Raw genomic sequence first — 57,671 nt, 5'->3', positions numbered from 1 at the left:
ATCATTTTCTGGCATTATGCAGGACAGTACAATAAACTTTCGGAGAATCTTGCTGTCAGCAGTGAATTTAATCTTCGTTTCAAGGATGATCTGGATCTTGAAATGTATTATATAGCGATCGGTTCGAAGGAGAGCAGCGAACTGGAGGATGTTCTCGGTCAGGTAGAGGATGCACAGGCGATCATGCAGAAGCTGCGTCAGAATACCTATCACGCGAGTGGAATGAAGTCTCTGAAAAGCCTGGAATCCTATCTTGACAATCTGAAGAAAAGGATGATCCAGCTTACAGAGATCAAAGAATATGATAAACGGATGGAATTTATGGACAGTAACATCCGTATCATTACCAGTCTGATCATGCAGGAAATGCAGAATTATATTTATAATGAATCTATGTACCTGGTAAAGGTAGCAAAGAGTCTGACGCATAGGGTAAAGATCCTGATCACAGGAATGACCGCACTTCTGATCGGAACACTGATGATCCTGATGCGCCGTTCCTTCCGGCTGACCGATGGAATCACGCATCCGGTAACAGAAATGCTTAATAAAGTCAAAAAAGTTGGACGGGGGAATTTTGATCTTCTTCCGGTTGGGGCGGAGATTGAAGAGATTGAGGAACTGGATGAAGGAATCAATAAGATGGCACGAAAGATCAATGCTCTTCTGGAGAATGTCCGTCAGGAAAAGGAAATGCAGCATCTGACAGAACTGCAGCTGATCCAGGCACAGGTGAACCCGCATTTTCTGTACAATACACTGGACACGATTGTCTGGCTGATCGAGGGCGGGATGACAGAGGATGCAGTGGATATGATCTCCAGTCTGTCTGTTTTTTTTCGGACGTCGCTTTCTAAGGGAAATGATATTATCCCTCTTTCAGAGGAAGAGCGTCATACATTGAGTTATCTGGAGATACAGCAGTACCGCTACAGGGATATTCTGGAGTTTGAGATCCATATACCGGAGGAACTCGGGGGAATTCCCGTTCCCAAGCTTTCCATTCAGCCGCTGGCAGAAAATGCCATTTATCATGGGATCAAGAATCGACGAGGCAAAGGTAAGATTCTGATAGAAGGAAGAGAAGAAGGGGATGCCCTGGTTCTTACGGTCAGTGATAACGGACAGGGAATGACGCCGGAACGGCTGCATGAAGTACAGGAGGCGATCCGCACAGGAAAGAGGGCAGGATTTGGGCTTGCGGCGGTCGCAGAACGTATTTCGCTGTATTATGGACCGGGATATGGAATGCAGATTTCATCCGAGGAAGGAAAAGGCACAACAATAGAAATTCGACTTGGAAAAAATATTCAACCAAAATCGTAAAAAAATCAACTTTTTAAGATTGTTATTGCAAAGCAGATAAAAGAGTGTACTTTTTTCCGAAAATAATCTATGGAGTTTTATATTGAAATTGCTATAATAAAACCATCTTAAAAAACACGGACAAATGTAAAGGGAGGATTACAAAATGAAGAAAAAAATGGTGACAGCGCTTTTGGCAGTATCTATGTTAGCAGGACTTTCCGCAGTGAATGTTATGGCAGCCGATGATGGCGCTGATACAATTACAGTAGGTTTCTCTCAGGTAGGAGCAGAATCTGACTGGCGTACTGCAAACACAGAATCCATGAAATCTACTTTCTCTGAGGAGAACGGATATGAACTGATCTTTGATGATGCACAGCAGAAACAGGAAAATCAGCTGACAGCGATCCGTAACTTCATTCAGCAGGAAGTTGACTATATCGTACTTGCACCTGTAACCGAGACCGGATGGGATACCGTTCTTCAGGAAGCAAAGGATGCAGGAATTCCGGTCATCATCGTTGACCGTATGGTAGATGTATCTGATGACAGCCTTTACACAGCATGGGTAGGTTCCAACTTCAAACTTGAAGGTCAGAAAGCAATGGCATGGCTGGATGCATATCTGGAAGCCAAAGGCCGCGGCGATGAAGAAATCAACCTTGTTGATATCCAGGGAACAATCGGAGCATCTGCACAGATCGGACGTACAGAAGGATTTGACGAAGCTGTAGAAGCTCATGACAACTGGACAACACTTGCTCAGCAGTCTGGTGAATTTACACAGGCCAAAGGTCAGGAAGTTATGGAGTCCATCCTGAAACAGAGCGGTGATGATATCGATGTTGTATACTGTGAGAATGATAATGAAGCATTCGGTGCAATTGATGCAATCAAAGCAGCAGGATATGAAGTAGGCGGCGAGGAAGGTCAGATTCTTGTAATGTCCTTCGATACAACAAATGCAGGTCTTACCCAGACACTTTCCGGTGAGATCACCTGTGATACAGAGTGTAATCCGCTTCACGGACCACGTGTAGAAGAGATCATCCAGAAACTGGAAGCAGGAGAAGAAGTTGAGAAACAGGCATATGTAGATGAAGTTGCATTTGCAGCTGACGATACTGTAACAAAAGTAACTGTTGATGGAACAGACTATGAAATCACTCCAATCACTCAGGAAATCATCGACGGACGTGCATACTAATCCTTGAGACATAAAACTGTAAACTGAAAGAGATTGATAAGAAACGAGCCCGGGGCGTGGAATAGGATCCAGATAAGAGGATTTTATGGGCCACGCCCCTTTTGTGCTCAAAAACAGGGAAAATCAAGAAAAATAAGGGAATGGAGGAAAGAAAATGGAACAAAATATTGTTTTGGAAATGCGTGATATAAGCAAAAATTTCACCGGTGTCCGTGCCCTTTCCCATGTGGACTTTACCCTTCGCAAGGGTGAGATCCATGCACTGATGGGAGAAAACGGAGCCGGAAAATCAACACTGATCAAAGTTCTGACCGGTGTACATGAATTCGAAAGCGGTTCCATTCATATGAATGGTGAAAATAAAGACATTATCAACCACTCTCCGCAGGAGGCACAGGCAAATGGAATCAGCACAGTGTATCAGGAAGTAAACCTTTGCCCGAATCTGACAGTTGCGGAAAATCTGTTTATCGGACGTGAGCCACGAAACAAGGTCGGAATGATCAACTGGAAAGAGATGAATGCACGTTCAGCAAAGCTTCTGGAAAGTCTGAATATCAATGTTCCGCCGACACAGATGCTGGATGAATGTTCTGTAGCAATCCAGCAGATGATCGCGATCGCACGAGCTGTAGATATGAAATGTAAGGTTCTCATCCTGGATGAGCCTACTTCTTCTCTGGATGATGAAGAGGTTGAGAAACTGTTTGTCCTGATGCGAAGACTTCGTGAGGAAGGTGTAGGAATCATTTTCGTAACACATTTTCTGGAACAGGTATATGCAGTCTGCGACCGCATTACAGTACTTCGTAACGGAGAACTGGTAGGAGAATATGAGACAAAAGATCTTCCAAGAGTTATGCTGGTTGCAAAGATGATGGGCAAGGATTTTGATGATCTGGCAGACATCAAGGGAAATCATAAGGATAAGAAAATGTTCTCAGAAACTCCGGTCATTGAGGCAAATGGTATCGGGCATAAGGGAACGATCAGACCATTTAATCTCAAGATCAACAAAGGTGAGGTTATCGGACTTACCGGGCTTCTGGGTTCAGGACGTTCGGAACTGGTGCGTGCCATCTATGGTGCTGATAAGGCTGACAGTGGTACGCTGAAAGTAAATGGTAAAGAAGCGAAGATTGGCAGTCCGCTGGATGCCATGAAGCTTGGAATGGCATATCTTCCGGAAGACCGTAAGGCAGAAGGAATCATTGCAGATCTTTCTGTAAGAGAAAATATTATCATTGCACTTCAGGCCAAGAGGGGGATGTTCCATCCACTGAGTCGTAAGGAGATGGAAGAGGCAGCAGATAAATATATTGAAATGCTTCAGATCAAGACGGCAAGCCGGGAAACTCCGATCAAGAGTCTTTCCGGTGGTAATCAGCAGAAGGTTATCCTTGGACGCTGGCTTCTGACAAATCCGGAATATCTGATTCTGGATGAGCCGACACGAGGCATTGATATCGGTACCAAGACAGAAATCCAGAAGATTGTTCTTGATCTGGCTGACCAGGGAATGGCAGTAACCTTTATCTCTTCAGAAGTAGAAGAAATGCTCCGTACCTGTTCCAGAATGGCAGTTCTCCGTGACGGGGAAAAGGTAGGAGAACTGGAAGAGAGCGAGCTTTCACAGAGTAATATCATGAAAGCAATTGCAGGAGGTGACGATAAGAATGAATAAAAGTAAATTCAAAAAGATCACAAGTGCACGGCTTTTTCTTCCTGTCGTGTGTCTGATAGCGGTTCTTCTGATCAATGTGATCAAGACCCCGGACTTCTTCAATATTACGATTCGAAACGGTGTTTTCTATGGATATGTTATTGATGTTATCAACCGTGCATCCGAACTGGTCATTCTTGCAGTCGGCATGACACTTGTAACTGCAGCGTCCGGTGGACAGGATATCAGCGTTGGTGCAGTCATGGCAGTTGCAGCTGCTGTCTGCTGTCAGATTTTATCCGGTGGTGCATCTTCTGTGACGGCATATCAGAATTCTCTGATTCTTGCCGTGATCGCAGCACTTCTTGCGGCAGCACTCTGCGGAGCATTTAATGGATTTCTGGTAGCAAAGCTGAATATTCAGCCGATGGTCGCAACCCTGATCCTCTATACGGCAGGACGTGGTATTGCACAGCTTGTGACAAATGGACAGATTACTTATATCCGTGTACCATCTTTCCAGATGGCAGGTGGATATATCGGTAAATCTCCGGTTCCGACACCAGTGCTTTTTGCAATTGTAACGGTAGTCATCGTTGCACTTATCCTGAAGAAAACAGCTCTTGGACTTTATATTGAGAGCGTTGGTATCAATGGAAAGGCAGCAAGACTTGTAGGATTAAATTCCACAATGATCAAATTCCTGACCTATGTGATCTGCGGTGTTCTTGCAGGAATCGCAGGACTGGTGGCATCCAGCCGTATTTATTCTGCAGATGCCAACAACATTGGTCTGAACCTTGAGATGGATGCCATCCTGGCAGTCGCGCTTGGCGGCAACTTCCTCGGTGGTGGTAAATTCAGTCTTATTGGTTCTGTGATCGGAGCCTATACGATCCAGGCACTGACGACAACTCTGTATGCAATGAATGTAAAAGCCGATCAGCTTCCGGTTTACAAAGCGATCGTCGTTATTATCATTGTTACTCTGCAGAGTGATGTGTTCAAGAAATTTATTGAAAGCCACAGAAGCAAAAAAGTTTCCGTTGCAGCAGAGGGAGGTCAGAAATGATGAAACAGAAAAAGAAAATGACAAGTTCCGGATTTCTGCTGCTGATCACAATTGTCCTGTTCTTTGTAATGTATGCGGCAGGCATGGTGATCTTTGCAGATAAAGGTTTTGCAAAACCACAGATGTTTCTGAATCTTTTTGTATCCAATGCAGGTCTTCTGGTTATCTCCTGTGGACTGACGATTGTTATGATCACCGGAGGGATTGATATTTCCGTTGGTTCTGTGACAGCACTTGTCTGCATGGTCATGGCGGATCTTATGGAAAATAAAGGCGTGAGTGCATATGTTGCAGTACTTGCAGCACTTCTGATCGGTCTTGCCTTTGGTGTTGTACAGGGATTTCTGGTTACATATATGGGTATTCAGCCATTTATCGTAACACTTGCAGGTATGTTCTTCGGACGTGGTATGACAGCCATTATCAGCACTGATATGATATCCATCAAAAATGAACTTTTCCTGAAATGGGCAAACTACCGTTTCTATATGCCATTTGGTTCTACGAATAAAAAGGGGAAATTTATTCCGGCATACATTCCGCCGACAGTTGTGATCGCAATTATTGTAGTTCTGATCATTGCAGTTCTTCTGAAATATTTTAAATTTGGACGGAAACTGTATGCGATCGGCGGAAACAGACAGAGTGCTCTTATGATGGGTCTGGATGTTAAGAAAACCATGTTCCGTGCCTATGTCCTGGATGGATTTCTGGCAGGTCTTGGTGGATTCCTTTTCTGCCTGAACAGCTGTGCAGGATTCGTAGAGCAGGCAAAAGGTCTCGAGATGGATGCAATTTCCTCAGCCGTTATCGGTGGAACTCTTCTTTCAGGTGGTGTTGGTACTCCGATCGGTTCCATGTTTGGTGTACTGATCAAAGGAACGATCTCCAGTCTGATTACTGCACAGGGTACTTTATCAAGCTGGTGGGTACGAATCGTACTCTCCGCACTGCTCTGCTTCTTCATCGTCATCCAGTCAGTACTGGCATCTGCAAAGAAGAAAAAATAATATTAAAAATTACAATATGTTTTTGTACATTAAAATGATAAGATATAAAAAAAAGGAAGGTTTTAAATTATGATCACAGGAAAAAATTATAAGTTCTGGTTTTGCACAGGTTCACAGGATCTTTACGGAGATGAATGCTTAAGAAAAGTAGCAGAACATTCCAGAATCATTGTAGAGGAACTGAACAAATCAGGAGTACTTCCTTTTGAACTGGTATGGAAGCCGACCCTGATCACAAATGAGCTGATCCGTAAGACCTTTAACGATGCCAATGCAGATGATGAATGTGCTGGTGTTATCACATGGATGCATACTTTCTCACCGGCAAAATCATGGATCCTTGGTCTGAAAGAATACAGAAAACCGCTCTGCCATCTGCATACACAGTTTAATCAGGAAATTCCGTATGACACAATTGATATGGATTTTATGAATGAAAATCAGTCTGCTCATGGTGGAAGAGAGTATGGCCATATTGTTACCCGTATGGGAATTGAAAGAAAAGTAATCGTTGGTCACTGGGCTGACAAAGCTGTACAGGAAAGACTGGCATCCTGGATGCGTACCGCAGTCGGAATCATGGAGAGCAGCCATATCCGTGTATGCCGTGTTGCTGATAACATGAGAAACGTCGCTGTTACAGAAGGTGACAAAGTTGAGGCACAGATCAAATTCGGATGGGAAGTGGATGCATATCCGATCAACGAAGTATGCGAATATGTAAAAGATGTCAAAAAAGGTGATGTTGATGTTTTAGTTGAAGAATATTATAATAAATATGATATTCTTCTTGAGGGTAGAGACCCGGAGGAATTCAAACGTCATGTAGCAGTACAGGCAGCGATCGAGATTGGATTTGAGAGATTCCTGGAAGAGAAAAACTACCAGGCAGTGGTTACTCATTTCGGTGATCTTGGCAGCTTACAGCAGCTTCCGGGACTGGCCATGCAGCGTCTGATGGAGAAGGGATATGGATTTGGCGCTGAAGGTGACTGGAAGACAGCAGCAATGGTACGTCTGATGAAGATCATGACTGCAGGTGTGAAGGATGCAAAGGGAACTTCTTTCATGGAGGACTATACATATAATCTTGTTCCTGGCAAAGAAGGCATTCTTCAGTCTCATATGCTGGAGGTATGCCCGACGGTTGCTGATGGAAAGATTGGCATTAAGGTATGCCCGCTCTCCATGGGTGACAGAGAAGATCCGGCAAGACTTGTATTCACGTCCAAGACAGGTCCGGCAATCGCAACCTCTCTGGTAGACCTGGGAGACCGTTTCCGTCTGATCATCAATGATGTAGACTGCAAGAAGGTTGAGAAACCGATGCCGAAGCTCCCGGTAGGAAGTGCATTCTGGACTCCGCAGCCGAATCTGGCAACAGGAGCAGAGGCATGGATCCTCGCAGGCGGTGCTCATCATACTGCATTCTCATATGATCTGACAGCTGAACAGATGGGTGACTGGGCAGCAGCAATGGGAATCGAAGCTGTCTACATTGACAAAGACACAACCATCCGCAACTTCAAAAATGAACTGAGATGGAATGAGATCGCATTCAGAAAATAAAGCGGCGGATGTGGCAATCACAGAAGTTGGGAGGATTTACAATGAGTGTAAATGAAGCAAAGACAGCTATTTTGAACAACAAAACAGCACTTGGAATAGAATTTGGATCTACCAGAATCAAAGCGGTTCTGGTAGATGACAGATATAATCCGATCGCATCCGGAAGCTATGAATGGGAAAACCGCTACGAAAACGGTGTGTGGACCTATTCTCTGGATGATATTCATAAAGGATTACAGGGAAGTTACAGTGATCTGACAAAAGATGTACAGGAAAAATACGGTGTAGAGCTGACAAGTGTCGGTGCACTTGGAATCAGTGCCATGATGCATGGATATATGCCGTTTGACAAAGAGGGTAAACTTCTTGTTCCGTTCCGTACCTGGAGAAATAATATCACAGGTGAGGCATCTGAGAAGCTGATGGAGCTTTTCCAGTACAATATTCCGCAGAGATGGAGTATCGCACATCTGTATCAGGCGATCCTGAACGGAGAAGAGCATGTGAAGGACATCGACTATATGTGTACACTGGAAGCGTATGTGCATCGTATGCTGACAGGAAAGCGTGTTCTTGGTATTGGTGATGCGGCAGGTATGTTCCCTGTTGATTCAAAGACGAAAGATTACAACCAGGAGATGGTTGATAAGTTTGACAGTCTGGTAGAATCTTACGGATTTCCGTGGAAACTTCGCGATATTATGCCGGAAGTTATGGTTGCAGGACAGGATGCCGGTACTCTGACGGAGGAAGGAGCCAGATTCCTTGATCCGACTGGTAAACTGAAGGCCGGAATACCGATGTGCCCTCCGGAGGGCGATGCAGGAACCGGTATGGTGGCAACCAACAGCGTAAAACAGCGTACAGGAAATGTTTCCGCAGGTACTTCCGTATTTGCAATGATCGTTCTTGAGAAGGCACTTTCCAAACCATACAAAGAAATCGATATGGTAACTACACCTGCAGGTGATGCAGTTGCCATGGCGCATTCCAACAACTGTACTTCTGATCTGAATGCATGGGTAAATGTATTTAAAGAGTTTGCAGAAGCAATGGGAATGGAAGTGGATATGAACAAACTTTTTGGAACCCTCTATAATAAAGCTATGGAAGGCGATCCGGACTGTGGTGGACTTCTGTCCTACTGTTATTTCTCCGGAGAGCATATGACAGGCTTTGAAGAAGGCCGTCCGTTATTTGTCCGTTCTCCTGAGAGTAAATTCACACTTGCAAACTTTATGAGAACAAATCTTTACACCTGTCTTGGAGCAATGCGCGTTGGATTAAATATCCTGATCGATCAGGAGCATGTAAAGATTGAAAGACTCTTAGGTCATGGCGGATTGTTCAAGACCAAAGGTGTCGGACAGCAGATTCTTGCAGATGCAGTGAATGCACCGGTTTCCGTTATGTCAACAGCAGGTGAGGGCGGCGCATGGGGTATTGCACTTCTGGCAGCTTATCTGGTGGATAAGAAAGACGGAGAGACTTTGGATGAATTCCTGGATAACCGTGTATTTGCAGGCAATGAAGGAAGTACATTGGATCCGGAACCAGAAGGAGTTCAGGGATTCAATGAGTTTATGGACAGATATCTCAAAGGTCTTCCTGTTGAGAGAGCAGCAGTAGAGTCTGATATCTGGTAGAGTTAAAGGATAAAACATAAGTTACTGTACATAGAAAAGCAGGGACTTGAGTTTTGTATAGAGGAGTAAGACAATGCTTGAAAAATTAAAAGAAGAAGTATATAAAGCCAATATGGATCTTCCGAAATACGGACTGGTTACTTTTACCTGGGGAAATGTCAGTGGTATTGACCGTGAAAAGGGGCTGTTCGTTATCAAACCGAGTGGTGTGGATTATGATAAACTCAGACCGGAAGATATGGTAGTTGTGGATCTTGAGGGAAATAAAGTTGAAGGGGAATACAATCCGTCTTCTGACACTGCAACACATGTCGTTCTTTATAATGCCTTCCCGAATATCGGAGGAATCGTGCATACACATTCTCCGTGGGCAACAAGCTGGGCACAGGCAGGAAGATCTATTCCATGCTATGGAACAACTCATGCAGATTATATTTATGGTGAAGTTCCGTGCGTACGTAATCTGACAAAAGAAGAGATTGATGAAGCTTATGAGAAGAATACAGGTGTTCTGATCGCGGAGTATTTCAAGAACAGTGATTATGAGGCTGTTCCGGCAGTGCTTTGCAAGAATCATGGACCTTTTACCTGGGGCAAGGACGCTCACGAGGCGGTACACAATGCAGTGGTTCTCGAAGAAGTAGCAAAAATGGCATGCCGTTGTGAGACGATCAATCCACAGGTGAAACCGGCACCTCAGGAATTACAGGACAAGCATTACTATCGTAAACATGGTGCAAATGCTTATTATGGACAGATTAAGAAATAAATAAAACAAATGAGCTGGTGTAAATTGATATACCAGCTCATTTGTTTTTGAAGCTTTAAAAAATAATCAATGATCTTTTCCGGTAAATACTGCAACCGTTCGAGGACGAAGGATAAAAGTACTGTCAATACGAGGATCCTGACCATCCGGGTAGCAGTAACGTCCGTTCTCATCTCCATAGGTATTGACGCTTAAGTGCCATGCACCGTGTCCCTGAAGATTTGGCAGGGTGATGGTCACGTCCTCCCAGTAGGTATTGACTGCGATGTAGACAAGATCATCTTTTCCTTTATTCTTGTCATAACCTGTAAAGCTGACACAGAAGGTATGTGCATCTCTTGGAATATCCACTTCTTCTGCATTGAGGTTATAAGTGTGGATAGGATCCATGCCACAGACAGAATCCGGGAGTTTTTTGTGGATAACAGTGTGCTGTTGACGGAAGGCAATCATAAATTTGAAGAATTCAAAGAGATCACGGTTCTTTTCGAGCATGCGCCAGTCGAGCCAGGAGATCTTGCTGTCCTGACAGTAACTGTTGTTGTTTCCGAATTTTGTATTTCCGAATTCATCACCTGAGAGGAACATAGGAGTTCCGCGGCTGCACATCAGGACAGCGCAGGCATTGCGGATCATACGGTAGCGAAGGGAAAGCACCTCAGGATCATCGGTTTCACCCTCAGCACCGCAGTTCCAGCTTCGGTTGTCGTTGGCACCGTCTGCATTGTCCCATCCATTTGCTTCATTGTGTTTGTCGTTGTAGGCGTAAAGGTCATAAAGAGTAAATCCATCGTGACAGGTCAGGAAGTTGACACAGGAATTATATCCTGCATAGTTGTTCTTGTTATTTCCATAAAAACCGCCATAGAGGTCACCGGATCCGGAGATACTCCAGGCAGCGTCCCATGCCTGCCAGCAGTCGCCTTTGAGAAAGCCTCTGAGAGAATCACGGTAGCGTCCATTCCATTCGGCCCAGCGTCCGCTTGCCGGGAAGCTGCCGACCTGATAAAGACCGCCGGCGTCCCATGCCTCTGCGATCAGCTTGACGTTGCTTAAGATCGGATCATCAGCGAGGGTACGCAGAAGAGGAGGGTTGTTCATCGGAGAACCATCCTCGTTTCGTCCGAGAATGCTGGCGAGATCAAAACGGAAACCGTCAACACGGTAACTGATGGTCCAGTAGCGCAGGCATTCCAGGATCAGCTGCTGAACGACAGGATGGTTACAGTTCAGAGTGTTTCCGCAGCCGCTGAAGTTGTAGTAATTTCCGTCCGGAGTCAGCATATAGTAAATGTTGTTGTCGAATCCCTTGAAGCTGAAGGAAGGCCCCTTTTCATTTCCTTCTGCAGTATGGTTAAATACAACATCCAGGATAACTTCGATGCCGTTTGCATGAAGTTCGCGGATCAGAGTCTTGAGCTCTGTTCCCTCACGGTTGTGTTCATTGGCAGAAGAATAGCTGCTGTTCGGTGCGAAGAAACTGACCGTATTATACCCCCAGCATTCCAGAAGCTGTGTTCCGTTTACAGTTCTTGCATTCATGGTTTCATCGAACTCAAAAATAGGCATCAGTTCTACTGCGTTGATCCCGAGTTCTTTGAGGTAGGGGATTTTTTCCATAAGCCCGGCAAAGGTTCCTCTGTGCTGTACACCGGAGGACGGATGGTGAGTAAAATCTCTTACATGAAGTTCATAGATGATCAGGTCACAGAGTTCTTTTTTGGACTGAGGGACATCACCCCAGTCAAAGGTATCCTTTACAACTCGTGCATGGTAGGTGTGATCCCAGCGGATTCCCCAGGTTCGCTGACCGGCAACGGCTCTGGCGTAAGGATCCAGAAGGATGTTGTTCTTGTCAAAGAGGAGTCCCTTTTCTGGACAGTAAGGACCGTCCACGCGATAGGCATACTCGAATTCTTCGATATTAAGTCCGTAGACGATCATGGAATAGACATCTCCGATCTTGTAGGCCTCCGGGAAAGGAAGAACCGCAAAGGGTTCCTCCTGGGCCCGATGGAAGAGAAGAAGCTCACAGGAAGTTCCGCCGCAGGTATGGATGGTAAAGTTTACACCATTCTGCAGAGGGGAAGCTCCATTCAGGTCAAAAATACCCGGACGGACTGGAAAGCCCGCAATTTCAGCCATAGGTGTAGATTCAAGTGGATGGTCGGATATAAATTTCTGGTGATAAGATTTCATAAATGTTTTCTCCGTTTATTATAGTGTATAAAAGACAGACAGTCAGAGCCTCATTCCTGGAAAAGAACCTCACATTTCTGAATGATCTTTTGATTTCTTTTTTCGTAATCGACATGAAGAGGCTGTATTTCACCCGCAGCGTACATTTCCATGCCCTGAAGAATTCCTTCTTCACTGTCAGGCAAAAGTGTACCGCCATATTCTTTGAGGAAGGATCTGGCTCCGTTGACATCGCAGGCTGCAACCGGAAGGCCGAGTACATCTGCCTCTGGAACAACAAGTACCTGTCCTTCATAGAAGGAAGAGAGGATAAAAAAGTCACATCGACTCAGAACCGGCATCGGATTACTCATGGATTTCAGAAGTACGATATGTTTCCCGGAATCCAGACTTCTGGCAAGGCGGCGAAGACTTTCGTACAGATCACCCATTCCGCCGATGATGATCAGCCATGTCTTTGGATGGGTATGCCAGAACTGATCAAAAGCACGAATCAGTCTCTCCTGACCCTTTTCGGGAGCGTATCGTCCGATATTGATGAATTTTGTATCGGAACAGTCCAGAATCTTCTGAAGCTTTCTAAGAGAAGCGTTGGATCTGGTTTCCGGATCAAAAGTCAGAGGAAGCTGTGCACGGGAACGGATATCCTCGATATCCATATAGTTTTCGATCACCTGCAAATTGTCTGTCCGGCCGCCAATACGCTCCACAGCAGGACGGATATCTTCGCCGACAGGAACAACATGGTCGTAGGTGGCATATGCATGCTTCAGAAGAGGCAGGCTTGGATTTCCCTTGGCCTGGATTTCCCGTTCCATATCATTATGAACCCAGATGGTTCTGATACAGGGGGCCTGCTCAAACAGTGCGATCATATAGTTTTCGTAACCGTCGTAGTGAACGACCTGATCGAAGGCGGCTGATCCGAAATGCTTCTGCCATTCCCGGCGGTAGGCTTTCTGAAGACGCTTCTGTACGCCAAAGGAGGTAATTCCCCATTTGAGATACAGAATCTGGGCTATTCCGGTGAGAACATCGAGGTTCATTTCTGTGGCGAGAGGATAGTAGTGGTATCCTTCAGGTATTCCGTTCAGACGCTCCGGATGTTCCTTGAGAGATGGTGAACGGTAGGAAATATAATAATCACAGGCATCTGTATCGAGGTGCCGGAGCATACTGAAATATGCAGTCGTGATTCCGTTGGGCTTGAGGCTTCCGGCATAGAGAAGAACTTTTTTCTTCGTCGTCACCGGCATCCTGTGTTCCTGACACAGATATTTGCCGAGAAGTACATGGCGGCAGATATTTCGGGTTGCCTGCTGTCGATCAAAGCTACAGTACTTATCAAGGAATTCTCTGTCAGCACTGCCGCCCGGATTTCGAAGCTCCGCAAGGAGTGCCTCTGGTGTCCTGACGATCGGGAACGGATAAGAACGGATGTCTTCATACATTCCCCGGTGCCCCATATAGTCTTCCAGATCATAGGCAAAAAGGATGATCTTGCGGCCTGTATTTGCAAAATCGTACATGACACTGGAATAATCTGTGATCAGTACATCACAGGCATTCAGTACATCATAGGTATCAAGCTCTGATGGAAAAGGACGGATATGATGGTAACTGTCAAGGTCGAGCCCCTTCTGAACAAGAGGATGCAGCTTGAGCAGAAGAATCTGGTTATCCTGCATACCCTGATCCAGAACTTCAAGATAACGGCGTACCTGCTCAACATAAGTATCACCCTCCACATCATCAGTATGTCCGCGGAAGGTCGGCATATAAACACTGAGCTGGCAGTCCTGGTATCCGAGAGTTTCCTTAAGTAGTTTTCCATGCTCCTGATCAAAGAAAACAGAGTTTCGCGGATAGCCCTCATGCAGAACAGTTCCCTGATAAAGTTCGGTCAGATTGAACGCTCCTGACATTTTTTCTTCCATATATAGATTAGGAAAAACAAGGTAGTCAGACATCAGAAGATTTCGCATGATATTTCCCATATCATAACGTTCTTCTTCATTGTCCTGCCCCATTCGTTTAAGCGGAGTCCCATGCCAGACATTCAGATAAATCTGTCCCTTTTTCTTAATATAGCGTCCGGGGAAGGTGGTATCGTTGATGAGATATCCGGCTTTTGCCAGATGATAGTAGTAATCCGGCGTACTCATATGGACGATCTTGTCCACAGAAATATGATAGTGAGCGAGCTTCTTTTCAATCTGTTCCCTGGAATTCTTCTGAACAGCCAGGACTTTTTTGAATTTGCGGTATTCCGGACGGGAAAGCTCTGTCAGAATGGCCAGAATATTGCTTTCCAGGGAAATTCCGCTTCTGGACGCAAGAAGAATCTCGCGTCGGTCGATTGGCACTTTTTCATAAAAGGTGTTATAAAAAGGATACCAGGTGCCACTTTTGAGTTTTCGTATCACTTTATTTTTGAATGAATTTGTTGAATTTGTCATAATATCATCCTGTAGAAATTTTTTATAGCTTATATTCTAGCACAAATAAAGAATTCTGAACAGAGAGGGAATATTACCTGTGAACAGTTACTAAATAATAACTATTTTGTTGTAATTGTTTACAGAAACCGTATATAATATCGAAAAATCAGCTCAAAAATAGAAAAATCAGCGAAAAAAAGTATCAAAAAGACTCATAAATAAAGGAAAAGATAATATTTATGCTTAACATACAAAGCATAAATCGCGAAATGTTATTGCTTTTTTCATGGAACTATATTATAATCTTTCTTGTAAAAAGAATTTACCCTTCAAAAATTTTTTTTACATAACCCCTTATTTAATTATTTATACTCCCCTGGAAATCCCTGGCAGCTCCCCTGCCGGGGATTTCCTTTTTTACTTTATAGGAAATTACTCCGTAATGTTCCAATAAAGCAAAAAAACCGCTCCGCTCAATGAAAAAATTATAAATCCTGTATAATTTCTGCCGCAAAGAGAAATAATAGCTGATGTAATAAAAAAACGACTGTCGAATCCGGCAGTCACAAGATTACACCAGGAGGAATATTAAAATGGCAAAAAATTATGAAAATCAGAACAAAACAGGCAACTACAGTACTGACAAAACAACTTCCAGAAATGCGGTAGACAGCCAGAACTGCGGTAAAAACAGCTCTGCAAATTCTTCAAAGAACACATCCCGCAACAAAGCATCCAGTGCATACAACAGAGAACAGGACGAATACTCCGACAAAAAATAATATAAAACAGAATTTCAGGCAACTTTTTTCCCTTCTGAAAGCAGAAGACAGGCTTCGCAAAACTGCGAAGCCTGTTTTCATATAAAACGCAGATGGTTGCAGGAACAGAATTCCTACATATGATAAAGAAAAAGGAAAGTTTGCCATGTCGCCTATCAAAACCATTTCTGCAAAGATGCTCGATCATTTTGTCGGGCAGCCGGATGCGTGGATCATAGATTTAAGAGAACACAGTGTTTATGAGCGAAGTCACATAAAGGGAGCAGTCAATGTACCATATGAGGAACTGGAAGGCGGATATGCATTTCCAAAGGATAAGTTCCTTGTTTTTTACTGCGACAGAGGAGGTGCAAGTATGGCAGCTGCCAGAGAGCTTGCCCGAAGAGGGTATAAAACAAGCTCTGTGACAGGCGGATTTGCAGCATACAGAGGAAGAAATATTGATGTTTCGTAATAATTCAGAATGTAGTATTCCGTAACTATTCCGTAACCCTCTGACTGAATATGAACGGATTCAGTCAGAGGTGACCCGAAAACACGCATTTTTGTGCAATATAAACCAAAATCAATCAATAATTCTGTGAAATAGTTTGATTGACTTTGACTGATTCTGACGTTATACTAAAGCCATAAATGAGAAAGAGGAACGGGAGGGAGCAGAGAATGATCTGTACAGTAACTTTTAATCCGTCTCTGGACTATATCGTATCTGTGGAGGATTTTAAACTGGGTCTGACCAACAGGACAAGTTCAGAACTGATGCTTCCGGGCGGAAAGGGAATCAACGTTTCTACAGTCCTGATGAATCTTGGGATTGGAAATACCGCACTTGGATTTACAGCCGGCTTTGTGGGCGATGAGATTATCCGAAGATTACAGGAAATGGGAGTAAAGTCAGATTTCATTCAGATCGGAGACGGAGTTTCCAGAATCAATGTAAAGCTGAAATCCATTGACGGGACAGAGATCAACGGTGCAGGACCGGTGATCGGGAAAGAAAAAGTAGAACAACTGATGGAGAAGCTGGATACACTGGGAGAGGGCGATGTGCTTTTCCTGGCGGGAAGTATTCCATCCTCCATGCCGGATGATATGTATGAACAGATTATGGCAAGACTGGACGGAAAGGGTGTAATGATTGTAGTAGATGCAACGAAAGATCTTCTGGTCAACGTCCTTAAGTATCATCCGTTTCTGGTAAAGCCCAACAATCATGAGCTGGGCGAGATCTTCGGCGTAGAATTAAAGACAAGAGAAGATGTGATCCCGTACGGAAAGAAGCTTCAGGAAAAGGGTGCAAGAAATGTGCTGATCTCCATGGCAGGAGAAGGTGCCGTCCTGGTTTCTGAAGATGGACAGGTGTTCGAGGAACCGGCTCCAAAGGGAACTCTGATAAATGGAGTGGGTGCAGGAGATTCCATGGTAGCGGGTTTTGTAGCCGGCTGGATGGAGAAAAAGAACTATGAACATGCATTCCATATGGGAATTGCAGCAGGAAGTGCAAGTGCTTTTTCAGAGAATCTTGCGACAAGGAAAGAAATTGAAGAAGTTTACCGCCAGGTAACGCAAAGATAAAAGGAGGAGAAAGGGATGAGGATCACAGATCTGCTTGACAGACGGAGCGTGTCATTGACTGCGGCTCCGAAAGGCAAATCGGAAGCTTTGGATATGGCTGTTGATCTCATGGTAAAGAGTGAGAAGATCAGCGACCGTGAAGCTTACCGCAAACAGGTATACTTACGTGAAGAAGAAAGCACTACAGGAATCGGAGATGGAATTGCCATCCCTCATGGAAAATGTGATGCAGTTAAGAAACCGGGACTTGCCGCAATGGTCATCAAAAATGGTGTGGAATTTGAAGCACTGGATGATGAGCTGGTAACATTACTGTTTCTGATCGCAGCACCAAATACAGAGGATAACATCCATCTGGATGTACTCAGTAAACTTTCGGTGATGCTGATGGATGAAGAATTTACAGAATCCCTCAGAAATGCTTCTTCCGTAGATGAGTTTATGGACATCATTGATAAGGCTGACAGTGAGAAGAAAGATATTGATGAGAGACTTGCAGATACAGGTTCGGCAGAGGGAACACAGGCAAAGATCCTTGCGGTTACTTCCTGTCCGACGGGTATCGCACATACCTATATGGCAGCAGAGGGAATCGAGAAAGCTGCCAAAGCAAAGAACTGTTTTGTCAAGATCGAGACAAGAGGTTCCGGTGGAGCCAAGAATGTACTGACAGACAGTGAGATTGCAGAGGCAGACTGCATTATCGTAGCTGCAGATGCACAGGTGCCGATGGATCGTTTCGACGGAAAGAAAGTCATTGAATGCCAGGTATCTGACGGAATCAGCAAAGCAGATCAGCTGATCGAGAGAGCACTGAATGGTGATGCTCCAATCTACCATGCGTCAGCAGCTTCCTCATCTTCAGCGGCTGCAAAATCCGGCGGCAGTGCAGGACATAAGATTTATACGCAGCTGATGAATGGTGTATCTCATATGCTTCCACTGGTTGTCGGCGGTGGTATTCTGATTGCGATCGCCTTCCTGATCGATGGGCTGAGCATAGATCTTAATTCCCTTCCGGCAGATCAGAGAGCAAACTTTGGTACGATCACACCGGCAGCAGCACTGCTTAAAGGAATCGGCGGCACCGCATTTGGCTTTATGCTTCCAATCCTGGCAGGATTTATTGCCATGGCAATCGGTGACAGACCGGCGCTTGCACTTGGTCTGGTAGGTGGAATGATGGCAGCCAGCGGTAAATCAGGTTTCCTTGGTGCCCTGCTTGCAGGTTTTGCAGCAGGATATCTGATCCTCGCTCTTAGAAAAGTATGCGAAAAGCTTCCGGAAGCACTGGAAAAAATCGCTCCGGTTCTTATTTATCCGGTAGTGGGAATCCTGCTTATGGGCTTACTGATGACCTTCATTGTAGAGCCGATCATGGGCGGTATCAATACGGGGCTTAACAACGCCTTGACAGGTATGGGAAGTTCAAGTAAAGTAGTATTAGGTATTGTATTAGGCGGAATGATGGCAATTGATATGGGCGGCCCGTTCAACAAGGCAGCCTATGTATTTGGTACAGCCGCTATTGCAGCAGGCAACTATGATATTATGGCAGCAGTTATGATCGGCGGTATGACACCTCCGTGTGCGATCGCTCTTGCAACCCTGCTGTTTAAGGATAAGTTCACAAAAGAGGAGAGAGAGGCAGGTCCTACAAACTTTATCATGGGTCTTGCGTTTATCACGGAAGGTGCGATTCCGTTTGCAGCATCAGATCCTCTGCATGTACTTCCTTCCTGTATCATCGGATCAGCAGTGGCCGGTGCGATGTCCATGGCATTCAACTGTACTCTGATGGCACCTCACGGTGGAATCTTTGTATTCCCGGTAGTAGGAAATGCAGTTATGTATCTGGCAGCACTTGTTGTCGGAACCGTAGTTTCAGCAGTTTTACTTGGTATATTAAAGAAAAAAGTAGCATAAATACTCTGTCGGTCATGACAGAAACGATATGATCAAAATAAAAAAATGGAGGATATAGAAATGAAAGAATTTAAGTATGTAGTTACAGACAACGAAGGAATCCATGCTCGTCCGGCAGGAGAACTTGTAAAGCTTGTCAAAGGATTTGAATCTACTGTATCTATCGAAAAAGACGGCAAAAAAGTAGACTGCAGAAAACTCCTTGCACTGATGGGACTTGGAGTTAAGAAAGGCCATGAAATTACCTTTACCTTTGAGGGAGCAGATGAAGAGGCTGCATATGAGGCAGTAAGCAAATTCATGCAGGAAAATCTGTAATTAATGAAAGAACGAAGATCAGACAAAGTTGCTGTGAACGGAGTGAACAGTAACACTTTTGAAACAGGAGATGATGCAGTCATCTCCTGTTTCTGTTATAATAAAAATACAAAAGTAATTGGGGGCAAACTATGCTTACAGAACAAAGATATGAAATTATTCTGAAACTCCTGGAGGAAAAGAGGAGCATCACTGTCACAGAATTAAAAGATATCCTCGATACATCTGAGTCCACCGTGCGGAGAGACATCACAGCTCTTGACAAGGCCGGAAGACTGACAAAAGTATTTGGAGGGGCAGTAGTGCTGGAGCGCAAAGTAACAGCATATGAACCGACCGTAGCCCAGAAATCAGAACTGAACAAAAAGGAAAAAGAGAAAATCGCAGAATATGCGGCCAGCCTGATAAAGGCAGATGATTTTGTTTACCTGGATGCAGGAACGACTACAGGGCTGATTCTGGATTATCTGGAGGGAACCAAGGCTTCCTTTGTGACGAATGCGGTCTCTCATGCACAGAGACTGGCCAAGATGGGGATTCATGTTTTTCTGATCGGAGGAGAACTTAAGAGTTCCACAGAGGCGGTTGTCGGGAGTCAGGCCATCAAAATGCTTTCGATGTATCATTTTACCAAAGGATTTTTTGGAACGAACGGGATCACAAAGAGAGAAGGCTTTACCACACCGGATACAAATGAGGCACTTGTGAAGGAAAAGGCAGTCAGACAGTGCAGGGATGCGTATGTTCTTGCAGACTGCTCCAAGTTTGGACAGGTCAGCTCGGTGACATTCGAAGAATTTGCACATATGCACATTCTGACAGAGAAGATTCCGGAAGAATATCAGGAATGCGGAAATGTTTTGAAAGTGGAATAAAAGAATGATATACTGAAAAAAAATGGATAGGAGAAATTATTATGAAATACATGTTTGCATCAGATGTACATGGTTCAGCATTTTTCTGCCGGAAAATGCTGGAGGCATACAGAGAAGAAAAAGCAGAAAGACTGGTACTGCTGGGAGATCTGCTCTATCATGGACCAAGAAACGATCTTCCGAAGGAATATGCGCCGAAGGAAGTGATCGCAATGCTCAATGAGATGAAGAATGATATTTATGCAGTGCGGGGAAACTGTGAGGCAGAAGTGGACCAGATGGTCTTAAACTTTCCGGTAATGGCAGATTATTGCATTCTGGCAATTGACGGACTGACTTTCTACGCCACACATGGACATGTCTATAATGAAAATAATCTTCCGCCTTTCCGGGAGGGAGATATCCTTATTCACGGACATACACATGTTCTCAAGGCAGAGCAGAGGGATGGATATATTCTTCTGAATCCGGGATCTGTATCGATTCCGAAGGAAGGAAATCCACCGACCTACGCGGTGCTGGAGGACAAAGTATTTACAATTAAAGATTTTGATGGAAATATCATCAAGGAAATGAGGCTTGCATGAAATATATGGAACTGATCGCACCCTGTCATTTTGGAATGGAAGCGGTTCTGAAGCGTGAGATCCTGGATCTTGGTTATGAGATCAGCAAAGTAGAGGATGGAAAGGTTACTTTTCTGGCAGATGCGGATGGGATCGCACAGGCAAATATGTTCCTTCGTACTACGGAGCGTATTCTTCTCAAGACAGGAGAATTCAAGGCGGTAACTTTTGATGAATTGTTTGAAAAGACAAAGGCAATTCCGTGGGAAGACTATATTCCGAAGGATGGAAAATTCTGGGTGGCAAAGGCAAACTCCGTAAAGAGTGCCCTGTTCAGCCCGTCGGATATTCAGTCGATCATGAAGAAAGCAATCGTAGAACGACTCAAAAGTGTTTATGGAATCTCCTGGTTTCCGGAGGACGGAGCAAGTTTCCCGATCCGTGTCGCTTTTATGAAGGATGTGGCAACGATTGGAATTGATACTTCCGGTGTTTCTCTTCATAAGAGGGGATATCGTCAGATGACAGTTAAGGCTCCGATCACAGAGACTCTGGCCTCTGCATTGATCATGCTGACTCCGTGGAACAAAGAGAGAATTCTGGTCGATCCTTTCTGTGGAAGTGGAACCTTCCCGATCGAGGCTGCAATGATGGCTGCGGACATGGCACCGGGAATGAACCGTTCTTTCCTTGCGGAGGACTGGAAGCATCTTGTTCCGCGCAAATGCTGGTACGATGCCCTGGAAGAGGCTCAGGACCGCGTAAATCTTGATATTGAGACAGATATTCAGGGTTATGATATTGACCCGGAGGCACTCAAGGCAGCACGTTCCAATGCAAAGATGACAGGAGTGGACAAGCTGATTCATTTTCAGCAGAGAGCAGTCAAAGATCTGAGCCATCCGAAGCCATATGGATTCATTATCACAAATCCACCGTACGGTGAGCGTCTGGAAGAAAAAGAAGCACTTCCGGCATTGTACCGTGAGATTGGAGAAAGCTTCCGTCGTCTGGATAAATGGTCCATGTATCTGATCACATCTTATGATCATACAGAAAACGATATTGGAAAAAAAGCAGACAAAAACCGCAAGATCTATAATGGTATGCTGAAGACTTATTACTATCAGTTCCTTGGTCCGAAGCCGCCAAAGAGGAGGAAAGACTGATGAAAAAAGTAATTTTTGCTACAGGAAATGAGGGAAAAATGAAAGAGATCCGTGAAATTCTCGGAGATCTTGATATTGAACTTCTTTCTTTAAAGGATGCCGGAATTCATGCTGACATTGTAGAAGATGGAAAGACATTCGAGGAAAATGCACAGATCAAGGCAAAGGCAATCTGTGATCTGACAGGAGAGATCGTTCTTGCAGATGATTCAGGACTTGAGATCGATCATCTGAACAAAGAGCCTGGAATTTACTCTGCCCGCTACATGGGAGAGGATACTTCCTATCATATCAAAAACGCAAAGCTGATCGAACGTCTTGAGGGGGTTCCGGATGAAGAGAGAACGGCAAGATTTGTCTGTGCCATTGCAGCTGCCTTTCCGGATGGAAACATCAGAACTGTGAGAGAAGCGATGGAAGGAAGAATCGGATACGAAGAAAGAGGAGAGAATGGTTTTGGCTATGATCCAATCTTTTATCTTCCGGAATATGGTTGTACTTCGGCAGAACTCTCCATGGAAGAGAAAAATAAGATCAGCCACAGAGGGAAGGCTCTGCGTGCTATTAAGGACGTACTTCGATGAAAATCCTTGTAGTCAGTGACAGCCATGGCAGAGATGAAAATCTGGAACAGGCGGTTATGCAGGAAACACCGTTTGATATGCTGATCCACTGTGGGGATGTAGAGGGCAGAGAGATTTTTATAGAAGCATTTATAGAATGTCCCTGCCATATTGTCTCCGGAAACAATGATTTCTTCTCAGACCTTCCAAGAGAAGAGATCATAGAGGTGGGAAACAACAGGATTTTTGTCACTCATGGTCACTATTATGGTGTCTCCATGGATGTTTCAGGAGTCGTAGATGAGGCCAGGGACCGCGGATGTAATATTGCTCTTTTTGGACATACTCACAAGCCGTTTCTGGAGGATATAGACGGTATTCTGACCCTTAATCCGGGAAGTCTTACCTATCCCAGACAAAGGGGTAGAAGACCAAGCTACGCTGTCCTGGAGATGGATGAGAAGGGTAAAATGACAGCGGAAATCAGATATCTGTGAAAATCAGGTTGACACTACACAATAAAAAAGTTACTCTTAAGTTGAGGAAATAAAAGAGGTGGTGGAAATAATATTCAGAAAGTATGGAAAGGAGAATATATGAAAAAATTGAAAAAATTAATGGCGGTATTACTGGCAGTAATGCTTGTATTAGCTGTACAGGTTCCGGTAAGTGCGTATGCCCCATCCAAACCGCGGGTGACATATTGCGGATATTCCGGCAATGGCAAATTAAGGGTACAGTGGACAACACAGAGTGATGCGGACGGCTATCTGATCAAATATTATGATTTGGTAACCGGAGCTGTCAAGAAAGTATATATTGATGAGAATTATGCAAGCGAGTATTCCGAAGTTTATTATACAATAAACAGAGATGGAAACAAGGTAAACCGTGTACTGGTAAGTGCATATTTTTATGATTATAATGGAAACAGAGTGTTCAGTACAGCAACTCAGAAATATGTATGTTCATCAAGAAATGTATCTGCAGGCAATAGTTCCGGCAGAAATATGACAATCAGATGGAAAAAGCTTTATGGAGCCAATGGATACAGACTGTATAGGTCAAAATCAAAAAATTCAGGATATTCCCTCTACAAGACATTGTCAGGAGGTGCGACATCCTGTAAACTTACAGGATTATCAGGGTATACTTATTTTAAACTGATTCCTTACAGAAATGTAAATGGAGGAAAATGGAATCTTCCGATCAGTGCATTTTATACTCATACATATTATTATTAATGTCTGAAGTCCGGTGCAGCGAATAATAAGTCAGTGTTATAGCTGCTGCACTGGTAATCCACCACTAAAAAATGGTTTGTATAAGTTTGAAGAAGAACTTATACAAACCATTTTCTTTCGTGTGCGGATAACAGGACTTGAACCTGCACGTCACAAAACACCAGAACCTAAATCTGGCGCGTCTGCCAATTCCGCCATATCCGCAGAAGAGTAATAAAAAACACTATCATAAAAGTGATAGTGTTTCAAATGAGACATCGGGGATTCGAACCCCGGACAACTTGATTAAAAGTCAAGTGCTCTACCAACTGAGCTAATATCCCATAGTATTAGACTGGGCTAGCTGGATTCGAACCAGCGAATGCAGCAGTCAAAGTGCTGTGCCTTACCGCTTGGCGATAGCCCAAAGGCGAAAGGGTGGATACAGGGATTCGAACCCTGGGCCTCCAGAGCCACAATCTGGCGCGCTAACCAACTGCGCTATACCCACCACAGCGTGCCTGAAGGGATTCGAACCCCCGACCCACGGCTTAGAAGGCCGTTGCTCTATCCAGCTGAGCTACAGACACATTTCTCTGCTTCGCTTACAGAGAAGCGGGTGATGGGAATCGAACCCACGTATCCAGCTTGGAAGGCTGGTGTTCTACCATTGAACTACACCCGCAATTCGCTGAAACGGTAAAAGTTGTTTACAGCATCGGGGTGACAGGATTCGAACCTGCGGCCTCCTGGTCCCAAACCAGGCGCTCTAGCCAAGCTGAGCCACACCCCGCTAACGGTATTTAGTTGTTTGCGCTTTGCTCTGTCGCTCAACGCAAGACATATTATATATTAGGCATATCCAAATGTCAACAACTTTTTTGAATTTTTTTTAAAAAAATTTTCGAAACGCCGCAAAGCCTTATTTTATGCGGGTTTGCGGGCAAAAAAAATTACTTTGATGTCGCTTCTGGTTGGAAAAAATCCATGAAAATGATACAATAAAAATGATTATGCAATACCACGACAGTTGCAGAACAGGACACTCAAATCAGAGGGAGATACAAAATGAACGTACAGGAATTTCAGAACAAATTAAAAGAGATACAGTCTGTTGCCAGAGAAAACGAGAATTCTCTCACGACTGTTCAGATCAGAGATACTTTTGCGGGACTGGAGCTTGATAAGAGTCAGCTCCTTGGAGTACTCAAATATCTGACTTCACAGGGAATTCAGATTGAGGGAATGGAAGAAACGGCTGCAGAAGAGACAAAAGAACCAAAGTATAAGAAGGTTCCGCTGACTCCGGAAGAAGAAGCATATTTTAAGGATTATCTTTCAGAACTTCCGGAGCTTTCCATAGATACAAAGCAGGCTTTTGCAGGACTTGCAGAGGGAAATCCGGAAGCATTACAGGCTCTTACAACCCATTATATGAAAGAAACTGCAAGGATGGCAGCGGATATGAATGCCGAGGAGATTTTTCTTGCGGATTTGATCCAGGAGGCCAATTTATCCCTGATTCAGGCACTGGGAGAGGCCGGAACGGAATTAAGAGATGAAAAATGGCTCATGGGAGAGGTAAGAAAAGGTCTTATCAGGGTTCTGGAGGAACAGACCCAGAGAAAATTTGCAGATGACAGCCTGGTGGCCAGAGTAGAAAAACTGGAAAATGCTGTTCGGGAACTGAATGATGATGAAGATGATAAAAATGCATTCAGTATAGATGAACTTGCGATCATTCTTGACATGAAAGTAGATGAGATCCGAGATGTCCTGCGCCTGACAGGTGATGATAAATAGGAACTTCCTATCACCGAAGGTGATCTGGAATGCATTTTGACCAAGTTACTGCGAACGGAGTGAACAGTAACAGCAATCTTAATGATAAAAACAGTTATCTGCATAACCGCCATGAGAGTTGAAATATGTCGATTTTTATGATAGGATAGCATAAGTGGGAGGTATTTCTATGCAGATTAGAGAATCAGCGGAGGATTATCTGGAAGCGATTCTGGTTTTATCCAAAAAAGGCGAAGGAGTGCGCTCTGTTGACATTGCATCTATGTTGGGGGTTTCAAAGCCAAGTGTCAGTCATGCAATGAAGTTATTAAGAGAAGATGGCTATATCGCAATGGACCGTTATGGTACAGTTACATTGCTTGAGAAAGGCGCAGAGATTGCACATAGAATTTATGAAAGACATACAGTTCTGACCAGGATGCTTGAGGGACTTGGGGTTACACCTGAGAATGCCAGAGCAGATGCCTGCAAGATGGAGCATGATGTCAGCGATGAAAGCTTTGAAAAGATCAAAGAACATTTGACCGCAAAAGGTGAGAATTTACAGGATATGAAATAAAAGAAGGTCGTCACAATCAGAGAAATCTGAAAGTGATGACCTTCTTTTTATGAAATACAGGTGTTGCAGGCTGCTTTTTTCTGAGGCAGCTGAGCGAGGATGATCGCACTGAACATCAGCACACAGCCCAGGATCTCGCGTCCGCTCAGACTCTGTCCCAGGATCAGCCATCCGGCGATTACAGAGATACAGGATTCGAGACTGAGGATCAGAGAGGCTACGGTAGGATTCATGTTTTTCTGACCGACGATCTGCAGAGTGTAGGCAACACCGCAGGACAGGACTCCGGCATAGAGGAGCGGGATTTTGGCAGCAAGAATGCCACTGAGATCCGGGCTTTCAAAGAGCAATGCCGGAATTCCGGAGAGGATGCCGCAGACAAGGAACTGTATGCAGGACATTTTTACTCCGTCCACCAGAGGTGAGAAATGATCGATGACCAGAATATGAAGAGAAAAAAGTACTGCACAGATCAGGACGAGCAGTTCGCCCCTTCCGATGGCGAAGCCCTCACCTGGTGTCAGGCAGAGAAGATACAGGCCACACAGGGAAAGAATCACCGCGATCCAGATGAAGGAACTGCATTTTTTCTTCAGAAAGATCCCGAGTATGGGAACAATGATGATGTAACAGGCAGTGATAAAACCGGCTTTTCCAACAGTGGTATATTTGATTCCAAACTGCTGAAAATTGCTTGCAAGGCAGAGCAGAATACCACAGCAGATGCCTCCGGTGAGTAAGGTTTTGCGCTCTGCCGGGGAAGCTTCAGCCTTTGCCCCGGTGGATTTTGTCCTGCCGAGTACCCAGATGACAGGTAAAAGAGTGACAGATCCCATAAGATTTCGAATGGCATTAAAAGTAAATCCTCCGATGTAGTCCATGCTGACACTCTGAGCAACAAAAGCTACACCCCAGATAGTTGCTGTCAGTAAAAGAAGAAGAGAATTTCTGACAGAAATGGTTTCTTTTTTCATAACAAATGTCTCCTCGTGGTTATAAAATATTTTATGGGGCACCTGGATGCCCCATAAATGCTCCTGAATTTACAGGAAAATATATTTCAGAATAAATACAACAGCAAGAACATACATCAGTACACTAATCTTCTTTTCTTTTGCTTTTCCTGTGACTACATTGATGATCACGTAGGAGATAACTCCCATGGAGATACCTTCGGAAATGCTGTACATAAACGGCATTGCGATGATTGCGATAAAGCATGGAACAGCTTCTGTCATATCATCAAAGTCGATCTTTGTAACAGAGGTCAGCATCAGATAACCAACAATGATCAGCGCCGGTGCTGTGGCAAAGGAAGGGATTGCCAGAAAAATCGGTGAGAGAAGAAGAGAGAGTGCAAACAGGATACCTGAGGTCAGGGCGGTAAGACCTGTGCGTCCGCCTTCTGCAACACCGGAAGCACTTTCTACAAAGGTTGTAACGGTAGAGGTTCCACACATGGCACCTACGGTTGTTCCGACAGCGTCAGAGAGCAGTGCCCCTCTGATCTGAGGAAGTTTACCATCTTTATCAAGCATGTCGGCTTTGGAAGCTACGCCGATCAGGGTTCCGAGAGTATCAAACATATCTACAAACAGGAATGCAAACATGATGACTACAAAATCCAGTGAAAATACAATCGAAAAGTCCATCTTCATAAAGGTTGGAGCCATGCTTGGAATGGAGATTCCGTTTGAAAAATCAGGAAGCAGGCTATAATATCCAAGGTCAGCATTCGGAACATAAAGATGTGTGAGCTGACAGATGATACCGAGGATCCAGGTGATCAGAATACCCCAGAGGATGCCGCCCTTGACATTCTTGGCGAGAAGAATGGCAGTGACCAGGATTCCAATCAGCGCAAGAAGGACTGTGATACCCTGTGAGGAAAATGTTCCATCGGACATGGAAGTCTTAAAGGAAAAGATGCTTACCAGAGTGGAATCATTTCCAATAACGATCTTGGCATTCTGAAGTCCGATGAATGCGATAAACAATCCGATTCCTACAGACACAGCATGTTTCAGGTTCATCGGGATAGAGTTGAAGATCGCTTCACGTACATTGGTGAGGGAGAGCAGGATGAAGATGATACCTTCAGCAAATACTGCTGAGAGAGCCTGCTGCCAGGTATATCCCATACCAAGGACTACTGTGTAAGTAAAGTATGCGTTCAGACCCATTCCAGGAGCGAGAACGAATGGATAATTGGACAGGAGTGCCATCAGACAGCTTGCGATGAAAGCGGACAGCGCGGTGGCAGTAAAGACTGAGCCGCGGTCCATGCCGGAAGCGGACAGGATGTTGGGATTTACGGCAAGAATATAAGCCATTGTCATGAACGTAGTGATTCCCGCCATGATTTCAGTTTTGACATCCGTGTGGTTTTCCTTCAGGTGAAAAAGTTTGTCGAGATTCATATAAATACCCCCTTCATACAGTACACAGTCTGTGTACTAAAAGATTTTATTTCCGGAAACATATTTTCCGGTGATGCATCTGTCATCCGAAAGATAGATCAGCCGTTCAAGCCGCTCCCTTGCCGTTAATGGCTGGGGATGGCGCAGAATACTGTCATCCAGGATGAGAGCATCAAACTCATAGTTTTCCATAAAAGTTCCGACGTTTCCAAAGAAAGCCCCACCTCCCATGGTAGCCATATAAAAGGCTTCTTCCAGTGAAAGTGGTTTCAGGGAATCATCCACAAGTCTCCATCGAAGCTTGGATACCTGGATCGCATCAGCAATCGCACGAAGCATAGACAGAGAATGCCCGCCTGCGATGTCTGTACCCAGTCCAATGCGAAGTCCCTCGTCAAGATAGCGCCTTGCAGGGGCGATACCGGAAGAAAGATTGGTGTTGGACTGTGGACAGTGTGCGATAAATACTCCACGTTTTTTCATGAGAGAGATCTCGGCATCTGAACTGTAAACGCAGTGTGCCATGATCGTCGGACAGTTGGTACCGCCAAAAAGCCCAAACTGATCATATGCCTCTCCATAGAAAGAAGTATTTGGGCACAGTTCGTGCACCCAGGCAATTTCACTCTGGTTCTCGGAAAGATGGGACTGTACCGGAAGACCATAAGTTCTCTGAAGCTCTGCCAGTGCATGCATAAGCGCATCTGTGCAGGAAGGCGTGAAACGTGGTGTGAGAATCGGTTTTACATTCTCGTATTTTTCAGCAGTGTCATTGATCCAGCGGATTGTATCTTTCGCGGAAACAGCAGCACTTTCTTCCTGAAGTTCAGCAGTTCCGTTGCGATCCATGTTGACCTTGCCGATATAGGTTCTGAGACCTGTGTTTTCCATGAGATCCATCAGAAGTTCAGTGGCTTCCACATGCAGAGTCGCAAATATGCAGGCACGGGTGGTGGAGCTTTTTTGGAGATCTTCGGCAAAGATAGAATAAGCCTTCCTGGCATAGGAAAGATCTCTGTACCGGGCTTCTTCAGGAAAGGTGACCTGATTCAGCCATTCCAGCAGTTCCAGATCCATGTGCATACCGTGAAATGCATACTGTGGAGCATGAAGATGAAGATCGTTTATTCCGGGAATGACAAGCTGTTCACCGACATCTCTGACAGGAATTCCGTCAAACTGTGCCGGAAGCTGTGGAAAAACACCGACGGTGCGTCCGTTCTGACAGATAACAAAAGCATTTTCAAAGCAGGTCAGTTTCTCCGGTGCTGTACTGAAGCAGACGGCACCTCTGATGGCAAATGTGGTTGGTTTCATATGGGCTACCTCCTTTTTGTCGGGGATTTCCAGACAAAAAAAATACCGAATATTTATGCCCGAAAAGTTCCCCGAAAGAAACTTATAGATGCAACTATTACGGTAGTTGGTAGAAACGTCCAACCAATTATGGACCTATATAAGTTTGATGTTGTGTAACTGTAAAGATGCAGAACAGTTACGGTTTTTGTTTATAAAATTATTATAAATTAGGAAATGTTTTCTGTCAAATACAAAATCATCAGTTTTGCGGGTAATAATATACAAAAAAAATCTATAAAATTCTATATGCAGAATAAAGAAAAAAATTCCGACAGTCTGATCATTCAGACTGCCGGAAAATAAGAAAGAAGATTATTTGTTATTTTTATTCTGTTCTACTTCCAGTAATTTCATTGCACGAACCTTGAGCGGAAGACCGAACAGGGTGATGAATCCGTCTGCATCGTGGTGATCATACATATCACCGGTTGTGAAGGATGCAAGAGATTCGTTGTACAGGCTGTATGGAGATGTAGTGCCGGCTTTGATGATGTTTCCTTTGTAAAGTTTGAATTTGACTTCACCGGTCACATATTTCTGAGTAGATTCTACAAATGCCTGGATTGCCTCGCGAAGTGGTGTGAACCATTTTCCTTCATATACAACCTGTGCAAACTGGCTTCCAAGTTTCTTCTTGGCTTCCATTGTATCACGGTCAAGAATCAGTTCTTCAAGCTGCTCGTGAGCTGCCATCAGGATAGTTCCACCAGGAGTTTCATATACACCACGGGATTTCATACCGACAACACGGTTTTCTACGATATCGATGATACCGATGCCGTTTTCGCCGCCGAGACGGTTGAGCTCAGTGATGATCTCGGAAACCTTCATGGCTTTTCCGTTGATTGTTTTCGGAACGCCCTCTTCGAAAGTCATGGTGATTTCTGTTTCTTTGTCAGGTGCTTTCTCAGGAGTCACGCTTAAAACAAGCATGTCGTCATAGTTCGGAGCCTGGGAAGGATCCTCAAGTTCCAGACCTTCATGGCTGATGTGCCATAAGTTACGGTCACGGCTGTAGCTGTGGCTTGCATCAAATGGAAGATTGATTCCATGAGCCTGGCAGAATGCAAGCTCGTCATCACGGGACTGCATGGTCCATACATCTGTCATTCTCCATGGAGCAATGATCTTGATATCAGGAGCAAGTGCCTTGATACCCAGTTCAAAACGGATCTGATCGTTACCTTTACCGGTAGCACCGTGGCAGATGGCAACAGCGTTTTCTTTACGTGCAATTTCGACAAGCTTTTTGGCGATAGCAGGACGTGCCATAGAAGTTCCGAGCAGATATTTGTGTTCATATACAGCACCGGCCTGTACACATGGCATGATATAATTTTCACTGAAATCATCTACGATGTCTTCAATATACAGCTTGGAAGCACCGGAAAGTTTGGCTCTCTCGTCCAGACCATCCAGTTCATTACCCTGTCCGCAGTTTACGCAGCAGCAGATAACTTCGTAATCAAATGTTTCTTTCAGCCATGGGATCAGTGCTGTGGTGTCAAGACCGCCTGAGTATGCAAGTACAACTTTTTCTTTCATAATATATTCCTCCTGAAAAATAACGCTTCGCACTTGGCAGATGCGTAAATATTTGTTATGATAAACGATAAAGAATTCTTTGCTTTAGTGTGACTTAGTGGTAAAGCAAAGAAATGGGTTCTGTCGTGCTTTGACAATAGTTAATATACAACAATTGTTATAAATATGCAATAGCAATATGCAAAAAAAATAAAAAAAATTTTTTTGTGGCAAGATAATATTTAAATAGGAAATACATGATAAAATTGGATAAAATCACAAAAATCAGGCATGAAAACCATGAAAATATGTATTGCATATTATGCAACGAAGATGTATAATCTATACAACTTACACGAGAGGATTGTATAAAAATACAAAGTCTCAGGCAGTTATGGACAGGAGATAACTGCTGATTAGTGATTCAGGAGGAAAGAAAATGATAAAAGCAGGAATCATTGGAGCAACCGGTTATGCAGGAAACGAACTGGCAAGACTGCTCCTTGGACATAAGGAAGTAGAAGTGGCATGGTATGGATCAAGAAGCTATATTGATCAGAAATACGCAGATGTATATCAGAATTTTTTCAGACTGATCGATGCGAAATGTATGGATGATAATATGGCAGCACTGGCTGACGAGGTAGATGTGATCTTTACGGCAACACCGCAGGGACTCTGTGCTTCTCTTGTTAATGAAGAGATCCTTTCTAAAGCTAAGGTTATTGACCTGAGTGCAGACTTTCGTATCAAGGATGTAAAGAAATACGAAAAATGGTACGGCATCGAGCACAAATCTCCTCAGTTTATTGAGGAAGCGGTTTATGGTCTGTGCGAGATCAACCGTGAGGAGATCAGGAAGGCAAGACTGATTGCAAATCCGGGATGCTATCCTACCTGTTCTACCTTATCTGTTTATCCGCTTCTCAAAGAAGGACTGATCGATCCGAATACGATCATCATTGATGCGAAATCCGGTACCTCAGGAGCCGGAAGAGGAGCCAAGGTTGCCAATCTTTACTGCGAAGTAAATGAAAATATCAAAGCATATGGCGTGGCAACTCACCGACATACTCCGGAGATAGAGGATCAGCTTGGATATGCATGCGGACAGGAAGTTCTGATCAACTTTACACCGCATCTGATCCCAATGAACAGAGGTATTCTGATAACTGCATATGCTTCTCTTAAGAAAGAAGTTTCCTATGAGGAAGTGAAGGCAGTCTATGACAAATATTATGAAGATGAGACATTTGTGCGTGTTCTGGATAAAGATGTGTGTCCGCAGACAAAATGTGTAGAAGGAAGCAACTATGTAGATGTTAATTTCAAGATCGATCCGAGAACGAAACGTATCATCATGATGGGAGCAATGGATAATCTTGTAAAGGGTGCTGCAGGACAGGCTGTACAGAATATGAACCTGATGTTTGGTTTTGATGAGGCGGAAGGTCTTCATCAGATTCCGATGCTTCCGTAAATACAAAGAAAGCGGAGCACTTTTCATATAACGAGGAGGAAATATATTATGAAAATTATCACAGGTGGAGTTACCGCAGCGAAAGGCTTTCAGGCGGCATCAACGGCAGCCGGGATCAAATATCAGGGAAGAACGGATATGGCAATGGTTTACAGTGAGAAGCCATGTGTGGCAGCAGGAACCTTCACAACCAACATTGTAAAAGCTGCACCGGTAAAATGGGACCAGGAGATCGTATATAAACATCCGACAGCACAGGTGGTCATCTGCAACAGTGGCATTGCCAACGCGTGCACAGGAGAAGAAGGCTTCAGCTACTGCCGGGCAACTGCCAAAGCAGCAGCAGAGACACTGAAGGTAGATGAAAACAGTGTGCTGGTTGCATCTACGGGTGTGATCGGAATGCAGCTTCCGATCGAAAAACTTTCAGATGGTGTCAAAGCAATGGCACCGAAGCTTCAGGGAACTCTGGAAGCAGGAAATGAAGCGGCAAAAGCGATCATGACTACAGACACCAGAGAAAAGGAAGTTGCTGTGCAGATCGAGATCGGTGGAAAGACGGTTACCATCGGCGGTATGTGCAAGGGATCCGGAATGATCCATCCGAATATGTGTACCATGCTTGGATTTGTCACGACAGATGTATGCATTACCAAACAGCTTCTCCAGGAGGCACTGAGCCAGGATGTTAAGGATACCTACAATATGGTGTCTGTTGACGGAGATACTTCTACAAATGATACGGTGCTTCTTCTGGCAAACGGAATGGCAGAAAATCCTGAGATCAGTGAGAAAAATGAAGATTATCAGAAGTTCTGTGAGGCACTGAATTATATCAATACCACACTTGCGAAGAAAATTGCAGGGGACGGCGAAGGTGCGACTGCCCTGTTCGAGGTAAAAATCATCGGAGCGGAGAGTAAGGAACAGGCTGTGACCCTGAGTAAGTCAGTTGTTACTTCTTCTCTTACGAAAGCGGCAATCTATGGTCATGATGCAAACTGGGGAAGAATCCTCTGTGCAATGGGATATTCGGGAGCACAGTTTGATCCGGAAAAAGTAGATCTCTATTTTGAAAGTAAAGCAGGAAAGATCCAGATCATCGAAAATGGTGTGGCAGTAGACTACAGTGAAGAAGAAGCGACAAAGATTCTTTCCGAAGATGCCGTAACAGCGATCGCAGACATCAAGATGGGCGACTGCAGTGCCACTGCATGGGGATGCGATCTTACCTATGATTATGTCAAGATCAATGCGGATTACAGATCATAGGATATCAGACAGCGGCAGCAGTTATAAATAATGGAATCGAGGAGAAATGAAAAATGGTAAATCAGAAATATCTGGACAAGGCAGAAACACTTATCGAGGCACTTCCTTATATTCAGCGTTTTAACCGTAAGATCGTGGTGGTAAAATACGGCGGAAGTGCAATGGTTGATGAAACTCTCAAGGCAAATGTGATCAAGGATGTTGTTCTTCTGAAACTGATCGGGTTTAAACCGATCATCGTTCACGGCGGCGGCAAGGAAATCAGCCGCTGGGTAAACAAGGTAGGAATGGAGCCGCGTTTCGTCAATGGTCTTCGTGTGACAGACAAGGATACGATGGAGATTGCGGAAATGGTTCTTGCAAAAGTAAATAAAGAACTGGTTGCACTGGTAGAATCTCTTGGCGTACAGGCGGTTGGTATCAGCGGAAAAGACGGCGGTCTTCTTCAGTGCCATAAGAAACTCTCCGGAGGAGAGGATATTGGATTCGTAGGGGATATCGAGAAGGTGAATCCGAAAGTTCTTCATGATCTTCTCGAAAAAGACTTCCTGCCAATTGTATTTCCAATCGGATATGATGCAAATTTTGATTCTTATAACATCAATGCAGATGATGCGGCATGTGCGATCGCAGAAGCAGTTCATGCTGAGAAACTGGTATTCCTTTCTGATATTGAAGGTGTATATAAGGATAAGGATGATCCGGACACTCTGATTTCTGAATTACATGTACATGAAGCTGAGAAACTGATCAGTGAAGGCTATGTGGGCGGCGGAATGATTCCAAAGCTGCAGAATTGTATCGACGCAATCGAAGAGGGCGTAAACAGAGTACATATTCTGGACGGACGTATTCCACACAGTCTCCTTCTGGAGATCTTTACAAACAAAGGTATCGGTACTGCTATTTTAAGAGAAGACGGGGAGAAATATTATAATGAGCATGAATGAACAGATGAACCATGCAGAAGAAAGTATTCTGCATACATACAATCGTTTCCCGGTCATGTTTGATCATGGAGAGGGATGTTACCTCTATGACACAGAGGGAAAGAAATATCTTGATTTCGCAGCAGGAATTGCAGTAAATGCACTGGGTTATCATTATCCGGAATATGATGAGGCACTGAAAGTACAGATTGACAAGCTGACGCATATCTCCAATCTTTACTATAATGAGCCGATGAGTGAGGCGGGAGAGAAACTGATCAAGGTCAGCGGACTTTCCAAAGCTTTCTTTACAAACAGTGGTACAGAGGCGATTGAGGGCGCACTCAAGGCAGCACGTAAATATGCTTATACCAAATATGGCAAAGAAGCACAGAAATATGAAATTATCGCGATGAACCATTCTTTCCATGGAAGAAGCATGGGAGCTCTTTCTGTGACAGGAACAGAGCATTACAGAGAGCCTTTCGAGCCTCTGATCGGTGGTGTGAAATTTGCTGATTTTAATGACCTGGAAAGCGTCAAAGCACAGATCACAGATAAGACCTGCGCGATCATCACAGAGGTTGTGCAGGGTGAAGGCGGAATCTATCCGGCAGAGAAGGAATTCCTGGAGGGACTTCGAGCAGTCTGTGATGAAAAGGATATCATTCTGATCTTTGATGAAATACAGTGTGGTATGGGACGTACAGGCTCTTACTTTGCATGGCAGGCATACGATGTAAAACCAGATATCATGACCTGCGCCAAAGCACTTGGCTGTGGAGTTCCGGTAGGCGCATTTGTTCTGGGTGAAAAGGCTGCCGCGGCATCTCTGGTACCAGGAGATCACGGAACCACTTATGGAGGAAATCCGTTTGTATGTGCAGCTGTCAGCAAGGTATTTGATATTTTTGAACAGGATAAGATTCTTGATCATGTGCAGGAATTGACACCGTATCTGGAGGAAAAACTGAATGCACTTGTGGATAAGTATCCGGTTGTTGCTGCCCGCCGTGGAAAAGGTTTTATGCAGGGACTTGTGATAGAGGGTACATCTGTGGGAAGTGTTGTAACAAAGGCACTGGAGAACGGTCTTCTTGTTATTTCGGCAGGAAGTGATGTGCTGCGTCTTGTTCCTCCGCTTATTATCACAAAAGAACATATCGATGAAATGATCGAGAAATTAGAAAAGAGCCTGGCTTAATGCCGGGCTCTTGCTCTGTCTGACAGAAAATTACTTCGTCTCAGATATGTCTGTTATTTTACGCGGTTAAGATCTATATGTTTCTTGATCGCTTCAAAACTTTCGCTGCTTATCACATGCTCGATCTTGCATGCATCACTTGCAGCAACAGTCGGATCCACTCCCAGTTTTGTAAGCCATTCGGAAAGAAAAAGATGACGCTCGTAGATTTTTTCTGCAATGGCACGTCCTGATTCGGTCAGATAAAGATACCCTTCAGGGGAAACTGTGATCTGCTCCGTCTCGCGAAGCTTCTTCATGGCAACGCTGACGCTGGATTTCTTGAAGCCGAGTTCAACAGCAACATCTACGGAACGTACAACCGGATGTGATTTGCTTAAAATAAGGATTGTTTCCAGATAGTTTTCGGCGGATTCGTTTGTATGCATTCTTACACCCCAATTCTGCTGAAAGAAATTATACAATTATCGTAACTGTAGAGGATGTTACCTTCTGAACAGTTACCAATTATCTAATTTCGTATTGCCTATAATAATTCGTAACTGTTCAGTATCCTCACAGTTACGATAATTCTATAATAGCATATTCTTGCATTTCTCACAATAAAAATACAGATAATTCAGGAAAATAAAAGGAAGAGTGTTATATATTACGAATTTTAGTTAATTGAAACGAATATAAGTTTTATGTAACGAAAAAAAGTACTTGACAGCTTACTTACGTTAGAATATACTAACTTACAGAAAAAGGAAGCAGCCTTAAGCTGTGAATTTTTTTAACGAAAAAAATTATCATCACAGAAAGAAGAGTAGATACCATGATGCCACTTACAATGGCCGGAATCGGCGAACTGAACACGATCCAGAAGATTGGTGGAAACGAAGAAACCAGAAGATTCCTCGCAAACCTCGGATTTGTAACAGGGGCAGAAATTTCAGTAGTGTCTGCGATCAGCGGAAATGTGATCGTCAATGTCAAAGATGCAAGAGTAGCAGTCAACTCAGATATGGCAAGACATATTATGATATGATGCCCTTCAAAGCTGCGGGTACCATATACAGGGGAACCGGCAGGATATGAGATGCTAGTTTGATATGTTATGCGGAAAGGAGACAAAAAATGACTTTAGGTGAGGCAAAAGTCGGAAGCACCGTTACGGTAACTAAGATTGAAGGAGATGGTGCATACAAGCGACGTATTATGGATATGGGAATCACCAAGGGAAGCGAAATTTATATCAGAAAAGTTGCTCCGCTTGGAGATCCTGTTGAGATTACTGTAAGAGGCTATGAGTTATCAGTAAGAAAAAATGATGCTCAGTGCGTACAGGTAAAATAAAGATACAAAGAGGGATTAAGGAGGTAAGAAAGAATGGCAATCAAGATTGCGCTTGCCGGCAACCCGAACTGTGGTAAAACAACAATGTTCAACGCATTAACGGGCGCTAACCAGTATGTAGGAAACTGGCCGGGAGTTACTGTAGAGAAAAAAGAAGGCAGGTTAAAGGGTAAGAGAGGTAAAGGAGAGGACATCATCGTAACGGACCTTCCTGGTATCTATTCCATGTCACCATATACACTGGAAGAGGTAGTCAGCCGTGACTATGTTCTGAAAGAGAATCCGGATGTTATCATCGATCTTGTCGATGCAACAAACATCGAGCGTAACCTGTATCTGACAACACAGCTGATCGAGACTGGTGTTCCGGTCGTCATTGCCCTCAATATGGCAGATCTTCTTGAAAAAAGAGGAATCAAGATTGATGTCAAACGTCTTTCCATGCTTCTTGACTGCCCGATCATTGAGACATCCGCTCTGAAAGGAGAAGGTCTTGATAAACTGATCGATGAGGCAGTCAAAACAGCAAAGAAGAGCAGAGTTGATCTTCCGAAAGAGATTTTTTCAAAGGAGATGGAAGAAGCTGTCAGCGAAGTAAAGAAGGTTCTTCCGGAATCCATCACAGAGGATAAGAAAAGATGGTATGCGGTCAAGTTCCTTGAAAATGACGAGAAAGTAAAGGAAGCCACAAAGCTTTCTGCTTCTGCACAGTCTGTTGTAGACAGCAAACGTCAGGCTCTTGAGAAAAAGCATGACGACGACATGGAAAGTATTGTGACAGATGAGAGATATACTTTCATTCAGAAGATTGTAAATACAACAGTCAAAAAAGGTAAAGATAAACTGACAGTATCTGATAAAATCGACCGTATCGTTACCAACCGTATTCTTGGTATCCCGATCTTTATCGCAATCATGTGGCTTGTATATTATGTATCTGTAACAACAGTAGGTACATTCGTGACAGACTGGACAAATGATGTATTTGTAGTAGCTGTTCAGGATTTCTTCAGCAACATTCTTGGCAGTATCGGTGCCGGAGATATGGTGCAGGGACTTGTTGTTGACGGTATCATTGGTGGTCTTGGTGCAGTACTTGGATTCGTTCCTCAGATGGCGATCCTGTTCCTGTTCCTGTCCATTCTTGAAGACTGTGGTTATATGGTTCGTATCGCGTTTGTTATGGACCGTGTATTCCGTCATTTCGGACTTTCCGGTAAGAGCTTCATCCCGCTGCTGATCTCTTCAGGCTGCGGTATTCCTGGAATCATGGCTTCCAAAACTATCGAGCAGGATAATGACAGACGTCTTACCATTATGACAGCAACCTTTATTCCATGTGGCGCAAAGCTTCCGGTCATCGCACTTATGGGTGGTGTGATCGCAGGTGAGACCGCAGGATATGCAGAGAGCTCCTTTATCGCTCCTCTGATGTACTTCATCGGTATTGTAGCTGTACTTGTAGCTGCGATCATCCTTAAGAAAACAAAACCGTTCTCCGGTAAACCGGCTCCGTTCGTAATGGAGCTTCCGCAGTATCATGTTCCGCAGGTCAAAACAGTTCTTCTTCATGTATGGGAAAGACTGAAAGGCTTTATCATCAAAGCCGGTACAATCCTGTTCCTTGCCTGCGTAGTCATGTGGTTCCTCGGTGGATTTGGATTCACAGATGGCGGATTTGGTATGGTAGAAGACAGTGCGGATAGTCTTATGGCAGCAATCGGTGGTGTGATCGCTCCGATCTTTGCACCGCTTGGATTCGGTGAATGGCAGCCGGTAGCAGCTTCTATCTCCGGATTTACAGCAAAAGAAGCAATCGTATCTACCATGGGTGTCCTGGCAAATGTAGCCGGTGATACAGAAGATGCAGTGAATGTTGCTGCTGGTGTTGCATCCTGGTTCCCGACAGGAATCGCTGCTTTCTCCTTCCTGATGTTCAACCTTCTTGACTCTCCTTGCCTTGCAGCAATTGCAACCATGGCAAAAGAGATGAACAGCAGAAAGTGGTTCTGGTTCGCAATTGTTTTCCAGAATGTTTTTGCTTACCTTGTATGCCTGTGCTTCTATCAGATCGGTTCTTTTGTAACCGGCGGGGCATTTGGCATTGGTACTGTAGCAGGATTTGTAGTTCTGATCGTGATGTTATTCATGCTTTTCAGACCGGATCCGTACAAAGATCAGAAAGTTTACGCAAAACGTTCTGTATCTGCAGCCTGATCAAAAATAAAGATGGTGGGGAGTTCCCTGCTTGGATATGATATAATAAATGCTGGATACGGATCGTGTCCGGCATTTATTTCCATACAGTGATGAGTACTGTGGTAACTGTTCACAGGTAATATCCCGCGAGGTGTTTTGTCATGAATATGGCAAAATCCCGAGACATACAGGGCAAAATGCTATCACCGAAGGTGATTTGGAATGCATTTTGACCAAGTTACTGTGAACGGAGTGAACAGTAACGTACTGTGTGGTTTGTTAAGAGAGGATGAGAAAAATGCTTGCAAATATTATAATTATGGTACTGATCCTTGGATATTGTGCCTTTCTGATCTACAAAAGTATAAAGAACAGCAAAGAAGGTAAGCATATGGGCTGCAGCGGATGCAGTGGAAACTGCGGCAGCTGCTGTGGCTGCAGCGGTGCTGCGTTTAAGGGGAATGTACAGACCACCGGCAAAAAGAAACAGCTGAGATAGGAGGCGTTCTGAATTGGGAAATTCGACAGGTTCTACTATGTATATGTTCGGAACAGTTATAGTTGTTTATATCGTCTGCGTGCTGATCTATCAGGGATATCTCTGGATCAGGAAGAAGAAAGAACAAAAGCGAGATGAAGAGTTCAAAAGAGGTGACAGGTAATGGCAGACATAATTATTGTACTGATCGTGGTTGTCTTACTTGGACTTGCACTGAAAGGCTCTTTGAAACATTTTAAAGGAGAGGGTGCCTGCTGTGGAGGCGGCGGTGGAAGCATCTCCGTAGATATTCCGCAAAAAACGCTGGATCATCCGATCCTTGGCAAAAAGACAGTCAAAATTTCCGGAATGCACTGTGAGCATTGTGTCAAAGCTGTTACAGAAGCAATCAATAAGATTGACGGTGCGGCCGCAAAGGTAGATCTTTCCAGAAATGAGGCAGTGGTTTCCTATGACAGAGAGTTGGATGATGAAATCCTCAGAAGGACAGTCAGAGATGCCGGATACAGAGTAGTAAATATCCACTGATGCATAAAAACAGCAGAAACCGTATATGTTAATAACAAATATTATGAAAAGACTGGAGTATCATAAACCAGTCTTTTTTTATACGGAGGAAATCATATGTGGGGATTTTTTGCGGCACTTATTTCAGGAGCACTGATGAGTATTCAGGGAGTTTTTAATACGGAAGTAACAAGACAGAGCAGCCTGTGGGTATCTACAGGCTGGGTACAGCTTTCGGCCTTTGCAGTCTGTGTTCTGGTGTGGCTTTTTACGGGGAGACAGAGTATTGCGGCATTGTGGCAGATAGAAAATAAATATGTGCTTCTGGGAGGTGTGATTGGTGCTTTTATTACAATTACAGTGATCCAGAGTATGGGAGCACTGGGACCGGCAAAAGCCGCTATGCTCATTGTGATCTCACAGCTGATCGTAGCGTATCTGATTGAACTGCTGGGGATTTTTGGCGTAGCCAAAGAACCTTTTGAATGGAGGAAGATTCTGGGAATGCTGATCGCCATAGTCGGGATCGTGATCTTCAAATGGCAAAAATAGAAGTTTCCTATTGTAAAACATAGGGGAATTCGGTAAAATAAGACATGGTCAGGTATACAACCGGGGAAACTGCTTTAATATAGAAAGGAGTGGACCGGTATTACTGAAAAATTAATACGAAATTATTGTGCAGTGCTTGTATGCATTGTGCTGTTTACAGGAATCTTTTGTGTGGGATGTGGATTCAGAAGGGATGAAATTCTGCTGGATGAACAGGAGGGCAGTTCTGCTGTGGATGAGGCGGATGCTCTGGAGGACTTCCCGGAAGTAAGTGAAGTCCCGGAGGTGACACAGGAACCGCAGGAGATTTTTGTAGATGTCTGTGGTGCTGTAAATCATCCGGGAGTTTATGAGATGTCCTCAGACAGCCGCGTGTTTCAGGCAATAGAGGCCGCAGGAGGAATGAGGGAGGATGCTTCGGGCATTTCAGTGAATCAGGCTCAGCCGCTCTGCGACGGACAGCAGGTCTATGTGCCGACAGTCCAGGAGGCAGAGGAGAGAAATCTGACTCCGGTCGTATCTGAGATACAGGATGGTCAAACCGGAACGGAGATGGATGCAGGAACAGGGCTTGTTAACCTTAATACAGCAGATATCCAGACACTTAAGACATTGTCCGGCATCGGAGATTCCAAGGCACAGGCGATCCTTGCTTACCGGGAAGAACATGGAGGTTTTTCCAGTATTGAGGAGGTTATGCAGGTGCCCGGGATCAAGGAAAGTATTTTTTCTAAGATAAAGGATAAGATTGAAGTAAAATAAGGAGAGTAGAATGAGCAGAAAAGTTTTAGTAGTAGATGACGAAAAGCTGATCGTAAAAGGAATCCGTTTTAATCTGGAGCAGGACGGAATGGAAGTGGATTGTGCTTACGATGGAGAAGAGGCTGTAGAGAAGGCGAAGGAGAATAAATATGATATTATCCTTCTGGATCTGATGCTGCCTAAAATGGACGGACTTGAGGTATGTCAGCAGATCCGTGAATTTTCCAATGTGCCGATCGTTATGCTTACTGCCAAAGGCGAAGATATGGATAAGATCCTCGGACTGGATTATGGTGCGGATGATTATATCACCAAACCATTTAATATTCTGGAAGTCAAGGCACGTATCAAGGCCATTATGCGCCGCGCCCGTTCTGAACACGAAGAAAAAGAAAAAGCCAAGACCATTCAGGCAGGTGATCTGAAGCTGGATTGTGAAAGCCGCCGCGTATTTATCGCAGACAAAGAGATTAATCTCACTGCAAAGGAATTTGATGTGTTGGAACTTCTGGTATTTAATCCAAATAAAGTCTACAGCCGTGAGAATCTTCTGAATATTGTATGGGGATATGAATATCCGGGGGATGTCCGTACGGTTGATGTACATATCCGCCGTCTTCGTGAAAAAATTGAGGCCAATCCCAGTGAGCCCAAATATGTACACACCAAATGGGGTGTGGGATATTATTTCCAGGCATGATCCATGGAAACGAAAAAAAAGACAAAATTCTATAAAAGTCTGCGTTTTCGTATCCTTGTTATCCTTATTATTCTGGGAATCGTGCCGGGAATTATCGTGACACAACTGATGATACATTATTACGAAAATCAGGCAGTGGAAGTAAGTGTAAGTGCAGTACGCACAGAATGCGAGATCCTCTGTGATCAGATCATCAAAGAAAATTATCTTAATGACTCCAGTTCTGAGGCTGTCAACAGCAAGCTGGAGTTATTGTCTAATGTTTATGGAGGAAGAATCCTTCTGATTGACAGAGATTTTAAGATTGTCAGAGATACCTACCATGTGGATGAAGGTAAAACGCTCGTATCGGGCAAAGTAATCCAGTGTTTCAAAAACGGTGCCTCAGATGAATTCAGAAGAATCGGACAGATGATCGAGCTGGTGGTTCCAGTCAAGAGTGCAGATGTAGCTCAGATTCAGGGGGCTATGCTGGTTGATATTTCGGGGGGTGAGATTGCCGCTATCTCCGGAGACCTTGAACAGAAGGGCATTCTGATCATCGGTATCATTATAGTATTATCACTGTTTCTGGCCTATATTCTGTCCACGATTCTTGTCAAACCACTTGCGAGAGTCACCAAGGCAATCGAGGATCTGACAGATGGATATCAGCAGGATGAAATCTGCGTACCGGACTATACAGAGACGGAACTTATCACTGATGCATTTAATAAGATGCTTGCCAGAATGAAGGTGTTGGATGAGTCGAGATCGGAGTTTGTATCGAATGTATCCCACGAACTCAAAACACCTATGACTTCCATGAAGGTTCTTGCAGATTCTCTGGTAGGACAACAGGGTGTTCCAGAAGAACTGTATCAGGAATTCATGCGTGATATCACAGCGGAGATTGACCGCGAAAACAGGATTATCACAGATCTTCTGACGCTGGTTAAGATGGATAAGAAAAATGCGGATCTTCAGATTCAGCATATGTCGATAAATCAGCTTCTGGAGGATATATTAAAGAGACTTCGTCCGATTGCGGATAAACGCAGCATTGATCTGATCCTTGACAGTTTCCGTCCGGTGGAGGCGGACGTGGACGAATTGAAGTTTACATCTGCAATCAGTAATCTGGTTGAGAATGCCATTAAGTACAATGTGGACGATGGCTGGGTAAGGGTATCACTGGATGCAGATCATAAATATTTCTATGTGACAGTTGCCGATTCCGGAATGGGCATCCCGGAAGATTCCTTAAGCAGGATCTTTGAGAGGTTTTATCGAGTGGACAAATCTCATTCCAGAGAGATTGGCGGAACAGGTCTGGGACTTGCAATCACAAGAAGTACGATCGGTATGCACCATGGAGTGATCAAGGTATTCAGCAAAGAAGGGGAAGGAACTACTTTTTCTGTTCGTGTCCCACTTTCGTATATTCCGTAGGAGGTGTCGGATGAAGAAAATATCAGGTGTGCTTCTTCTGGCACTGCTGGTCTGTACTCTGTTTGCAGGATGCAGCATAGAAACTATACAGTCAAAGGAAGAAGAAAGTAAATATAATTCTTATTATCTCAATACAAATGAGACCCGCCTTAAGAGTGAACCTTATGAGCCGGAGGAAGAAAAAAAGGAATACATGGTAAAAGCACTGATCCAGAAATTAGGAAGCAGGGAAATACCGGAGGACGGAATCAGCCTTCTCCCGGAAAAGGTTTCTATAAGCTCTTATGATCTTCAGGATAAGCTTTTGATCATAGATTTCAGTAAAGAATATTCGGAAATGAGCAAGATAAGAGAAGTCCTCACAAGAGACGGAATTGTGCAGACATTTCTTCAGATTCCGGATATTGATAAGGTTCGCTTTACAGTAGCCGGTCAGCCTCTCAAGGATTCCAGAGGTCAGGATATCGGAGATATGACAGAGCATACATTTGTGGAACTGTCAAAGAAGGATGAGGCTAACTATCGGTATGATACGTTTACCTTATATTTTGCAGATAAAAGTGGTAAGCGGCTTCTGAAGGAAATGCGTAATGTCTGTTACAGACGAACACTTTCGAAGGAGCGTGTTGTTCTGGAACAGCTTGCCAAGGGACCGATGGAAGAAGAACATTATGCGACGATTCCGGCGAATACCATGGCAATCAGTGTGATCACATCGGACAGAATCTGTTATATTGATCTGAACAGTGAGTTTCAGGATGCGGCACTGGAGGTGGCAGAAAACATTTCTGTGTATTCTGTAGTAAACTCGATCATTGATTCCTGTGAAGCAGATAAAGTACAGATATCAATAGAAGGAAGCAATGGGGGCAATTTCCGGAAGAAATTACCACTTTATAAATTTTATGAAAAGAACCAGGATCTTGTAGTTCCGGATGCGGAAGAAAAATCCTGAGATATTTCTATACAGAAGGGAAGAGGAATGCATAAAAGACCAGTGTGCTGTGTATGTGTGTTCCTGATGCTTTTTCTTTGCATTCTGGATCTGGCAGGGGTTTCAATTGTAAGAGGAAATCCCCTGCCGCAAAAGGTCCGGCAATGGATCAAAGCACATCCATCCGCTGTCATTTGCGGGGAAGTACAGCGATGTCAGGACACGGAGTATTCTCTTTCTGTCTATCTGAAACAAGTCTATCTGACTGATCAGTCAGAAAAAATTCCCATCAGAAATATAAGAGTTTTTTTAAAAGAAAATATAAAAGAAGATTTGAAGACAGGCATGATTATCCAGGTCAAAGGAGAGCTGGAGCGGATTTCTGCGCCCGGAAATCCAGGAGAATTTGATCAGCAGCAGTATTATGCCTGTCAGAAGATCTATTATTTTATGAAGAATGCAGTGGTGCAGAAAAAAAGCAGAAGCTATTCCAGATATGGACAGGCATTGACAGAGCTTAGAGAAAAAATTGCAGAGACGCTGCAAAAAGCGGCAGGGGACAAGGCAGGAATCTATCAGGCCATGCTTCTGGGAGAAAAGAGTGGTCTGGATGAAGATGTGAAAATGAGATACCAGATGGCAGGGATGATACATATTCTTGCTATTTCCGGATTACACATCAGTGTGCTCGGAATGGGACTGTTCTCACTTCTGAAGAAGCTTTCACTGGGAAATGTACCGGCGGGGCTTATTTCACTTTGCGTGATCCTGCAGTATGGAATGCTGACAGGCAGCAGTGTATCTGCCATGAGGGCGGTGAGTATGTTTGTGCTTGCCGTCGGAGCGAGGATCCTGGGAAGAAGCTATGATCTTCTGACAGCACTGGCTGTATCTGCAATCTTACTTCTGCTGGATACACCGGCATATCTGTACAGCAGCAGTTTCCTGCTTTCGTTTGGGGCAGTGGCAGGTCTGGGGAGTATGGCCCCTGCTCTGAATCGCCTCATCGAGAGTGAGAATCCGTGGGTCAAAACCCTGATATCGTCTCTTGCAGTACAGCTTATGACTCTGCCGGTGGTTCTTAGAATTTATGGAGAAGTATCGATTCTGGGAATTGCCCTGAATCTCATCGTACTGCCAACGGTCAGTGTAGTGCTGGTCTGTGGGCTGTGCTGTAGCCTTGTCGGCGTTTTCAGTATTTTTGCGGCAGGACTCGTTCTGTTTCCGGGTAACCTTTTGCTTGTGATCTATGAGAAACTCTGCATACTGGCTGGAGAGTTTCCGTTTTGCACATGGATCGGAGGTGCACCTGAGATATGGAAGTGCGGGGTGTATTATGTTGTTTTGGCAGGAGGAATCCGGGGGATTCTGATTCTGCATGGCAAATGGGAGAATGACGGGATGAAAATCCGGCAGAAAGGAATGCTCTTGTCGGTTGTTCTTATAAGTGTTCTGTTTCTTGGCTTCCGACAGCGAAATTACCTTTCGGTCACCTGCCTGGATATTGGTCAGGGAGATGCCATTGTGATACAGATCCCAGGAGGAAAGAATATCATGGTAGATGGAGGGAGCAGCAGTAAGAAGAATACGGCGGCCGGTCAGCTGCTTCCTTATCTCAAGAATCAGGGGATTTCCGTGGTTGATGCCATCCTGCTTTCCCATACGGATATTGACCATATCAGTGGCGTGCAGGAACTGATGGACCTGAAAGAAAAACATCTCACAACACTTCGCATAAAATATCTTCTGCTTCCGGACTGGAAAAACCCGGAGCCGGTCTATGATGAACTGGAAGCAAAGGCAAAGCGGTGCGGAATTTCTGTACTGAAGCTGCATCAGGGGCAGAAGCTTCAGTTTGGGGATGCGACTATGAAAATTCTGTCACCCGAACCGGGTGCCGAAGGAACCGATCCAAATGAAGAGGGACTTGTGATGGAGCTTTGCTATGGGAAGTTTCGTGGCCTTTTCACAGGAGATATCGGCGAAGAAACCGAGAAAAAGCTTCTGCCCCGGCTGGATGATGTGGATTTTCTCAAGGTAGGACATCATGGATCGAGGTATTCAAGCTGTCAGGAGTTCCTGGACAGAATACAGCCGGAGGCGGCAGTAATTTCCTGTTCGGAGTCCAACACTTACGGGCATCCGTCACCGGAAACCATAAAGCGGCTGGAGCAGAATGGAATCAAAACGATGTATACAATGAAAAGTGGGGCGGTTACTGTTTCTACAGATGGCGGGCATATGTGGCTGGAAACTTTCTGCGATGGAAAAACAGCATAGAATATGAAGCGATTTTGTAGTATGATAAACAGGAAAATACATCAGAAAAGAGAAAAAACATGAAGAACGTGCAAAAAATAATCCTGTATCTAACCTCTGTACTGCTGCTGGGATGTCTGGGCTGGATTTTTATTCATGCAGTATGTGCCGTCCCACAGGCAAAAAACATATTCAAAGACAAAAACATGCTTCCAGTGATCGTGGCAGGGACGCTGTTTTTGCTGCTGTTGTTCCAGAAGCTTTCCGCTGTCAGCTGTTCGTGGCAAAAGCACACGCTTCTTACAGGAACTGCGGTTGTTTTTCTGATGATTCTGATACTGCAGTTTCTGTATCTGTATTATGTGAGATACTGGGTGGGATATGATAACCTGCTGGTTCTGGATGAAGCATGGCACATGCAGAAAACCGGACATATTTCGCCGGATTTTTATGATTCCTATTTTCAGCGTTATCCACACAATCATCCAATTGTAATCGTATTATACTGGGTGCTTTGGGCAGCAGGAAAGCTGGGAATCGCGGATCTGTACTGGACTCCGCATCTTCTGGGGCTTGTGTGCATGGATACGGCACTGGTGTTTATGTGGAAACTGACATGTGAGACAGCGGATGTTCACAGAGGTTTTTTGCTGGCCGTGCTGAGTCTTTTGAATCCTGTCATCTATATCTGGATGCCGTGGCATTATACAACGGTAAGTCTGCTTCCGTTTCTGAGTGCGGGCATTTACTTTGGATGGAAAGCATGGAAGGCAGAAAAGCTGTCCTGTAAGACAGAATATGCGGCAGTCACAGGTGTTCTGACTGTGCTGGGAATGAGAATCCGGGTGACGGAGGCGATTCTTCTGATTGCTTTTCTGATCATGGCAGTCTGCAAGGGAGGCTGGAAAAAGCAGCTGCTGTTCTGCGTGCTTCCGTTTCTTCTGATGTGCGGAATGACCTGGACGCTGACCGGAGTGGTCAGAAACCATTATGCGGATTTTGACAGTTCGGATAAAGAGTTCCCTCCGGCACATTTCGTGATGATGGGCGTTGGAGGAGATGGAACTTATAAGAAACAGGATGTAGAGTTTACAGGAGCAATTTCCGGGGAAAAAGAGAAGACAAGAGCAGATATTCAGGAGACGGAGAAACGTATCAGGGATCTGGGAGGTGCAGGATTGCTCTCGCTTGCCGGCAGAAAAATGCGGATCACCTGGCAGGATGGATCCTGTGGTTTCCAGTCAGAATGGCTGTATCCACTGAAGGATTCCAGAATATTTCAATATATCTGCGGGGAGAGGAATGACCCGTTTCTCTGCTGGGCACAGATATTTTATGTGCTGGTGCTGTTCTTGACCATATGGGGAACGATATCGGATATGAGGAATGGAAGAACAGGAGTCGGACTTCTTATGAGGCTGCTGCTACTTGGAAATATTCTTTTTTATTTGGGCTGGGAGGCACAAAACCGCTACAGTATCGGGATGAACGGAGTGCTGCTGTTTCTGGCTGCAGAGGCTCTGGATGGACTCTGCACAGAAAAAGCAAAGACCGCAGGACGATCTCTGCAGAAACTTGCAGAGAAAAAGAATGTGTGGAGAATTATGACAGGAACCATGGCTGTGATCCTGATGATTTTGCTGTACAGACCCTTATTTACGGAAGAAACGTCGTGGAGAGAGTTTTCGGTGCGAAATATTTACAGGGCAGGAAAGAATCTTGAAAATATTGTCTCGGGTGAAAGGGTTACCCAGACATTTACTGCTTCTTCCGCCTTTGACTGTATTCTGGTACAGGGATATCTGAAGAACGGTGAGGTATCTGATGGCGGATGTCAGGTGGAGATACAGGATGAAACCGGCAAAACCCTGGTCAGTACATTTCTCACAGCACAGCAGATCGCAGAAAACCAGCTAGATCTTAGTTTTGAACCCGTTGTGCCGGAGAAAGAAACAGTTTATACGATTGTGATCGAACCTCGGGGAATCAGGAAAGATCATGCACTTCAGCTGTATCGGTTTAACAGTTCGATGGATCTGTATCCAAACGGAAAACTGAGCCGCAATGGAAAAGAAGAGAATGGAAATCTGATCTTCTCCGTTTATCAGATAAAAACGGGGATGATTTTCAGGAGGAATTTTGTAAAGTGAAAAATTTACAGGAAGATATTAAGACGGGAAATTTCAAGAAGGTGTATCTTTTGTATGGAGATGAGGCATATCTGAAGATCCAGTACAAGGATAAGCTGCTCAAAGCCCTGAATCCGGACGATGACACGATGAATTTCAGCAGGTATGAGGGAAAAGGAATCGAGGTCAATGCGATGATCGATCTCTGCGAGACGATGCCGTTTTTTGCAGATCACAGAGTAGTCCTTGTGGAAAACTCCGGGTTTTTTAAGAATAAATGTGAAGAACTTGCAGATTATATAAAAACTCTTCCGGACTATATAAGGATGGTCTTCGTAGAGGAAGAGGTGGATAAGCGAAACCGGATGTACAAAGCGGTCAAATCAGAGGGCCGGATCGTGGAGTTTGCAAAACAGGATGAAAAGACACTGATGCGCTGGGCGGCAGGGATTCTTGGCCGCGAAGGACGCAAGATCACCATGCGAGATATGGAGCTGCTTCTGACCAAAACCGGTACAGATATGGGAAATATCCGGAATGAACTGGAGAAACTGATTACCTTTACGATGGGACGTGATGTGGTCACAGCAGAGGATATTGAAGAAATCTGCACGACGAGAACGGAGAATAAGATTTTTGAGATGGTCCGTGCGGTTACAGAGAAAAATCAGAGAAAGGCACTGGATCTTTATAATGACCTTCTGACACTCCGGGAGCCGCCGATGAGGATTCTTTTTCTTTTGTCAAAGCAGTTCCGGCAGATGGTGCTGGCGAAGAAAATGGCAGGAGAAGGTGCGGCACAGAGTGAAATCGCATCGAAACTGGGAGTGCAGTCGTTTGTGGCAAGAAACCTGCTGTCCTGTGCACGGGCATACAGTACTGAGGAACTTGAGCAGGCAGAGGTGGATTTCGCAGAAGCGGAGGAAGCAGTGAAGACAGGCAGGCTTCAGGATGTGCTGAGTGTGGAACTGCTGATCGTGAAGTACAGCAGTTCCGGAAGGTGATTTGGAATGCATTTTGACTCGTAACTGTGAGGGTACTGAATAATTACAAAATGAGAAAATATTGAGGGCGGGCAACTGTTCACAGGTAATATCCCGCGAGGTGTTTTGCCATGAATATGGCAAAATCCCGAGACATACGGGCAAAATGCCATCACCGAAGGTGATTTGGAATGCATTTTGCCCTCGTTACTGTGAACGGAGTGAACAGTAATGAGGGCGGGCAGGCCCTCAAAACAATATACACAGGTGTCTTGACACCCAACATGTCTGGTAGTATAATGGCGGAAATGAAAAAAAGAAAGTCCGGCGTAAACCGGTAAGAGGATAAAAAAATGAATGAATATTATGACGCCATAATAGTAGGAACAGGAGCTGCAGGTCTTTACTGTGCCCTGAATCTGCCTTCCAGAATGAAGATTCTGATGATAACAAAACAGCAGGCTGACCAGTCAGACTCCTTTCTTGCACAGGGCGGCATCTGTATGCTTCGCGGTGAGGGGGATTATAAGAACTACTTCGAGGATACCATGCGTGCAGGTCACTACGAAAACAATGAAAAAGCTGTGGAACTCATGATCCGGAGCTCCAACAGCATTATCCGCGATCTTATCCGCCATAACGTCACCTTCCAGCGCGATGAGAACGGTGAGCTTGCATTCACCAGAGAAGGTGCACATTCCCAGCCAAGAATCCTCTTTTATGAAGATGTGACAGGAAAGCAGATCACCCAGACACTTCTTGGAGAGGCACTGACCAGAGAGAATATCGAAATCTGTGAATATATGACCATGGTGGATCTGATCTCCAGAGACAATATCTGCGGCGGCGTCATCGTAATGGATGAACAGAATAATGTATATCCGATCCGTTCTCCGCATATAGTGCTTGCCTGCGGTGGTCTGGGAGGACTTTATAAGAACTCTACAAACTTCCCTCATATTGCCGGAGACGGACTTGGAATTGCGATGAAGCACCAGGTAGAACTGGAGCATCTGGATTACATACAGATCCATCCGACTACCTTATATTCCCGCAAACCGGGCAGACGTTTCCTGATCTCAGAATCTGTAAGAGGGGAAGGCGCACTTCTGTATGATAAGAACGGACAGAGATTTACAGAAGAACTTCAGCCGAGAGATCTTTTGAGCCAGGCTATTTTTGCACAGATGGAAAAGGATGATACAGAATTTGTATGGGAAGATATGCGTCCACTTGGTGAAAATACCATTCTGAAACACTTCCCGAATATTTTCAAAAGATGTATGGAAGAAGGATTTGACCCGCGCAAAGAGCCGATCCCGGTAGTTCCGGCGCAGCATTACTTTATGGGAGGAATCAAGGTGGACTTAGGAAGCCGCACTTCCATGAAAGGTCTGTATGCCTGCGGTGAGACAAGCTGCAATGGTGTTCACGGCAAGAACCGCCTGGCAAGCAATTCCCTTCTGGAATCTCTGGTCTTTGCAAGAAGAGCCGCAGATGATATAGTATTTGGTGACAAGCCGGAGAAATGCCCGGTAAATACAATTGATACAAATATCTATGAAGACCGTAACGTGATCCTTGATGGTTATCACAAAATGGTATGGAATGAAATCGAAAGGATGAAAAGAGCATGAATGAAATTACAATGAAAATGCAGGCAGATCAGCTGATCCGTATGGCATTACAGGAAGATATCACAAGTGAGGACGTTTCCACAAACGCAGTTATGCCAACTGCAACCAGAGGAACGGTTGACCTGATTGCAAAGGAAGACGGAGTTATTGCAGGTCTTGACATTTACGCAAGAGTATTTACGATCCTTGATGAGAAAACAGAGATCAGTTTTTTCTGTAAGGACGGTGACGAAGTCAAAAAAGGCGAACTGATGGCAACTGTAACAGGCGATATCCGTGTTCTTCTTTCCGGAGAGCGTGTGGCACTCAATTATCTTCAGAGAATGAGTGGTATTGCAACTTACACCAGACAGGTTTCCAAACTTCTGGAGGGAAGCAAGGTTACTCTTCTCGATACCCGTAAGACTACACCGAACTGCCGTGTGTTTGAGAAATACGCAGTAAGAGTCGGCGGCGGATGCAACCACAGATATAATCTTTCCGATGGAGTTCTTCTTAAAGATAACCATATCGGAGCAGCAGGAAGTGTTACAAAGGCAGTGCAGATGGCAAAAGCATATGCTCCGTTTGTACGTAAAATCGAGATCGAGGTAGAAACTCTTGAGCAGGTCAGAGAGGCCGTGGAAGCGGGAGCGGATATCATCATGCTTGACAATATGACTCCGGAAGTGATGAGACAGGCGGTTGAACTGATCGATGGAAGAGCACAGACAGAGTGTTCCGGAAATATTACAAAAGAAAACATCCAGAAGATCCGTGAGATTGGAGTAGACTTTGTTTCCAGCGGTGCACTGACACATTCCGCACCAATCCTTGATATTTCAATGAAAAATCTTCATGCAGTGTGAGAGGGAGGAAGATCATGAATACTGCGGAAAGACGCGGAGAAATTTTAAAGATCCTTCATGATGCGGATACTCCGATAGCCGCAAGAGAACTGGCAGGCAGATTTGGTGTCAGTCGTCAGGTGATCGTACAGGATCTGGCGGTGATCCGGGCCTCTACGCCAGGAATATTATCTACAACCAAAGGTTATGTGATCCAGCAGGACAGCAGTTTTACAAGAGAATTCAAGGTTCGTCACAGTCAGGAGAAAGCAGCGGCTGAGCTGAATCTGATCGTGGACTGCGGCGGCCATGTCAAAAATATCAGCATCAGTCATCGCGTTTACGGACGGGTGACTGCAGAGATGGATATCCGGTCCAGACAGGATGTGAATGAGTTTGTCCAGGCACTTCAGAACAGTCATTCCACAGTGCTTTCAAATGCGACTTCAGGTTATCATTATCATCTTGTTGAGGCATCCAGCGAAGAACGGCTCGATCTGATCGGGAAACAGCTGGGAGAAGCGGGCTTTCTTGCACCGCTTCAGCCATGGGAAGAGACTACAGGAAAGGGAAAGATAAAGTTATGACGATCAAAGAAATTCAGCAGGAGATTCTGCGAATGAAGAAAGAACAGGATGTCTGCATTCTTGCACATGCTTATCAGGGACAGGAGATCCTGGAAGTTGCAGATTATATGGGAGATTCCTACGGACTCAGTGTACAGGCATCCAAGAGTGACTGCAGCGGCGTGATCATGTGCGGTGTACGTTTTATGGCAGAAACCTGCAAGATCCTGAGCCCGGACAAAAAGGTATGGCTTGCGAATCCGGTTGCAGGATGTCCGATGGCAGAGCAGCTTGACCTTGAGGGGCTTCGTAAACTCAAAGCCGAGTATCCGGATTATTCCGTTGTTGCCTATATCAACACGACTTCTGAACTGAAAACAGAATGTGATGTGTGCGTGACATCTTCTTCAGCGGTTCAGATCTGCAGCAAAATTGACAACGACAAGATCCTTTTTATTCCGGATCCGAATCTTGGTCACTTTGTAGCTGAGAAGCTTCCGGAAAAAACTTTCGCATTCTACAAAGGAGGATGTCCAAGACATATCGTAGTCAGTGCAAAAGATGTCGAGAAAGCAAAACAGGCACATCCTGATGCACTTCTTCTGGTACATCCGGAATGTCGTGAGGAAGTTGTGGAGAAAGCAGACTATGTTGGTTCTACAACAGGAATCATGGATTTTGCAAAGAAATCTCCGAACAAAGAATTTATCATCGGAACAGAGAACAGCATTGTGGAGCATTTACAGTTTGAATGTCCGGATAAGAACTTTTATCCGCTGTCTGTCATGCTGACCTGCATGAATATGAAGATCACAACACTGATGGATATTTACAACTGTCTCAAAGGAACAGGCGGAGAAGTGATCGAACTTCCGGAGAATGTAATGGAAGGAGCCGGTCGCTGCATTAATCGTATGGTAGAACTCGGAGGCTGATAAAAAATTAAAACTGCCGTTCGCGGATACTATAGTCGGTATCATGGTGCGGGCGGCAGTTTTTTATATGGAAATAAAAAAAGACAGTCACTGACGGTTTGTGACTGTCCTTTTAATTATAAGCTTATAATTAAAAAATGCAATTTCCTAAATTAGCCAATGCTGTTGACAGCTTTAGACAGACGGGAAATCTTTCTTGCACAGTTGTTTTTGTGATAAACACCCTTGGATGTTGCTTTGCTGATTGTAGAGATAGCCTCTGTAAGAGCAGCCTGTGCAGCAGCTTTATCGTTTTTCTGAACTGCAGTTTCTACTTTTTTGATGGAAGTTTTAACAGCAGAACGGATAGATTTGTTTCTAGCAGCTTTAGTTCTGTTTACTAAAATTCTTTTCTTTGCAGATTTGATGTTAGCCAATTGGTACACCTCCATTTCAGATTTATAATAATGTGTCGTTGTCACAGAAACAGACACGGGCGTTCCTGTAAACATGCTTATATATATTATTATATTTCTCCATGATTGTCAATAGGAAAATCCATAAATGTCAAAAAAAGGACGAAATGCGGTACATAATTCTCCCGGGAATTACAAAAAGTAATAGTAATGGTTCAGTACTTTCAAAGTTACGCGAGAGATTTCCTGCTGAACAGGTATGGGAAACACAACAAATCACAGCATCAGGAGGGTACGATATGACTGGCGGCAGAAGAATTCGAACAGACCTTGCACTGGAAACGACGGAGCGGTTTGCACAGGAAAATACGGAGATCCGTGGCGTGGAAATCCAGGAAGACTACGATGAGGAAAAAGATATCCGGACAACGGTCGTGAAGATTGTTACAGAAAACGGAGCGAAGTCCATGGGGCGGCCGCAGGGAACCTACATTACCATAGAAGCTCCGGATCTTTCAAACGCGGATGAGGATTATCACAGGGAAATTTCCCAGGAGATTTCACGACATCTGCGGGAACTGATCAATCTTGAAAAAGAAAAATCAATCTTGGTTGTGGGTCTTGGAAATGCGGCGATCACAGCAGATGCACTGGGACCGCATGTGATTGAGAATCTTCATATGACGCGGCATCTTATAAGAGAGTATGGACTTCGAGGGATCGGGCAGGAAAAAATGCACTGCGTCAGCGGGATCATTCCGGGTGTTATGGCACAGACAGGGATGGAGACTGCGGAGATCGTGCAGGGCGTTGTTTCAGAGACAAAACCGGATGTGGTGGTTGCGATTGATGCACTCGCAGCACGGAGTGTACGGCGGCTGAATCGGACGATCCAGATCACAGATACGGGAATCCATCCGGGATCCGGCGTGGGAAACCACAGAAATGGGCTTACGGAAGATAATCTTCAGGTAAAAGTGATCGGGATCGGCGTGCCGACAGTTGTGGATGCGGCGACGATCGTGCATGACTCGATGGAGCATCTTCTGGATGCACTGGAGGAAACAGAGCAGAAGGAATTTCTGGAGGAGATGATCGCACCGAATCTTTACAGTATGTTTGTGACACCGAAGGATGTGGATGAGACAGTGAAATATCTGAGCTTCACGATCTCGGAAGGGCTGAACATCGCTTTTTCTGAAGTGTGATCTTCATCAGAAGAAGCAATTGCTGTGAATGAAAGGAACGGGCATAATTCCGAGATTTTTATCATAGGATACCTTGAAAGAGGTGATTCTGTGACAAGGACCCGGAAGACGATCTGTACCCTCATGTGTCTGGCTTTTTTTGCTGTGCTGGCAGTGATGCCGGGTTCTTTTATCATGCAGAAAAATGTGTACAGGCAGCTTCCGCTGTTTCGATTTCTTGAGCGGAAAGCCGCCCGTGATTTCCAGCGGAAAGATCCCGATACGTATGCGAAGATTGTGGAAAACCATACGGAATACCTCGGTGCGATGGTGGAAAAAGAGAATGAAGAGGTGCGGAAGGAGCAGGAGAAGGTCGAGGGACAGGCTCACAAAGAAGCAGCAGACAAGCAGAAGAAAGATTCTGAAAAAGAAACAGAGAAATCTCAGCGGAACAAGCCGGTCACTGCCACACCGGAAGTAACACAGGCCGTTCTGGTTTCAAATAACATACAGCCTGCACCGCGCATCGACCTCTCACCGCAGACCCTCGCAGATTACAATTATCTTATGAACCAGTTTTTTATCGTGGATTCGCAGACCACCACAAATGCAGATCAGTTAAACGCGGCAGAACTTCTCGGAGAAGATCTGACCATACAGAAAGATGCCGCAAAACCGCAGATCCTGCTCTATCATACACACTCGCAGGAAGCTTTTGCGGATTCAAAGGAGGGGGAGGTCGAAGATACGATCATCGGCGTGGGAAATTACCTGACAGAACTATTGACAAAAAACTACGGATATCAGGTGATCCACGTAACAGAAGCCTTCGATATGGAAAGCGGTGAGCTGGACCGCAGTGCCGCCTACGACTATGCAGGAACGTATCTGGAAACGATACTGGAAGAAAATCCTTCTATAGAAGTCGTGATAGATCTTCATCGTGACGGCGTGCCCGAAAACCGACATCTCGTGACCGAAATCAATGGAAAACCGACTGCACAGATCATGTTTTACAATGGATTAAGCTATACGATCGCGAGAGGAAGCCTTGATTATCTGCCGAACCCATACATTCAGGACAACCTGGCGTTTTCATTCCAGATGGAATACCAGGCGGCACAGTATTATCCGGATTTTTACAGAGGTATCTACCTCGCCGGATACCGTTACAACCTCCACCTGCGCCCAAGATCCGTCCTCGTCGAAGCCGGAGCCCAGACCAACACCGTCCAGGAAGTAAAAAACGCTATGGAACCCTTCGCAGATATTTTGAATCGGGTGCTGCAAAATTGAAAAACTGTGCGTCGCATTCTCGTTGCTTCAGTAGTAGTGATGAGTTAGACGCGCAAATTTTTTACAAAAAACATAAAAGAGAGTTTTATTGGACCTAAAAAGAG

General features: G+C 44.6%; 53 protein-coding genes, 7 tRNA genes and 1 riboswitch (1 of these 61 running past the window's edge). Of the genes, 45 read left to right on the top strand and 15 right to left on the bottom strand.

The window, feature by feature from the left end; translation table 11 throughout:
- From LIR34_RS09980 to LIR34_RS09945, 8 genes are all read left to right on the top strand, one after another.
- Window positions 1-1,326, top strand: partial view of a sensor histidine kinase gene (locus LIR34_RS09980; protein ID WP_244092299.1) — the 3' portion only. It extends 120 nt beyond the left edge of the window; only the last 1,326 of its 1,446 coding nucleotides appear in the window; the start codon falls outside the window, past its left edge; its stop codon occupies window positions 1,324-1,326.
- A 145-nt stretch (window positions 1,327-1,471) separates the two neighbouring features.
- Window positions 1,472-2,515, top strand: coding sequence for an ABC transporter substrate-binding protein (locus LIR34_RS09975; protein ID WP_161285151.1), 1,044 nt, complete (start codon window positions 1,472-1,474; stop codon window positions 2,513-2,515).
- Window positions 2,516-2,669: 154 nt separating this feature from the next.
- Entirely contained in the window at window positions 2,670-4,199 is a 1,530-nt protein-coding gene (locus LIR34_RS09970) for a sugar ABC transporter ATP-binding protein (RefSeq protein ID WP_173902659.1), read from the top strand.
- A complete protein-coding gene (locus tag LIR34_RS09965; protein WP_173902658.1) occupies window positions 4,192-5,250 on the top strand; it encodes an ABC transporter permease in 1,059 nt (352 codons plus the stop codon). The genes LIR34_RS09970 and LIR34_RS09965 overlap by 8 nt, the downstream gene beginning before the upstream one ends.
- Window positions 5,250-6,260 carry an ABC transporter permease subunit gene (locus LIR34_RS09960; RefSeq protein WP_173902680.1) on the top strand — a complete coding sequence of 337 codons (1,011 nt, stop codon included), beginning with the start codon at window positions 5,250-5,252 and terminating at the stop codon, window positions 6,258-6,260. Before LIR34_RS09965 ends, LIR34_RS09960 begins: the two co-directional genes overlap by 1 nt.
- A gap of 69 nt (window positions 6,261-6,329) precedes the next feature.
- Complete coding sequence (gene araA / locus LIR34_RS09955) at window positions 6,330-7,829, top strand: L-arabinose isomerase (protein ID WP_161285154.1); 1,500 nt, start codon at window positions 6,330-6,332, stop codon at window positions 7,827-7,829.
- Between the two features lie 41 nt (window positions 7,830-7,870).
- On the top strand, window positions 7,871-9,475 hold the full coding sequence (locus LIR34_RS09950) for a xylulokinase (RefSeq protein ID WP_161285155.1): 1,605 nt from the start codon (window positions 7,871-7,873) through the stop codon (window positions 9,473-9,475).
- A gap of 73 nt (window positions 9,476-9,548) precedes the next feature.
- Entirely contained in the window at window positions 9,549-10,244 is a 696-nt protein-coding gene (locus LIR34_RS09945; protein WP_161285156.1) for an L-ribulose-5-phosphate 4-epimerase, read from the top strand.
- A gap of 66 nt (window positions 10,245-10,310) precedes the next feature.
- On the opposite strand, the gene LIR34_RS09940 is transcribed toward LIR34_RS09945, so the two are convergent.
- On the bottom strand, window positions 10,311-12,443 hold the full coding sequence (locus LIR34_RS09940) for a glycogen debranching protein (RefSeq protein WP_173902657.1): 2,133 nt from the start codon (window positions 12,441-12,443) through the stop codon (window positions 10,311-10,313).
- 50 nt (window positions 12,444-12,493) lie between these two features.
- Window positions 12,494-14,902, bottom strand: a complete 2,409-nt coding sequence (locus LIR34_RS09935; protein WP_173902656.1) for a CDP-glycerol glycerophosphotransferase family protein — start codon at window positions 14,900-14,902, stop codon at window positions 12,494-12,496.
- A 575-nt stretch (window positions 14,903-15,477) separates the two neighbouring features.
- On the opposite strand from LIR34_RS09935, the gene LIR34_RS09930 reads away from it, so the two are divergent.
- The 11 genes from LIR34_RS09930 (at window position 15,478) to LIR34_RS09880 (ending at window position 23,902) form a co-directional block, all read left to right on the top strand.
- Entirely contained in the window at window positions 15,478-15,666 is a 189-nt protein-coding gene (locus LIR34_RS09930) for a hypothetical protein (RefSeq protein WP_173902655.1), read from the top strand.
- Between the two features lie 145 nt (window positions 15,667-15,811).
- Window positions 15,812-16,120, top strand: a complete 309-nt coding sequence (locus LIR34_RS09925; RefSeq protein WP_173902654.1) for a rhodanese-like domain-containing protein — start codon at window positions 15,812-15,814, stop codon at window positions 16,118-16,120.
- A 209-nt stretch (window positions 16,121-16,329) separates the two neighbouring features.
- A complete protein-coding gene (pfkB, locus tag LIR34_RS09920; RefSeq protein WP_173902653.1) occupies window positions 16,330-17,241 on the top strand; it encodes a 1-phosphofructokinase in 912 nt (303 codons plus the stop codon).
- A 15-nt stretch (window positions 17,242-17,256) separates the two neighbouring features.
- On the top strand, window positions 17,257-19,167 hold the full coding sequence (locus LIR34_RS09915; protein WP_173902652.1) for a PTS fructose transporter subunit IIABC: 1,911 nt from the start codon (window positions 17,257-17,259) through the stop codon (window positions 19,165-19,167).
- A 60-nt stretch (window positions 19,168-19,227) separates the two neighbouring features.
- Window positions 19,228-19,485, top strand: coding sequence for an HPr family phosphocarrier protein (locus LIR34_RS09910; RefSeq protein ID WP_161285163.1), 258 nt, complete (start codon window positions 19,228-19,230; stop codon window positions 19,483-19,485).
- 131 nt (window positions 19,486-19,616) lie between these two features.
- Window positions 19,617-20,360 carry a DeoR/GlpR family DNA-binding transcription regulator gene (locus LIR34_RS09905; protein ID WP_161285164.1) on the top strand — a complete coding sequence of 248 codons (744 nt, stop codon included), beginning with the start codon at window positions 19,617-19,619 and terminating at the stop codon, window positions 20,358-20,360.
- Window positions 20,361-20,401: 41 nt separating this feature from the next.
- The gene (gene yfcE / locus LIR34_RS09900) at window positions 20,402-20,947 is read left to right on the top strand and encodes a phosphodiesterase (RefSeq protein ID WP_161285165.1); all 546 of its coding nucleotides are present in this window, start codon (window positions 20,402-20,404) and stop codon (window positions 20,945-20,947) included.
- On the top strand, window positions 20,944-22,095 hold the full coding sequence (locus LIR34_RS09895; protein WP_173902651.1) for a THUMP domain-containing class I SAM-dependent RNA methyltransferase: 1,152 nt from the start codon (window positions 20,944-20,946) through the stop codon (window positions 22,093-22,095). The genes yfcE and LIR34_RS09895 overlap by 4 nt, the downstream gene beginning before the upstream one ends.
- Window positions 22,095-22,679 carry an XTP/dITP diphosphatase gene (locus LIR34_RS09890; protein WP_161285167.1) on the top strand — a complete coding sequence of 195 codons (585 nt, stop codon included), beginning with the start codon at window positions 22,095-22,097 and terminating at the stop codon, window positions 22,677-22,679. The genes LIR34_RS09895 and LIR34_RS09890 overlap by 1 nt, the downstream gene beginning before the upstream one ends.
- Window positions 22,676-23,155 carry a metallophosphoesterase gene (locus LIR34_RS09885; RefSeq protein ID WP_173902650.1) on the top strand — a complete coding sequence of 160 codons (480 nt, stop codon included), beginning with the start codon at window positions 22,676-22,678 and terminating at the stop codon, window positions 23,153-23,155. Before LIR34_RS09890 ends, LIR34_RS09885 begins: the two co-directional genes overlap by 4 nt.
- Window positions 23,156-23,254: 99 nt before the next feature.
- On the top strand, window positions 23,255-23,902 hold the full coding sequence (locus LIR34_RS09880; protein WP_173902649.1) for a fibronectin type III domain-containing protein: 648 nt from the start codon (window positions 23,255-23,257) through the stop codon (window positions 23,900-23,902).
- Between the two features lie 122 nt (window positions 23,903-24,024).
- Here the strand turns inward: LIR34_RS09880 and LIR34_RS09875 are convergent.
- The 7 genes from LIR34_RS09875 to LIR34_RS09845 all read right to left on the bottom strand — a co-directional run bounded on the left by LIR34_RS09875 (window position 24,025) and on the right by LIR34_RS09845 (window position 24,674).
- Window positions 24,025-24,106: transfer RNA gene (locus tag LIR34_RS09875), tRNA-Leu, on the bottom strand.
- A gap of 46 nt (window positions 24,107-24,152) precedes the next feature.
- A tRNA-Lys gene (locus tag LIR34_RS09870) sits at window positions 24,153-24,225 on the bottom strand.
- Window positions 24,226-24,236: 11 nt separating this feature from the next.
- A tRNA-Gln gene (locus tag LIR34_RS09865) sits at window positions 24,237-24,308 on the bottom strand.
- 10 nt (window positions 24,309-24,318) lie between these two features.
- Window positions 24,319-24,392, bottom strand: a tRNA-His gene (locus LIR34_RS09860).
- 5 nt (window positions 24,393-24,397) lie between these two features.
- Window positions 24,398-24,471 (bottom strand) — tRNA-Arg (locus LIR34_RS09855).
- Between the two features lie 24 nt (window positions 24,472-24,495).
- Window positions 24,496-24,566: transfer RNA gene (locus LIR34_RS09850), tRNA-Gly, on the bottom strand.
- A 33-nt stretch (window positions 24,567-24,599) separates the two neighbouring features.
- Window positions 24,600-24,674: transfer RNA gene (locus LIR34_RS09845), tRNA-Pro, on the bottom strand.
- Window positions 24,675-24,949: 275 nt separating this feature from the next.
- Here LIR34_RS09845 and LIR34_RS09840 point away from each other — a divergent pair.
- Both LIR34_RS09840 and LIR34_RS09835 read left to right on the top strand, forming a co-directional pair.
- The gene (locus tag LIR34_RS09840; RefSeq protein WP_173902648.1) at window positions 24,950-25,684 is read left to right on the top strand and encodes a hypothetical protein; all 735 of its coding nucleotides are present in this window, start codon (window positions 24,950-24,952) and stop codon (window positions 25,682-25,684) included.
- Between the two features lie 169 nt (window positions 25,685-25,853).
- Window positions 25,854-26,243: a metal-dependent transcriptional regulator gene (locus LIR34_RS09835; protein WP_173902647.1), complete on the top strand. Its 390-nt coding sequence runs from the start codon at window positions 25,854-25,856 to the stop codon at window positions 26,241-26,243.
- Between the two features lie 47 nt (window positions 26,244-26,290).
- Here LIR34_RS09835 and LIR34_RS09830 read toward each other — a convergent pair whose 3' ends face one another.
- The 4 genes from LIR34_RS09830 to LIR34_RS09815 all read right to left on the bottom strand — a co-directional run bounded on the left by LIR34_RS09830 (window position 26,291) and on the right by LIR34_RS09815 (window position 31,567).
- Window positions 26,291-27,202 carry a DMT family transporter gene (locus tag LIR34_RS09830; protein WP_173902679.1) on the bottom strand — a complete coding sequence of 304 codons (912 nt, stop codon included), beginning with the start codon at window positions 27,200-27,202 and terminating at the stop codon, window positions 26,291-26,293.
- An 84-nt stretch (window positions 27,203-27,286) separates the two neighbouring features.
- A complete protein-coding gene (locus LIR34_RS09825) occupies window positions 27,287-28,663 on the bottom strand; it encodes an NCS2 family permease (RefSeq protein ID WP_161285172.1) in 1,377 nt (458 codons plus the stop codon).
- A 36-nt stretch (window positions 28,664-28,699) separates the two neighbouring features.
- Window positions 28,700-29,980, bottom strand: coding sequence for an amidohydrolase family protein (locus LIR34_RS09820; protein WP_173902646.1), 1,281 nt, complete (start codon window positions 29,978-29,980; stop codon window positions 28,700-28,702).
- A 65-nt stretch (window positions 29,981-30,045) separates the two neighbouring features.
- Window positions 30,046-30,143, bottom strand: a riboswitch (purine riboswitch).
- A 191-nt stretch (window positions 30,144-30,334) separates the two neighbouring features.
- Window positions 30,335-31,567 (bottom strand): argininosuccinate synthase, encoded by a 1,233-nt coding sequence (locus LIR34_RS09815; protein WP_161285174.1) that lies wholly within the window; start codon window positions 31,565-31,567, stop codon window positions 30,335-30,337.
- Between the two features lie 418 nt (window positions 31,568-31,985).
- On the opposite strand from LIR34_RS09815, the gene argC reads away from it, so the two are divergent.
- The 4 genes from argC to LIR34_RS09795 are packed head-to-tail and all read left to right on the top strand — an operon-like array spanning window position 31,986 to window position 36,431.
- The gene (gene argC, locus LIR34_RS09810) at window positions 31,986-33,026 is read left to right on the top strand and encodes an N-acetyl-gamma-glutamyl-phosphate reductase (protein WP_173902645.1); all 1,041 of its coding nucleotides are present in this window, start codon (window positions 31,986-31,988) and stop codon (window positions 33,024-33,026) included.
- A gap of 48 nt (window positions 33,027-33,074) precedes the next feature.
- Window positions 33,075-34,298 (top strand): bifunctional glutamate N-acetyltransferase/amino-acid acetyltransferase ArgJ, encoded by a 1,224-nt coding sequence (gene argJ / locus LIR34_RS09805; RefSeq protein ID WP_173902644.1) that lies wholly within the window; start codon window positions 33,075-33,077, stop codon window positions 34,296-34,298.
- Window positions 34,299-34,351: 53 nt separating this feature from the next.
- Window positions 34,352-35,248: an acetylglutamate kinase gene (gene argB / locus LIR34_RS09800; protein ID WP_161285177.1), complete on the top strand. Its 897-nt coding sequence runs from the start codon at window positions 34,352-34,354 to the stop codon at window positions 35,246-35,248.
- Window positions 35,235-36,431, top strand: a complete 1,197-nt coding sequence (locus tag LIR34_RS09795) for an aspartate aminotransferase family protein (protein ID WP_173902643.1) — start codon at window positions 35,235-35,237, stop codon at window positions 36,429-36,431. The genes argB and LIR34_RS09795 overlap by 14 nt, the downstream gene beginning before the upstream one ends.
- 53 nt (window positions 36,432-36,484) lie before the next feature.
- Here LIR34_RS09795 and LIR34_RS09790 read toward each other — a convergent pair whose 3' ends face one another.
- Window positions 36,485-36,859 carry a metal-dependent transcriptional regulator gene (locus LIR34_RS09790; protein WP_161285179.1) on the bottom strand — a complete coding sequence of 125 codons (375 nt, stop codon included), beginning with the start codon at window positions 36,857-36,859 and terminating at the stop codon, window positions 36,485-36,487.
- Window positions 36,860-37,251: 392 nt separating this feature from the next.
- Here LIR34_RS09790 and LIR34_RS09785 point away from each other — a divergent pair, with 392 nt between their 5' ends.
- The 18 genes from LIR34_RS09785 to nadA all read left to right on the top strand — a co-directional run bounded on the left by LIR34_RS09785 (window position 37,252) and on the right by nadA (window position 54,689).
- Window positions 37,252-37,461 carry a FeoA family protein gene (locus LIR34_RS09785; RefSeq protein WP_173902678.1) on the top strand — a complete coding sequence of 70 codons (210 nt, stop codon included), beginning with the start codon at window positions 37,252-37,254 and terminating at the stop codon, window positions 37,459-37,461.
- A gap of 89 nt (window positions 37,462-37,550) precedes the next feature.
- Window positions 37,551-37,769 (top strand): FeoA family protein, encoded by a 219-nt coding sequence (locus LIR34_RS09780; protein WP_161285180.1) that lies wholly within the window; start codon window positions 37,551-37,553, stop codon window positions 37,767-37,769.
- Window positions 37,770-37,802: 33 nt separating this feature from the next.
- A complete protein-coding gene (feoB, locus tag LIR34_RS09775; protein ID WP_173902642.1) occupies window positions 37,803-39,986 on the top strand; it encodes a ferrous iron transport protein B in 2,184 nt (727 codons plus the stop codon).
- A gap of 280 nt (window positions 39,987-40,266) precedes the next feature.
- Entirely contained in the window at window positions 40,267-40,467 is a 201-nt protein-coding gene (locus LIR34_RS09770; RefSeq protein WP_161285182.1) for a FeoB-associated Cys-rich membrane protein, read from the top strand.
- 13 nt (window positions 40,468-40,480) lie between these two features.
- Entirely contained in the window at window positions 40,481-40,630 is a 150-nt protein-coding gene (locus LIR34_RS09765; protein ID WP_173902641.1) for a hypothetical protein, read from the top strand.
- Entirely contained in the window at window positions 40,630-40,995 is a 366-nt protein-coding gene (locus tag LIR34_RS09760; RefSeq protein ID WP_173902640.1) for a heavy-metal-associated domain-containing protein, read from the top strand. The genes LIR34_RS09765 and LIR34_RS09760 overlap by 1 nt, the downstream gene beginning before the upstream one ends.
- Window positions 40,996-41,091: 96 nt before the next feature.
- Window positions 41,092-41,526: a DMT family transporter gene (locus tag LIR34_RS09755; protein WP_173902639.1), complete on the top strand. Its 435-nt coding sequence runs from the start codon at window positions 41,092-41,094 to the stop codon at window positions 41,524-41,526.
- A 132-nt stretch (window positions 41,527-41,658) separates the two neighbouring features.
- Window positions 41,659-42,288 (top strand): helix-hairpin-helix domain-containing protein, encoded by a 630-nt coding sequence (locus tag LIR34_RS09750; protein ID WP_265107722.1) that lies wholly within the window; start codon window positions 41,659-41,661, stop codon window positions 42,286-42,288.
- A 10-nt stretch (window positions 42,289-42,298) separates the two neighbouring features.
- On the top strand, window positions 42,299-42,988 hold the full coding sequence (locus tag LIR34_RS09745) for a response regulator transcription factor (RefSeq protein WP_161285185.1): 690 nt from the start codon (window positions 42,299-42,301) through the stop codon (window positions 42,986-42,988).
- 3 nt (window positions 42,989-42,991) lie between these two features.
- Window positions 42,992-44,419: a sensor histidine kinase gene (locus tag LIR34_RS09740; RefSeq protein WP_173902638.1), complete on the top strand. Its 1,428-nt coding sequence runs from the start codon at window positions 42,992-42,994 to the stop codon at window positions 44,417-44,419.
- Between the two features lie 10 nt (window positions 44,420-44,429).
- A complete protein-coding gene (locus tag LIR34_RS09735) occupies window positions 44,430-45,374 on the top strand; it encodes a GerMN domain-containing protein (RefSeq protein WP_173902637.1) in 945 nt (314 codons plus the stop codon).
- Between the two features lie 27 nt (window positions 45,375-45,401).
- Window positions 45,402-47,633 carry a DNA internalization-related competence protein ComEC/Rec2 gene (locus tag LIR34_RS09730; protein ID WP_173902636.1) on the top strand — a complete coding sequence of 744 codons (2,232 nt, stop codon included), beginning with the start codon at window positions 45,402-45,404 and terminating at the stop codon, window positions 47,631-47,633.
- 59 nt (window positions 47,634-47,692) lie between these two features.
- Window positions 47,693-49,762, top strand: coding sequence for a glycosyltransferase family 39 protein (locus tag LIR34_RS09725; RefSeq protein ID WP_173902635.1), 2,070 nt, complete (start codon window positions 47,693-47,695; stop codon window positions 49,760-49,762).
- The gene (gene holA / locus LIR34_RS09720) at window positions 49,759-50,745 is read left to right on the top strand and encodes a DNA polymerase III subunit delta (RefSeq protein ID WP_161285190.1); all 987 of its coding nucleotides are present in this window, start codon (window positions 49,759-49,761) and stop codon (window positions 50,743-50,745) included. Before LIR34_RS09725 ends, holA begins: the two co-directional genes overlap by 4 nt.
- A 332-nt stretch (window positions 50,746-51,077) precedes the next feature.
- Window positions 51,078-52,361 (top strand): L-aspartate oxidase, encoded by a 1,284-nt coding sequence (locus LIR34_RS09715; RefSeq protein WP_173902634.1) that lies wholly within the window; start codon window positions 51,078-51,080, stop codon window positions 52,359-52,361.
- A complete protein-coding gene (gene nadC, locus LIR34_RS09710) occupies window positions 52,358-53,209 on the top strand; it encodes a carboxylating nicotinate-nucleotide diphosphorylase (RefSeq protein WP_161285192.1) in 852 nt (283 codons plus the stop codon). Before LIR34_RS09715 ends, nadC begins: the two co-directional genes overlap by 4 nt.
- Before the next feature lie 14 nt (window positions 53,210-53,223).
- The gene (locus LIR34_RS09705; RefSeq protein WP_161285193.1) at window positions 53,224-53,775 is read left to right on the top strand and encodes a transcription repressor NadR; all 552 of its coding nucleotides are present in this window, start codon (window positions 53,224-53,226) and stop codon (window positions 53,773-53,775) included.
- On the top strand, window positions 53,772-54,689 hold the full coding sequence (gene nadA / locus LIR34_RS09700; protein ID WP_161285194.1) for a quinolinate synthase NadA: 918 nt from the start codon (window positions 53,772-53,774) through the stop codon (window positions 54,687-54,689). Before LIR34_RS09705 ends, nadA begins: the two co-directional genes overlap by 4 nt.
- Window positions 54,690-54,841: 152 nt before the next feature.
- On the opposite strand, the gene rpsT is transcribed toward nadA, so the two are convergent.
- Window positions 54,842-55,120 carry a 30S ribosomal protein S20 gene (gene rpsT, locus LIR34_RS09695; protein ID WP_070100264.1) on the bottom strand — a complete coding sequence of 93 codons (279 nt, stop codon included), beginning with the start codon at window positions 55,118-55,120 and terminating at the stop codon, window positions 54,842-54,844.
- Window positions 55,121-55,383: 263 nt separating this feature from the next.
- On the opposite strand from rpsT, the gene gpr reads away from it, so the two are divergent.
- Together gpr and LIR34_RS09685 are read left to right on the top strand one after the other, a co-directional pair.
- On the top strand, window positions 55,384-56,292 hold the full coding sequence (gene gpr / locus LIR34_RS09690; RefSeq protein ID WP_161285195.1) for a GPR endopeptidase: 909 nt from the start codon (window positions 55,384-55,386) through the stop codon (window positions 56,290-56,292).
- A 24-nt stretch (window positions 56,293-56,316) separates the two neighbouring features.
- Window positions 56,317-57,567, top strand: a complete 1,251-nt coding sequence (locus tag LIR34_RS09685; protein WP_265107721.1) for a stage II sporulation protein P — start codon at window positions 56,317-56,319, stop codon at window positions 57,565-57,567.
- Window positions 57,568-57,671: the final 104 nt, after the last annotated feature.

The sequence above is a fragment of the Blautia sp. MSK17_66 genome (assembly GCF_020538025.1).
Classification (GTDB): Bacteria; Bacillota; Clostridia; order Lachnospirales; family Lachnospiraceae; genus Blautia_A.
Note: the sequence above shows the minus strand (reverse complement) of the source record. Positions and strands in the feature narration are given on the sequence as shown.

Coding starts and splice junctions, on each gene's coding strand:
- gpr (WP_161285195.1), top strand. CDS start 55,384: ATGACTGGCGGCAGAAGAATTCGAACAGACCTTGCACTGGAAACGACG.
- pfkB (WP_173902653.1), top strand. CDS start 16,330: ATGATCTGTACAGTAACTTTTAATCCGTCTCTGGACTATATCGTATCT.
- LIR34_RS09950 (WP_161285155.1), top strand. CDS start 7,871: ATGAGTGTAAATGAAGCAAAGACAGCTATTTTGAACAACAAAACAGCA.
- LIR34_RS09790 (WP_161285179.1), bottom strand. CDS start 36,859: ATGCATACAAACGAATCCGCCGAAAACTATCTGGAAACAATCCTTATT.
- LIR34_RS09760 (WP_173902640.1), top strand. CDS start 40,630: ATGGCAGACATAATTATTGTACTGATCGTGGTTGTCTTACTTGGACTT.
- LIR34_RS09925 (WP_173902654.1), top strand. CDS start 15,812: ATGTCGCCTATCAAAACCATTTCTGCAAAGATGCTCGATCATTTTGTC.
- LIR34_RS09895 (WP_173902651.1), top strand. CDS start 20,944: ATGAAATATATGGAACTGATCGCACCCTGTCATTTTGGAATGGAAGCG.
- LIR34_RS09910 (WP_161285163.1), top strand. CDS start 19,228: ATGAAAGAATTTAAGTATGTAGTTACAGACAACGAAGGAATCCATGCT.
- yfcE (WP_161285165.1), top strand. CDS start 20,402: ATGAAATACATGTTTGCATCAGATGTACATGGTTCAGCATTTTTCTGC.
- LIR34_RS09705 (WP_161285193.1), top strand. CDS start 53,224: ATGAATACTGCGGAAAGACGCGGAGAAATTTTAAAGATCCTTCATGAT.
- LIR34_RS09755 (WP_173902639.1), top strand. CDS start 41,092: ATGTGGGGATTTTTTGCGGCACTTATTTCAGGAGCACTGATGAGTATT.
- rpsT (WP_070100264.1), bottom strand. CDS start 55,120: ATGGAGGTGTACCAATTGGCTAACATCAAATCTGCAAAGAAAAGAATT.
- LIR34_RS09825 (WP_161285172.1), bottom strand. CDS start 28,663: ATGAATCTCGACAAACTTTTTCACCTGAAGGAAAACCACACGGATGTC.
- LIR34_RS09785 (WP_173902678.1), top strand. CDS start 37,252: ATGCCACTTACAATGGCCGGAATCGGCGAACTGAACACGATCCAGAAG.
- feoB (WP_173902642.1), top strand. CDS start 37,803: ATGGCAATCAAGATTGCGCTTGCCGGCAACCCGAACTGTGGTAAAACA.
- LIR34_RS09905 (WP_161285164.1), top strand. CDS start 19,617: ATGCTTACAGAACAAAGATATGAAATTATTCTGAAACTCCTGGAGGAA.
- LIR34_RS09715 (WP_173902634.1), top strand. CDS start 51,078: ATGAATGAATATTATGACGCCATAATAGTAGGAACAGGAGCTGCAGGT.
- LIR34_RS09735 (WP_173902637.1), top strand. CDS start 44,430: ATGAAGAAAATATCAGGTGTGCTTCTTCTGGCACTGCTGGTCTGTACT.
- LIR34_RS09960 (WP_173902680.1), top strand. CDS start 5,250: ATGAAACAGAAAAAGAAAATGACAAGTTCCGGATTTCTGCTGCTGATC.
- LIR34_RS09880 (WP_173902649.1), top strand. CDS start 23,255: ATGAAAAAATTGAAAAAATTAATGGCGGTATTACTGGCAGTAATGCTT.
- LIR34_RS09770 (WP_161285182.1), top strand. CDS start 40,267: ATGCTTGCAAATATTATAATTATGGTACTGATCCTTGGATATTGTGCC.
- LIR34_RS09835 (WP_173902647.1), top strand. CDS start 25,854: ATGCAGATTAGAGAATCAGCGGAGGATTATCTGGAAGCGATTCTGGTT.
- LIR34_RS09815 (WP_161285174.1), bottom strand. CDS start 31,567: ATGAAAGAAAAAGTTGTACTTGCATACTCAGGCGGTCTTGACACCACA.
- LIR34_RS09970 (WP_173902659.1), top strand. CDS start 2,670: ATGGAACAAAATATTGTTTTGGAAATGCGTGATATAAGCAAAAATTTC.
- nadC (WP_161285192.1), top strand. CDS start 52,358: ATGAATGAAATTACAATGAAAATGCAGGCAGATCAGCTGATCCGTATG.
- LIR34_RS09840 (WP_173902648.1), top strand. CDS start 24,950: ATGAACGTACAGGAATTTCAGAACAAATTAAAAGAGATACAGTCTGTT.
- argC (WP_173902645.1), top strand. CDS start 31,986: ATGATAAAAGCAGGAATCATTGGAGCAACCGGTTATGCAGGAAACGAA.
- LIR34_RS09975 (WP_161285151.1), top strand. CDS start 1,472: ATGAAGAAAAAAATGGTGACAGCGCTTTTGGCAGTATCTATGTTAGCA.
- LIR34_RS09795 (WP_173902643.1), top strand. CDS start 35,235: ATGAGCATGAATGAACAGATGAACCATGCAGAAGAAAGTATTCTGCAT.
- LIR34_RS09730 (WP_173902636.1), top strand. CDS start 45,402: ATGCATAAAAGACCAGTGTGCTGTGTATGTGTGTTCCTGATGCTTTTT.
- LIR34_RS09745 (WP_161285185.1), top strand. CDS start 42,299: ATGAGCAGAAAAGTTTTAGTAGTAGATGACGAAAAGCTGATCGTAAAA.
- LIR34_RS09945 (WP_161285156.1), top strand. CDS start 9,549: ATGCTTGAAAAATTAAAAGAAGAAGTATATAAAGCCAATATGGATCTT.
- LIR34_RS09965 (WP_173902658.1), top strand. CDS start 4,192: ATGAATAAAAGTAAATTCAAAAAGATCACAAGTGCACGGCTTTTTCTT.
- LIR34_RS09935 (WP_173902656.1), bottom strand. CDS start 14,902: ATGACAAATTCAACAAATTCATTCAAAAATAAAGTGATACGAAAACTC.
- argB (WP_161285177.1), top strand. CDS start 34,352: ATGGTAAATCAGAAATATCTGGACAAGGCAGAAACACTTATCGAGGCA.
- LIR34_RS09890 (WP_161285167.1), top strand. CDS start 22,095: ATGAAAAAAGTAATTTTTGCTACAGGAAATGAGGGAAAAATGAAAGAG.
- LIR34_RS09725 (WP_173902635.1), top strand. CDS start 47,693: ATGAAGAACGTGCAAAAAATAATCCTGTATCTAACCTCTGTACTGCTG.
- LIR34_RS09915 (WP_173902652.1), top strand. CDS start 17,257: ATGAGGATCACAGATCTGCTTGACAGACGGAGCGTGTCATTGACTGCG.
- nadA (WP_161285194.1), top strand. CDS start 53,772: ATGACGATCAAAGAAATTCAGCAGGAGATTCTGCGAATGAAGAAAGAA.
- argJ (WP_173902644.1), top strand. CDS start 33,075: ATGAAAATTATCACAGGTGGAGTTACCGCAGCGAAAGGCTTTCAGGCG.
- LIR34_RS09940 (WP_173902657.1), bottom strand. CDS start 12,443: ATGAAATCTTATCACCAGAAATTTATATCCGACCATCCACTTGAATCT.
- araA (WP_161285154.1), top strand. CDS start 6,330: ATGATCACAGGAAAAAATTATAAGTTCTGGTTTTGCACAGGTTCACAG.
- LIR34_RS09740 (WP_173902638.1), top strand. CDS start 42,992: ATGGAAACGAAAAAAAAGACAAAATTCTATAAAAGTCTGCGTTTTCGT.
- LIR34_RS09885 (WP_173902650.1), top strand. CDS start 22,676: ATGAAAATCCTTGTAGTCAGTGACAGCCATGGCAGAGATGAAAATCTG.
- LIR34_RS09820 (WP_173902646.1), bottom strand. CDS start 29,980: ATGAAACCAACCACATTTGCCATCAGAGGTGCCGTCTGCTTCAGTACA.
- LIR34_RS09780 (WP_161285180.1), top strand. CDS start 37,551: ATGACTTTAGGTGAGGCAAAAGTCGGAAGCACCGTTACGGTAACTAAG.
- LIR34_RS09930 (WP_173902655.1), top strand. CDS start 15,478: ATGGCAAAAAATTATGAAAATCAGAACAAAACAGGCAACTACAGTACT.